Source organism: Streptomyces sp. SX-6 (assembly GCF_059089585.1).
The window spans coordinates 1-55,370 of the sequence record NZ_JBTHHU010000038.1; the positions used below are offsets into that span (position 1 = coordinate 1).

Sequence of the window (55,370 nt, forward strand, 5' to 3'; positions counted from 1 at the left end):
GGTCCTCAAACGCCGGACGGGCTGGATTGTGCCGGGCCGGGCAAATCCAGCCCGTCCGGCGCTTGAGGACGAGCGGCGAAGCCGCGACAAGCGGGGTCTGGGGCGCAGCCCCAGGAGACGGTGAGAGGGCGGGACCGGGGCACAACTCCCCACCCCCACCCACCCCCTAGTGGTGGAACGCCGTGGCAACCCCCTCCGGACGGCCCAACGGGGCCGATTCGCGGCGGAGTTCGGGCAGCAGGGAGCGCAAGTCGGACATGAACAGGTCCGCCAGGTCCAGCGAGAAGCCGTTGCGGCAGACGACCCGCAGGACCGACAGGTCCTCCCGGTTCGGCGGAAACGTATAGGCAGGCACCAGCCAGCCCCGCTCCCGCATCCGACGGGACACATCGAAGACGTCGTACCGGTCGACCGAGTCGGCCGTGGTGAACGCGAACACCGGCAGCTCGTCCCCGTGCGTCAGCAGCCTGAAGTCGCCCAGCTCGCCGATGCGTTGGGCGAGCGTACGGGCCACGTGGCGGGAATTCTGCTGTACCGCGCGGTAGCCCTCGCGGCCCAGCCGCAGGAACGTGTAGTACTGCGCGGCCACTTGCGCACCGGGACGGGAGAAGTTCAGGGCGAACGTGGGCATGTCGCCGCCCAGGTAGTTGACGCGGAAGACCAGCTCCTCCGGCAGCGCCGGCTTGTCGCGCCACAGCGCCCAGCCGACGCCCGGGTAGACCAGCCCGTATTTGTGCCCCGAGGTGTTGATCGACGCCACCCGTGGCAGCCGGAAGTCCCAGCGGAGGTCCTCGTCGAGGAACGGCGCGATCATCGCGCCGGACGCGCCGTCCACATGGACGGGCACGTCGAGGCCCGTACGCTCCTGGAGCGTGTCCAGCGCCGCGCAGATCCCGGCCACCGGCTCGTACGACCCGTCGAACGTCGAGCCGAGGACGGCCACGACGCCGATCGTGTTCTCGTCGCACAGGGCGGCCGCCGCCTCGGGTTCGAGGTGGAAGCGCTCGCCCACCATCGGCACCTGGCGGGCCTCCACCTCCCAGAAGTTGCAGAACTTCTCCCAGCACACCTGGACATTGGTGCCCATCACCAGGTTCGGGCGGGCCTCGGCCGACGGATAGCGGTCGGCGTTGCGTTGCGCCCAGCGCCGCTTGAACGCCAGCCCGGCGAGCATGCACGCCTCACTCGATCCGGTGGTCGAGCAGCCGATGGCCGAGGCGGGGTCGGGCGCGTGCCAGAGGTCGGCGAGCATGGACACGCAGCGCTGCTCGAGCTCGGCGGTGCGGGGGTACTCGTCCTTGTCGATCATGTTCTTGTCGCGGCACTCGGCGAGCAGCACCGCCGCCTGGGGCTCCATCCAGGTGGTCACGAACGTGGCCAGATTGAGCCGGGCATTCCCGTCCAGCATCAGTTCGTCATGGACGAACTGATAGGCCGCGTGCGGCGTCATGGGCTTCTCGGGGAGGCAGTGCCGCGGCGGGGCGACGGCCATGTCGGCGACGGGGTCGGCCTCGCCGTAGAAGGGGTTGACGGAGTAGGCGCGCTTGGCGGAGCGGTTGTGCATGCCCTTGTGGAGTGCCATGGGGGGTGAGTACCACCCGACACTTCCCGCCACGCCGGTGTGCACCAGAGCGCCCCCTGGCGCGGTCGGCGCTCAGGGGACGCGTCTGTCATGCGTGCGGGGAGATCACGACGGCCGTGCCGTACGCGCAGACCTCGGTACCGACGTCGGCCGCCTCGGTCACATCGAAGCGGAACATCAGGACCGCGTTGGCGCCGCGCGCCCGGGCCTGCTCGACCAGGCGCTCCATGGCCTGGTTACGGGTCTGGACCAGAGTCTTGGTCAGGCCCTTGAGCTCGCCGCCGATCATCGACTTCAGGCCGGCGCCGATCTGGCTGCCGAGGTGGCGGGACCGCACGGTGAGGCCGAAGACCTCGCCGATGACCCTGTCCACCCTGAAACCCGGTACGTCGTTCGTCGTGACCACGAGCACATCGCTCTGCTGCTGACCGCCGCCGAACTCCTCGATGCCCATGCATCCACCTCCGTCGTGCAGTTTTGCGGTTCGCTCTCCGGGACGCATCCTTGACATGACGGGGTTGCGCCGGGCGGGGGTATCCGCCGGCGGCCGCTGGAACCGAGGCCCCTTGCACGGCGTTGGTACCTTGGGGCGGCACTTACCCCGACCCCGCCTGAGCCCGGGCCCCGCTCCGGTGCCCTCGACCCAGGAGCCTGTCACCCGTGACCCCCGCGACCACCGCTCTCGCGCTCGGCCCGCAGTGGCTGGATTCGGACTACCTGATCGCCCAGTTCGGCCTGATCGGTGTGCTGGCCATTGTCTTCGCCGAGTCGGGGCTGCTGATCGGCTTCTTCCTGCCGGGTGACTCGCTGCTGTTCACAACGGGTCTCCTGGTGACGACGGGGAAGCTGAACAACTACCCGCTGTGGGTGGTGTGCGCCCTGGTCGTGCTCGCGGCGGTCCTCGGTGACCAGGCGGGCTATCTCTTCGGCCGCAAGGTCGGCCCGTCGCTGTTCCGGCGCCCCGACTCCAAGCTCTTCAAGCAGGAGAACGTCGAGAAGGCCCACGAGTTCTTCGAGAAGTACGGCGCGAAGTCGCTGGTCCTGGCCCGTTTCGTGCCCATCGTCCGTACCTTCACGCCGATCATCGCCGGCGTGAGCCGGATGAACTACCGCTCGTTCCTCCTCTTCAACGTCATCGGCGGCACCCTGTGGGGCGCCGGTGTGACGCTGCTGGGCGCCGGGCTGGGGCAGATCGAGTTCGTGCGCAAGAACATCGAGATGATGCTGGTCGCGATCGTGCTGATCTCCGTCGTGCCGGTCGGCATCGAGCTCCTGCGCGCCCGCGGCAAGGCCAAGGCGGCGGGTCCGTCCGCCGCCGACGACGCCCCCCGCGTCCCCCAGCAGCCCCGTGCCCAGCGCGGACGGCACGCCCGCCGCTGACGCCTCTCCCGCATATCGGACCCCCACTGGGCGCTCGAACCTCTGATCAGGCATGGTGGTCCTGGCAGAGGGATCCGGCAGGGAGCACGTGGTGGCGGAACGGCAGCGCGGCGGCGCCGCGGACGGCGGGGAGGACCGCAAACCGCAGAGCGACGAGGCGCACAGCGCCTTCACCCCACCCCTGGGCGTGCCACTGCCGCCCACACCGGAGGATGACCACCCCACGTCCTCCGGTTTCGCCATTCCCGAGGGCGTAACCGCTCCCGTTCAGCAGGCGCAGCCCGCCTACACCCCGCCGTACGGCATTCCCCAGGTCAGCCTGGTCAAGGAGGCCCCCTGGCAGGACCGTATGCGCACCATGCTGCGCATGCCGGTCGGCGAGCGCCCGGCGCCGGAGCAGCAGGAGAAGGAGGGCGAGCAAGGGCCCCCGGTGGGGCGTGTGCTCGACCTGACGCTGCGCATCGGCGAGTTGCTGCTCGCGGGCGGCGAGGGGGCGGAGGACGTCGAGGCGGCGATGCTCGGCGTCGCCTACGCGTACGGGCTGGGCCGCTGCGAGCCGACCGTCACCTTCACCGAGCTGACCTTCAGCCACCAGCCGTCCCTGGTGGACGCGCCGGTCACCGCCAAGCGGACCGTACGCCGCCGGGGCACCGACTACACCCGGCTGGCGGCCGTCTTCCGGCTCGTCCACGACATCACCTCGCAGGGGCTCACCCTCGAGGAGGCGTACCGCAGGCTCGCCGAGATCCGCCGCAACCGGCACCCCTACCCGGGGTGGGCGCTGACCGTCGCCGCCGGGCTGCTCGCGGGCGGGGCGAGCATGCTCGTCGGCGGGAGTCTCGTGGTCTTCCTCGCCGCGATGGCCGGCGCGATGCTCGGCGACCGGCTGGCGTGGCTGGCGTCGGGGCGGGGGCTGCCGGAGTTCTACCAGTTCGTCGCCGCCGCGATGGCCCCCGCGGCGATGGGCGTCGCGCTCAGCGCCAGCCACGCGGGCGTCCAGGCGTCCGCCGTGATCACCGGCGGGCTGTTCGCGCTGATCCCCGGGCGGGCACTCGTCGCGGGCGTCCAGGACGGGCTGACGGGCTACTTCCTCACCGCCGCCGCCCGGCTGCTGGAGGTCGGCTACCTCATCGTCGGCATCGTCTGCGGCGTGCTGATGGTGCTCTACGGCGGCGTGCACACCGGCGGCAGGACGCTCAACCCCGAGGCGGCGCTCCAGCACGTGGAGCGGCCCGTCATCCAGATCTTCGCGTCGATGCTGCTGTGCTTCGGCTTCGCCGTGCTGCTCCAGCAGGAACGTCACACCGTCTGGATCGCCACGCTCAACGGCGGCGTCGCCTGGATCATCTACGGGGCGCTCGCCGACACCGCCCGGCTCGACCCCGTGCCCGCCACGGCCATCGCCGCGGGGCTCGTCGGCCTCTTCGGCCAGCTCCTCGCGCGCTACCAGCACGCATCCGCGCTGCCGTACATCACGGCGGCGATCGGCCCGCTGCTGCCCGGTAGCGCGGTGTACTTCGCGCTGCTGAACTTCGCCCAGAACAACATGGACGTCGGCATCGCCAGCCTCACCAAGGCGGCGGCCCTGGCCCTGGCCATCGCCATCGGCGTCAACCTCGGGTCGGAGATGGCCCGCCTCTTCCTCAGGGTTCCGGGCGAGGCAGCGGCCCGGCGCGCAGCAAAGCGGACGCGCGGCTTCTAGAAGCCACGCGCCCGCTCGTGCGTCTGATCAGATCAGCGTCTGATCAGTGGCTGATCAGTGGTGAGAGCCGCCGGAGGCCTCGAGGCGCTTGTACGAGGCCTCGATCTCGGCCTCGGCCTCGGCGCGGCCGACCCACTCGGCACCCTCGACGGACTTGCCGGGCTCCAGGTCCTTGTAGACCTCGAAGAAGTGCTGGATCTCCAGGCGGTCGAACTCCGACACGTGGTGGATGTCGCGCAGGTGCTCCACGCGCGGGTCGCTCGCCGGGACGCACAGCAGCTTGTCGTCGCCACCGGCCTCGTCCGTCATGCGGAACATGCCGACGGCGCGGCACTTGATGAGGCAGCCCGGGAAGGTCGGCTCGTCCAGGATGACGAGGGCGTCCAGCGGGTCGCCGTCCTCGCCGAGGGTGTTCTCGACGAAGCCGTAGTCGGCCGGGTAGCTGGTGGAGGTGAAGAGACGGCGGTCCAGACGGATGCGACCGGTCTCGTGGTCCACCTCGTACTTGTTCCGCGAACCCTTCGGGATCTCGATGGTGACGTCGAACTCCACGGGTGGCTCCTTCATGATCAACACATACGTCTGGTGATTAAGTGTCCCCCACGGGGCAGTGTGGTGGCGAAAGGGGCTGGTCCGTAATGCCAGACGGGACGCGGTGGCCGGCCGGCCGGTGGCGCGCCGCCTCGCGCGAACAGCGCCGGACCGTACGGTTCATCGCCTCGTCCGCCGTGGCGGGCCTCGTGATCGCGGCCGGCGCGGTGACGGCCGCCGGCCCCTGGGACGCAGGTCAGCGTACGTCCGAGCGGACCCGCGCCGCCGCCGGGGCCCGCTCGGACGGCCGGCGTGACGCCGAGCCCGCGCCCCCGTCCGCACGCCCGGTGCTCGACGCCCCCGCCGGCCGCCCGGCCACGCCGGCGGGCATGGCCGCGGCGCTGGAGCCGCTGCTGGACGACTCCGCGCTGGGCACCCGGCACTCGGCGTCGGTGATCGACGTCGCCACGGGGGAGCGGCTGCTGGGGACCGACGAGGACGCCGTGTACACGCCCGCGTCCATCATCAAGCTGGCGACGTCCGCCGCCGCCCTGTCCGCGCTCGGTCCGGATCACCGGATCGAGACCACGGTGCTCGGCTCGGGCGACCGGATCGTGCTCGTCGGCGGCGGGGACCCGACGCTCACGTCCCACGACGGCGGGCCGTTCGCGAGCCTGCCCGCGCTCGCCGACGCGACCGCCCGCGCCCTCAAGGCGCACGGCACGGACCGTACGAAGCTCGCGTACGACACCTCGCGCTACTCGGGCCCCGTCCCGCACGTGATCGGCCCGAACGAGAACCTCGCCCCGGTGGCCCCCCTGATGGTCGACGAGGGCCGGCTGGACGACTCGGACCACGGCCCCGCCGACCGCACCGCGGAGCCCGCGGCCGACGCGGCCCGCAAGTTCGCCGCCCTGCTGGGCGAGAAGGGCGTCCGGGTCGACGGCGAGCCCGCCGAGGGCCAGGCGGACAAGGGCGCGCAGCGCCTCGCCTCCGTCTCGTCCGCGCCGCTGTCCGCCCTGGTCGAACGGGCGCTCACCAACAGCGACAACGACATCGCCGAGGCGCTCGCCCGCCAGACCGCCCTCGCGGACGGACAGCCCGCGAGCTTCGAGGGCGCGGGCCGGGCGGTCGCCGCGCGGCTGGTGAAGCTCGGCCTGCCGACGGACGGCGCGCACATCGCCGACGGCAGCGGACTCGACCGCGCCGACCGCCTCCCGGCGGCCCTGCTGTCCCGCCTGCTCGCCCGCGCGGCGGCGGCGGACCACCCCGAACTGCGCCCGGTTCTCACGGGACTTCCGGTGGCGGGCTTCAGCGGGACGCTGCACGAGCGCTACGACGGCTCGCCGGGCCGCGGCATCGTACGGGCCAAGACCGGCACGCTGACGGGCGTCAACACCCTTGCCGGGACGGTGGTCTCGGTGGACGGGCGGCTGTTCTCGTTCGCGTTCATGGCCGACGGGACGCACGACGCGGACGCCGCGCAGCGGGCACTGGACCGGCTGGCCTCGGCCGTTGCCGGTTGCGGCTGCCATTGACGTGCCCGCCGTCCGGACGACCCCTCACCGCGGGCTGTGCACAGCACGTACGGTGAAGTCATGACGAGCATCGGTGGTGCGGAGATGGTCGACTGGAAGCTCGCGGTGGCGACCGCGGCCCGTCTCGTGCGGTCCGGCCCGGACGTGAGCCGGGACGAGGCGCGCGAGGTGGTCGCGGAACTCCGGCGGCACGCCAAGTCGTCGGAGGAGCACGTCCGGGCGTTCACGAAGATGTGCCCACCGGGCGGGTACGAGGGGAACGACACCCCGGTGCTCGTGGTGGACCGGGTCGGCTGGGTCAGGGCGAACGTCGCGGGATTCCGCGCGGTCCTCGGGCCGCTGCTGGACAAGATGCAGGACCGGCGCGGGAATCTGCCGGGCGGCGCCGTGCTGGGCGCGGTCGGCGGCAAGGTCACCGGCGTCGAACTGGGCATGCTGCTCTCGTTCCTGGCCTCCCGTGTGCTCGGGCAGTACGAGACCTTCGCCCCGGTGTCGCGCGACCTGCCGGGTTCGTCCGACGGCGGCGGACGGCTGCTGCTCGTCGCGCCGAACATCGTCCACGTCGAGCGCGAACTCGAGGTCGACCCGCACGACTTCCGGCTGTGGGTGTGCCTGCACGAGGAGACGCACCGCACGCAGTTCACGGCGGTGCCCTGGCTGCGCGACCACATCGAGGGCGAGATCCAGGCGTTCCTCGGCGAGACCGAGATCGACCCGGTCACGCTGCTGGAGCGGGTCCGCGAGGCCGTGCAGTCGCTGGCGGGCGGCAGGCCGCCGGAGGACGACGGAGAGGGCCGTGCGGGCCGCAGCATCGTCGAGCTGGTGCAGACGCCCGCCCAGCGGGAGATCCTCGGGCGGCTGACCGCGGTGATGTCCCTGCTGGAGGGCCACGCCGACTATGTGATGGACGGGGTGGGCCCCCAGGTCGTGCCGTCTGTCACCGAGATCCGGGAGAAGTTCCAGCAGCGCCGGGCCACCGGCGCGGGCCGGCTGGACGCGGCGCTGCGCAAGCTGCTGGGCCTGGACGCCAAGCTGCGGCAGTACCGTGATGGGGAGCGGTTCGTGCGGGCCGTGGTCGACGAGGTCGGCATGGAGGGTTTCAACCGGGTCTGGACCTCGCCGAACACGCTGCCCACCAAGGCGGAGATCGCCAAACCGGCGGACTGGGTCGCACGGGTGCACAGCAGGACCGATGGGTGACCGGAGCACGCCCCGTGCCGGGTGAACGCCCCGGTAATCACCCTTCCGAGGGACCGTGTGCCAGGGGTGGGCGTGCGATGCTCGGGTAAAGGCTCGTCTCTGTCACCATCTACGCACACAGCGTGACTGCTCTCGCGGTGTGTGCCCGTAGCTCGTACGGTTCCCGAACCTCTGCCGACCCCCTGCCAGATGGAACGATTGGACACACGGACATGGGTCCACACCCCGCGGTAGCCGCGATACGCCTGGCGGTCCGCCGCGTACTCCACGACGTTCTCACCCACGCTCCCGCCCCTTCCGTGCCCGGCGCGGCGCATGCCGGCGGCCGGGACCCGCTCGTCCTGGTCGCCTGCTCCGGCGGCGCCGACTCCATGGCGCTCGCCTCGGCCCTCGCCTTCGAGGCCCCCCGGCTGGGGATCCGGGCGGGCGGCGTGACCGTGGACCACGGGCTCCAGGACGGCTCGGACCTCCGCGCCGCCGAGGTCGCCAGCCGCCTCCTCGCCCTCGGCCTCGACCCCGTGGAAGCGCTGACCGTGACGGTCGGCCGCGAGGGCGGCCCCGAGGCCGCCGCCCGCGACGCCCGGTATGCGGCCCTCGACGATGTCGCGGAGCGGTCCGGCGCCGCGGCGGTCCTCCTCGGCCACACCCGGGACGACCAGGCCGAGACGGTCCTCCTCGGACTCGCCCGCGGCTCGGGCACCCGCTCCCTGTCGGGCATGGCCGTCGCCTCCGGCACCGGCGGGCGCTACCGCCGGCCCTTCCTCGGCCTCGACCGGCAGACCGCGCGCAAGGCGTGCCTGGCCCAGTCGCTGCCCGTCTGGGAGGACCCGCACAACACGGACCCCGCCTACACCCGCTCCCGGGTCCGTCACGAGGCGCTGCCCGTCCTGGAGAAGGCACTGGGCAAAGGCGTCGTCGAGGCTCTCGCCCGGACCGCCCAGCTCTCGCGTGACGACGCGGACGCCCTCGACGCCTGGGCCGTCGCCGTGGAGCCGACCGTGCGGGACGACACCGGCGCCCTGGAGGTCGCGAAGCTCTACGCACTGCCGCCCGCGGTGCGCCGCCGGGTGCTGCGGCGCGCGGCCATCGAGGCGGGGTCCCCGGCCGGTTCGCTCTTCGCCCGGCACATCGAGGAAGTCGACCGGCTGATCACCGGTTGGCGGGGTCAGCGGGCCATCAACCTGCCCGGGCGCGTCGAGGTCCGCCGGCATGGTGGCAGACTGGTCCTCCGGCAAGGCTGATTCGAACGGGGGCGACCGCGCCTCACACCGGTTCCGGCCGGTCTCGGATGAGCCGGACGAGCCGTGAACAGCCGGATGTGCCCAAACGAACGAGAGTGACGCGGGTGGACGACAAGGACATGGGCACCGACCTCAAGTCGGTGCTCATCACCAAGGAAGAGATCGACGCGAAGCTGGCCGAGCTGGCCGCGAAGATCGACGTGGAGTACGCGGGCAAGGACCTGCTCATCGTCGGTGTCCTCAAGGGCGCCGTGATGGTGATGGCGGACCTGGCGCGTGCGCTGTCCAATCCCGTCACCATGGACTGGATGGCCGTGTCCTCCTACGGGGCGGGCACCCAGTCCTCGGGCGTGGTGCGCATCCTCAAGGACCTCGACACCGACATCAAGGGCAAGCACGTCCTGATTGTCGAGGACATCATCGACTCCGGCCTGACGCTGTCGTGGCTGCTGTCGAACCTCGGTTCGCGCGAGCCCGCCTCGCTGAATGTCGTGACCCTGCTGCGCAAGCCGGAGGCGGCCAAGGTCGCCATCGACGTGAAGTGGGTCGGCTTCGACATCCCGAACGAGTTCGTCGTGGGCTACGGTCTGGACTTCGCGGAGAAGTACCGCAACCTGCCCTTCGTCGGCACGCTCGCGCCGCACGTCTACGGCGGCTGAGGCGGAGGACCCCGGGAACCGTCTCCTGTTTTCCGCCGTTGGAGAAGGGGAAGGCGGATTTGTTGACCGTCTGCGGCGGCGTCGGGTGACAATGCTGGGGTACCGTCGAAGGTCAGTCTTTATTTCAGCTTTCAAGGTCGAGTAGGACACCGTACGCACGCACACCCCGACAGGGGGAAGCCGTGCCTCACTGTGGCAGGAGGGACGGGGCGCTCGCGCCCCGTATGGATGGACGTGAAGCGCTACTTCCGTGGGCCGGTCATGTGGATCGTGCTGGCCGTCCTCGCCGTGGTCGTGTTGATGCAGGTCGTCGGCTCGTCCGGCGGCTACAAGTCGGTGGACACCGGCCTGGTCGTGCAGGCGATCCGGGACAACAAGGTGAAGTCGGCCGAGTTGACGACCGGCGACGAGAACAAGATCAAGGTCGAGCTCAAGAGCGGCCAGAAGATCAAGGGCTCGGGCAAGGTCCAGGCCAACTACATCGGTGACCAGGGCGTCACGATCTCGACGATGCTCCAGAACCAGGTCGACCAGAACAACAAGGACGTCCTGCCCGAGGGCTACAACATCGCGACGTCGAAGCAGAACCCCTTCATCGGGGTGCTGCTGTCGCTGCTGCCGTTCGTGCTGATCGTCGTGGTCTTCCTGTTCCTGATGAATCAGATGCAGGGCGGCGGCTCCCGGGTGATGAACTTCGGGAAGTCCAAGGCCAAGCTGATCACCAAGGACACCCCGAAGACCACGTTCGCCGACGTGGCCGGCTCGGACGAGGCCGTCGAGGAACTCCACGAGATCAAGGAGTTCCTCCAGGAGCCCGCCAAGTTCCAGGCAGTCGGCGCCAAGATCCCCAAGGGTGTGCTGCTCTACGGCCCGCCCGGCACCGGCAAGACGCTGCTCGCGCGCGCCGTCGCGGGCGAGGCGGGCGTCCCGTTCTACTCGATCTCCGGTTCCGACTTCGTCGAGATGTTCGTCGGTGTCGGTGCCTCCCGGGTCCGTGACCTCTTCGAGCAGGCCAAGGCCAACGCCCCGGCCATCGTCTTCGTCGACGAGATCGACGCCGTCGGCCGGCACCGTGGTGCGGGCCTCGGCGGTGGCCACGACGAGCGCGAGCAGACGCTGAACCAGCTGCTCGTCGAGATGGACGGCTTCGACGTCAAGGGCGGCGTCATCCTGATCGCCGCCACGAACCGCCCGGACATCCTCGACCCGGCGCTGCTGCGCCCCGGCCGCTTCGACCGGCAGATCGCCGTCGACCGGCCGGACATGCAGGGCCGTCTGGAGATCCTCAAGGTTCACCAGAAGGGCAAGCCGGTCGCCCCGGACGTCGACCTCGCGGCCGTCGCCCGCCGTACGCCCGGCTTCACCGGTGCCGATCTGTCGAACGTGCTGAACGAGGCCGCCCTGCTGACGGCCCGCAGCGACAAGAAGCTGATCGACAACCACATGCTGGACGAGGCGATCGACCGCGTCGTGGCCGGCCCGCAGAAGCGGACCCGGATCATGAGCGAGAAGGAAAAGAAGATCACCGCGTACCACGAGGGCGGTCACGCCCTGGTCGCGGCGGCTTCGCCGAACTCCGACCCGGTCCACAAGGTCACGATCCTGTCCCGCGGCCGTGCGCTCGGCTACACCATGGTCCTGCCGGACGAGGACAAGTACTCGACCACGCGCAACGAGATGCTCGACCAGCTCGCCTACATGATGGGCGGCCGCGCGGCCGAGGAGCTCGTCTTCCACGACCCGACCACGGGTGCGTCCAACGACATCGAGAAGGCCACGGCGACCGCCCGGGCCATGGTCACGCAGTACGGCATGACCGAGCGGCTCGGCGCGATCAAGTTCGGTTCCGACAGCTCCGAGCCCTTCCTGGGCCGTGAGATGTCGCACCAGCGCGACTACTCGGAAGAGGTCGCGGCCCTGGTCGACGAAGAGGTCAAGAAGCTCATCGAGACCGCGCACAACGAAGCGTGGGAGATCCTCGTCGAGAACCGCGACATCCTCGACAACCTCGTTCTGGCCCTCCTCGAGAAGGAGACGCTGAACAAGGAGGAGATCGCCGAGGTCTTCAAGCACATCGTGAAGCGCCCGGCCCGCCCGGCGTGGACGGGTTCCTCGCGGCGTACGCCGTCGAGCCGCCCGCCGGTGCTCTCCCCGAAGGAGCTCGCTCCGAGCAGCAACGGCGCCGCCGTCGAGTCGGTGGAGCTCCCGGAGGATGCCCGTCCCGAGTGACGGCCCGCCTCGAGTGAGGGAGGCCCTCCGGGGCCCGGAATGGATGCCGCGTCACCCAGGTTCTAGCCTTGGGGGCGCGGCATCGCGCATGTGCGCGTCAGCACCACCAGGCCGCGCAGGCGCGTCCGTACGAGAGAACGAGGCAATCCACATGACCGATCCGGTGACCCTGGCCGCCGAGCGCTCCGTCGGTGTTTTCGACGAGAAGCGGGCCGAGAACGCGGTGCGCGAGCTGCTCATCGCGGTCGGTGAGGACCCGGACCGGGAGGGGCTGCGGGAGACGCCGGCCCGGGTGGCGCGGGCGTACAAGGAGATATTCGCCGGCCTCTGGCAGGAGCCGGAGGACGTGCTGACCACGACCTTCGACCTCGGGCACGACGAGATGGTGCTCGTCCGCGACATCGAGGTGTACAGCACCTGTGAGCACCACCTGGTGCCGTTCCACGGGGTGGCGCACGTCGGGTACATCCCGGCGACGAGCGGCAAGATCACGGGTCTGTCGAAGCTGGCCAGACTGGTGGACGTCTACGCCCGCCGCCCCCAGGTGCAGGAGCGGCTCACGACGCAGATCGCCGACTCGCTGATGGAGATCCTCGAACCGCGCGGTGTCGTCGTGGTGATCGAGTGCGAGCACATGTGCATGTCCATGCGCGGTATCCGGAAGCCCGGCGCCAAGACGCTGACGTCGGCGGTGCGGGGCCAGCTGCGTGACCCCGCGACGCGTGCGGAGGCGATGAGTCTGATCATGGCCGGTCGCTGAGGGATATACGAAAGGCCCGCCGAGGCGGGCCTTTGTGCTGTGCTGCTCAGGCGCTGAGGCGGCTGCCCATCCACTGGAGGGTGCCGGGGATCTCACGGCGCCAGGTGTTGAAGTTGTGGCCGCCGCTCTCGAGGATCATCGAGGACACCCGGGTGGGGTGCTTCGCGGACAGCTCGATGAACTTCATCGTGTCCTTGTAGTTGTGCTCGCCCTGCTTGCTGCTGGTCACGAGCATCGAGATCTTCGGCAGCGGCTCGTGCTTCAGACGCCACAGCAGGTTGTTCTCCTGCTCCAGCTTCTTGCTGCCGCCGAAGAGCGAACCGGTGGTCGGGTCCTGCGGGGCCTTGTAGTAGCCGGAGAGGGCGGCCGCGGCACCGTACGCGTTGGGGTGGCGCATGGCCAGCTTCAGGGCGCAGTAGCCGCCGGTCGAGTCGCCGATCATGCCCCAGTTCTTGGCGTGCTCGCCGACCCGGTACTTCTGGGCGATGGCCTTGCGCAGGTCCTTGGTGAAGAAGGTCTCGGTCTGCGGGCCGCCGGGTATATCCATGCACTCGGTGTCACGCGGCGGGGCGACGGTCGGCCGCATCATCACGAGGATGGTGGGCTGCATCTTCTTTTCCTTGGCGAGCTTGTGCGCCGTCTGGGGGTAGTGCAGGCCCTTGATCAGTGCCTCGGCGGTGCCCGGGTAGCCGGTCAGCACGACGGAGGCGGGAAACTTGCGGTTCGCGTACTCCGGCTGAAAGTACTCCGGGGGCAGGTAGACGAAGGCCGGGCTGGCGATCTTCGACTCGGGGCCCTGGATGTTGACCTTCTCGATCTGGCCCGCGACCCGCGGCACCGTGGCCCGCGGCACGTTCACCTGCTGAACGCCCAGGACCTGGACCCGGTTGTTGGCCGCGCTGTGGTCCACCACGACACCCTGGTCCTGCTCCTGGCCGAAGAGGTCCGCCCAGGAGGCGTAGAAACCGAAGGAGTAGTTCGCGTACAGGCCGATCGCCGCGAACAGCGTCAGCTGGGTGACGACGAGCATGCCGACACGGCCGAACACGGAGCCGATGCTCCGCTTGCCCAAACGCGGCCAAAGCCAGACTGTCAGTGCGAAGAGCACGACAGCCAGGACAGTGGCCAGCGCAAGAACTGTCTTGCTGGTGAGACCCATGAGGTGCTTTCTGCCGAGCGACCCGGCGCCCGAGTCGCGGAATGGTTACTTTTTCCGGGCTCGGCCCCGGCGGAACCTCAGCCCCGAAACCGTCGTCCTACAGGGCGCACATTGTCCGGGCACTGGCGGCCAGATGCCGCAGGCCCACTCGACATGGACGACGGGAAGAGATGTCTGTCAGGGTAGATGCCAAAAAGTCCGACGGGGTTCCTTCGGGTACGAAGCGGCTCTCGTGGCTTGCGCGCATGGCCAAGGGACCGAAGCCGGAGAACGTTCCTCTGGTCGTGGGTACGGTCGCTGCCCTCATCGGGCTGATGAACATCGCGGCCGGAGTCTTCCCCCGGATCCGCTTCAGCCGTGTGCACGCGTACGCCGAGGTGCTGCCGGGAGCTGTGACGCAGCTCGCACCCGCCGCCTCGATAGTCGTCGGCATCCTGCTGCTGATGCTGGCGCACGGGCTCAAGCGCGCCAAGCAGCGGGCCTGGCTCGCCGCCGTGGTGGTGCTGCCCGTCGGCGTGGCCGCACATCTGATCTACCGGCACTCGTACATGGGCGCTGCCTTCTCGCTGCTGCTTTTCCTCTACCTCATGCGGCGCAGGAACTCCTTCACCGCGCTGCCGGACCCGCGCAGCCGCTGGAAGGCGCTCGCCAACTTCGTGCTGATGGGTGGGGCCAGCTTCGGTCTCGGCTGGGTGATCGTCAACTCGCACCCGGACCAGATGATCGGCGACCCGCCGATCCGTGAGCAGATCGAGCATGTGCTCTGGGGCCTCTTCGGCTTCGAGGGCTCGGTCCGTTACACCGACAACGTCGACTACACCGTCGGCTACTCCCTCGGCGCCCTGGGCCTGCTGACCCTCGTCACCACCGCCTTCCTGGTCTTCCGCCCGGAGCACCCGGCGGCCGTCCTCACCGAGCAGGACGAGGACAAGCTGCGCGAGCTGCTCGACAAGCACGGCGCCCGTGACTCGCTGGGCCATTTCGCCCTGCGCCGTGACAAGAGCGTCGTCTTCTCCCCGACCGGCAAGGCCGCCGTCTCCTACCGCGTCGTCTCCGGCGTGATGCTGGCCAGCGGTGACCCCATCGGTGACGTCGAGGCCTGGCCGGGCGCCATCGAGCAGTTCATGGAGCTGGCCAAGCGTCACTCCTGGACCCCCGCCGTCAACGGCTGCAGCGAGACCGGCGGCGAGGTGTGGACCCGCGAGACCGGACTGGACGCCCTCGAGATGGGCGACGAGGCCATCGTCGACGTGGACGACTTCAGCCTGACCGGCCGCGCCATGCGCAACGTCCGCCAGATGGTCAAGCGCATCGAGCGCAACGGCTACACCACCCGGGTCCGCCGCGTCGAGGACCTCTCCCCCGAGGAGCTGGTGGCCGTCCAGAAGGCGGCCGACGCCTGGCGTGACACCGACGAGGAGCGCGGCTTCTCCATGGCGCTGGGCCGGATCGGTGACCCCAAGGACGTGGGCACGATCATCGCGACCGCCCACAAGGACCCGGAGGAGGGCGAGGAGCCCAGCCCGTTCGGGGACCTCAAGGCCATGCAGCACTACGTGCCGTGGGGCAAGGACGGCGCGTCGCTGGAGCTGATGCGCCGCGACCGCTCCGCCGACCCGGGCATGAACGAGCTGCTGATCGTCGCCTTCCTGCAGGCCGCGCCCGAGCTCAAGCTCAAGCGCCTGTCGCTCAACTTCGCGTTCTTCCGCTCGGCCCTCGAGCGCGGCGGCAAGCTGGGCGCGGGCCCGGTGGTGCGGGTGCAGCGCACGCTGCTGGTCTTCCTCTCGCGCTGGTTCCAGATCGAGTCGCTGTACAAGTTCAACGAGAAGTTCCGGCCCCGCTGGGAGCCGCGCTTCATCGTCTTCCCGAACAACCGTGACCTGCCGCGCATCGGCTTCGCGATGATGCAGGCGGAGGGCTTCCTGGAGCTGCCGCGGCTGCTGCGCCGCCGCCCGGCCGCGCCGAAGCCGTCGGGGCTCGAGAACGACGAGGTGGCACAGGCGGAGGTCACGCGCGCGGCGTGACGATGTCGTCCGTGAAGCCCTCCCCGGAACCGTCCGGGGAGGGCTTCACGCGTTCCGGGCACCCGGTGCCGTGCCCGCGCCACGCCCTAGGCTGGTGGGCATGAGTACCTTGCACGGTCGTATCGGGCCGGTCGGTCTGCCGGAGTGGGACCGCTGTGCGGTGATGGGCGTGGTGAACGTCACGCCCGATTCGTTCTCGGACGGCGGCCGCTGGTTCGATGCCGCCGCTGCGGTCAAGCGGGGCCTGGACCTCGCCGCTGCCGGTGCCGATCTGGTCGACGTGGGCGGGGAGTCCACCCGGCCGGGCGCGGCGCGGGTGGACGAGGACGAAGAGCTGCGCCGCGTGGTGCCGGTGGTGCGCGAGCTGGCCGCCGAGGGGGTGCTGGTGTCGGTGGACACCATGCGTGCCTCGGTCGCGCGGGCGGCCGTCGAGGCCGGCGCGGTGCTCGTCAACGATGTGAGCGGCGGTCTCGCGGACCCCGCGATGGTGCCGGCGGTGGCCGCGGCCGGGGTGCCGTTCGTGGTGATGCACTGGCGGGGCTTCAGCGAGGACATGAACAGCCGGGCGGTGTACGGGGACGTGGTCGGCGAGGTCCTCGCCGAGCTGCGGCAGCGGGTGGACGCGGTGGTGGCCGGGGGCATCGCGCCCGACCGCATCGTGGTGGACCCGGGGCTGGGCTTCGCCAAGAACGCCGAGCAGGACCTGGCGCTGGTCGCCCGGCTCGCCCACCTCCGCCGGGAGCTGGGCCTGCCGATGCTGGTCGCGGCGTCCCGCAAGCGGTTCCTCGGGCGGGTGCTGGCGAGCGCCGAGGGCGCCCCGCCGCCCGCCCGGGAGCGCGACGCGGCCACGGCCGCCGTCTCCGCGCTCGCGGCGCGCGACGGCGCCTGGGCGGTGCGCGTGCACGAGGTGCGCGCCAGCGCCGACGCCGTGCGCGTGGTGCGCGCGGTGGCGGGTGCCACGCCCGGGGAGCCGGCGTGAGCGGCTCCCGTACGGACGCCGAGCAGGTCGAGCTCGCCAACACGGCCCTGTACGAGGCCATGGAGCGCGGGGACACGACGGCCATGGGCCGGCTGTGGCTGGACGATCCCGGTGCCGAGGTCTCCTGCGTGCACCCGGGGTGGCCGGTGCTGCGCGGGCGCGGCGAGGTGCTCCGCTCCTACGCGCTGATCATGGCGAGCACGGACTACATCCAGTTCTTCCTCACCGACGTCGAGGTGTCGGTCACCGGCGACACGGCGCTGGTGACGTGCACGGAGAACATCCTCAGCGGCGCGCCCGCCGAGACGGAGGGCGAACTGGGGCCGTTGGTGGGGCAGCTGGTCGTGGCCACCAATGTGTTCCGGCGGGCCGGCTCCGAGTGGAAGGTGTGGTCGCACCACGGCTCGCCCGTGCTGGCGGGCAGGGACGAGGAGGAGGAAGACGGCCCCGAGGCGTCAGCGTGAGTGGTGAGTGATCGCCCGTTCGAGCTGTATTGACGCCGGGTAGGGGTGGTCCGCAGGCCATGGGGCAGGCGCGGCAGGAGCCCGTGACGGTGGTCACAGAAGCTCCCCGGTCGTGGGCCCTGCGGGCGGGCACTGTCGGTGCTCGCAGGTAGATTCGAGGTTGGGTCCCCCGGTCGAAGGCCGGGGCGTACCTCGCACACCCGACGAACAGCTGGAGTGATTCGTGTGGATCGTGTCGCGCTGCGCGGCTTGAAGGCCCGTGGACACCACGGGGTGTTCCCCCGAGAACGCGAAGAAGGACAGACCTTCATCGTGGACCTCGTGCTGGGTCTGGACACCCGGCCGGCCGCGGCCGGCGACGATCTCACGAAGACCGTGCACTACGGCATCGTGGCGGAGGAGGTCGTCGGCATCGTCCAGGGCGAGCCCGTGGACCTCATCGAGACCCTCGCCGAGCGCATTGCCGAGCAGTGCCTGAAGCACGACGCGGTGCAGGAGGTCGAGGTCGTCGTGCACAAGCCGGACGCCCCGATCACCGTGCCCTTCGACGACGTGACGATCACGATCACCCGGAGCCGAGTATGAGCAGCAGCGACCCGACCGTGCAGCCGGTGCCCGCCTCCGTGGTGGCGCAGGTGGACGCGGCCGATGTGACCCTGAGCAACCCCAAGCGGGCCGTGATCTCGCTCGGCAGCAACCTGGGCAACCGCCTGGAGACGCTGCAGGGCGCGATCGACGCCCTGGAGGACACCCCCGGCCTGCGGGTCAAGGCGGTGTCCCCGGTGTACGAGACGGAGCCCTGGGGCGTCGAGCCGGGCTCCCAGCCGTCGTACTACAACGCGGTGGTGCTGGTGAAGACCACGCTGCCGCCGTCCTCGCTGCTGGAGCGCGGGCACGCCATCGAGGAAGCCTTCGAGCGCGTGCGCGACGAGCGCTGGGGCCCGCGGACGATCGACGTCGACATCGTCGCCTACCAGGACGTCGTCTCGGACGACCCGGTGCTGACACTGCCCCATCCGCGGGCGCACGAGCGTGCCTTCGTGCTGGTTCCGTGGTACGACGTGGATCCGGAGGCTGTGGTTCCGGGGCGTGGCCCCGTGGCCGAGCTGCTGACCGAGGTCGGCCGCGAGGGCGTGGTGGTACGGGCGGACCTGGAACTCAGGCTGCCCGAGTAGCCGTTGGGCTCGTGTGCTGTGCGAGCCTGTCGGCTGATGAGGTGTTGGCGGGCGCGCAGCGGTGCGACCGCTGAGGACGAGTGACGATGAGGGGCGACGGCTCGGTGAGGCAACTTCGGATCGGGGTGCTGCTCGGCCTGTTCGCCGCGGCCGGAGTGCTCTCGTGGGCGGGCGCCCGGCTGTGGGATTCGTTCGGCACCCTCCCGCGGGTGCCCGTGGCCGCCCCGATCGTGCTGGCCGTCATCGCCGCCGTGCTGGTCGCGACCGCGCTCTCGCTGCGGTCCCGGCTGCGCGCGCAGCGCGAGCGGCGGTCCGGTGCCAAGGGCGTCGATCCGCTGGTGGCCGCCCGCGCGGTCGTCTTCGGGCAGGCCAGCGCGCTGGTCGCCGCGCTGGTCTCGGGAGCGTACGGCGGCGTCGGCGTCTTCCTGCTGATGGAGGGGCTCGACGACCCCGCCCGCCGCGACCAGGCGATCTACGCCGGAGCGTCCGTGGTCGCGGGCGCGTGCGTGGTAGCGGCGGCGTTCTTCATGGAGCGTGTCTGCAAGCTCCCGGAGGACGACGACACCGGCGGGGCCTCCTCCGCGTCCTAGAACCCGTTCCCGGGTACGGTGCTCACCTCCACGTCGGCGCGTGCGCCGCCCAGAGCGTCCGCGCCGATCGAGCGGCGGAGCGCCTCGTGCAGCCGGGCCGGGGTGAGCACGCCCAGGAAGTGGTTGGCGTCCTCCCCGTCGAGCACGGCTATCCAGCCCGCGTCGTGCTGGAGCATGGTGCTGAACGCCTGCTTGAGCGAGGCGCCGACCGGAAGCCAGGCGTCCATGTGGCGGGCGTGGTCCCGCACGGTGCCCTCGACGGCGAAGCCCATGGACTCGGCCGAGACCCAGCCGTGCAGATGGTCCGCGTCGTCCAGGACGACGGCCCAGCGCGAGCCCTCCCGGGCGAGCTTGGCGAGCGCCTCGCTCAGCGGGTCGTCGAGGTGGACGACCGGGGGCTGCTCGAGGTCGCCGGGCTCGATCGGGGTGACGGACAGCCGCTTGAGGCCGCGGTCGGCCCCGACGAAGTCGGCCACGTACGGCGTGGCCGGAGCGCCCAGCACGACTGTCGGCGCGTCGAACTGTTCGATGCGGCCGTGCCCGTAGACGGCGATGCGGTCGCCGAGACGGACCGCTTCCTCGATGTCGTGTGTGACAAAGAGCACGGTCTTGCGGACCTGTGACTGGAGCCGCAGGAACTCGTTCTGCAGCCGTTCGCGTACGACGGGGTCGACCGCGCCGAAAGGTTCATCCATGAGAAGGACGGGCGGATCGGCGGCGAGGGCGCGGGCCACGCCGACCCGCTGGCGCTGTCCGCCGGAGAGCTGGTCGGGGTAGCGGTCGCCGTAGACGGAGGGGTCGAGGCCCACCAGGTCCAGCAGTTCGGCGGCGCGGGCTCTGGCCTGCTTGCGCGGGCGGCCCAGCAGGTGGGGGACGGTCGCGGTGTTGTCCAGCACGGTCTTGTGCGGGAAGAGCCCGACCTGCTGGATGACGTAGCCGATGCGGCGGCGGAGCTCCACGGGGTCGGCCGCGGCGATGTCCTCGCCGTCGAGGCTGATGCGGCCGCTGGTGGGCTCGATCAGCCGGTTGACCATCTTCATCGTGGTGGTCTTGCCACAGCCGGAGGGCCCGACGAGCGTGATCAGCTCGCCGGCCGCGACTTCGAAGGAGAGGTCGTCCACGGCCGTCGTGCCATCGGCGTAGCGCTTGGTTACGTGTTCGAAGCGGATCACAGTCCCCATTGTGGGCACATCCCTCGCCGGTTGTGCCCTCGTTGTGTGTCAGCTGTGTGGCGGCCCACAGGCGATTGTCAGTGCCGGGCGTTAGGGTCGCCAGTGACCGTCGGTGAACGCCCAGGGGGAGGTGAGCGCGCATGTCGGAGCCGGGAGGCAACTGCCTGATCCGCAACGACTGGATCTGCGGCGAATACGTGCGGACACGAGGCCAGGAGCTGACGGATGCCACGGTGCAGCACATCGGCATCACCCTGGTGTCGGTCGCCATAGGCCTGCTCATCGCCTTCCCGCTGGCACTGCTGGCCCGTCGCCGGCGCGCGGTGGCGGGCCCGGTGCTGGGCCTGACCACGGTGCTCTACACCGTGCCGTCGCTCGCCATGTTCTCGCTGCTGGTGCCCGTCTTCGGGCTGTCGGTGTCGGTCGTGGTGACGGGCCTGGTGCTGTATTCGCTGACGATCCTGGTGCGGAACATCCTGGCCGGGCTCGCGGCGGTGCCGGAGGAGGTCCGGGAGGCGGCCCGCGGCATGGGATACGGGCCGGTCCGGATGCTCTTCGAGGTGGAGCTGCCGCTCGCGCTGCCCGCCGTGCTGGCCGGGCTGCGGATCGCCACGGTGTCGACGGTCTCGCTGACCACCGTCGGTGCGCTTGTCGGGTACGGCGGCCTGGGCAACCTGATTTACGAGGGGCTGCACAGCGTCTTCAAGGCGGAGGTGCTCACCGCGTCGGCACTGTGCGTGCTGCTGGCCGTGGTGGCGGATCTCCTGCTGCTGTCGGTGCAGCGGCTGCTCACCCCGTGGGCGCGGTCGAGGCCGCGCGAGCGGGCCCGGAAGAAGGCGGTGGCCTGATGGGAGTCCTCGGAGAGGCCTGGACGTGGCTGTCCACCGGGTCGCACTGGACGGGCGCCGACGGCGTGTGGCACCGGCTCGCCGAGCACCTTCAGCTGACGGTCGTGTGCCTCGCGATCTCCTGTGCCGTCGCCCTGCCCGTCGCGGTGCTGCTGGGGCACACGGGCCGCGGCGGCGCCCTGGCGGTCAACATCTCCAACGTGGGCCGTGCGGTGCCGACGTTCGCGGTCCTGGTGCTGCTGACCCTCGGCCCGCTGGGGGACTACGGCTCCTGGCCGACCATCATCGCGCTGGTGCTCTTCGCCATACCGCCGCTGCTGACCAACGCGTATGTGGGCATACGCGAGGTCGACCGGGATGTCGTCGAGGCCGCGCGGGGCATGGGGATGTCGGGCCGTCAGGTGATGGGCCGGGTCGAACTGCCGCTGGCCCTGCCGATGGTCATGACCGGGGTGCGCTCCGCCGCCGTGCAGGTGGTGGCCACGGTCTCGATCGCCGCGATGGTCGGCGGCGGGGGCCTGGGCCGGATCATCACGGCGGGCTTCCGGCTCACCTACACCGCGCAAGTGGTGGCCGGCGCCGTGCTGGTGGCCGCGCTCGCGCTGGTGGTCGAGGGGCTGTTCGTGGCCCTGGAAAAACTGCTGGGCCGCACGCGCCGCCGGGGCGCGCGGACCACGGGCCGCGCCGAGCCGGTGCGGGCCGTGGCGACAGACGTCTGACGAATGGATGGAGAACGGCATGACGAGGACGACTCCGCGCCGGAAGCGGGCCACGCGGGCCCTGCTGGCGGTGGCAGGTGCCGCCGCGCTGACGGCCGGGCTCACCGCGTGCGGTGGCGACGCCCTCGAGAAGTCCGGTGGCGGAGGGGACGGTTCGACCAGGTCGGGGCAGGGATCCCTGGTGATCGGCTCGGCGTCCTTCACCGAGTCCAGGGTGCTCGCGGAAATATATGCGGCACTGCTGAAGGACGCCGGATATTCGACGTCGATCAAGACCGTGGACGCCCGTGAGCTGTATGAACCCGCTCTGGAGAAGGGCCAGATCGACGTCGTCCCGGAGTACGCGGCGACGCTCACCGAATTCCTGAACAAGAAGCAGAACGGGAAGGACGCCCGCGAGGTCGCCTCCGCCGACCCCGATGCCACCGTGAAGGCGCTGCGGAAACTCGCCGGGCCCCGGGGGCTCAAGGTGCTCGACCCCGGCCGTGCGGTCGATCAGAACGCCTTCGCGGTGACCAAGGAGTTCGCGAAGAAACACCAGCTCAAGACGCTTTCCGACCTTGGCCGGTCGAAGCAGCCGGTCAAGCTCGCGGCGGGCGACGAATGCACTGAACGGCCCTTCTGCAAGCCGGGCCTGGAGAAGACCTACGGCATCGACGTCACCGGCATAGACCCCCTGGAGGTCGGCAGCATCCAGGCCAAGCAGGCGGTCAAGGGCGACAAGGACCAGCTGCTCCTCACCACCACCACGGACGCCACGCTGGAACAGTTCGGACTTGTCGCCCTGGAGGACGACAAGAAGCTCCAGAACTCCGACAACGTCCTGCCGGTGGTGAATGCGCGGAAGGCCGGTTCGCAGCAGGTCGCGGATGCGCTCGACAAACTCAACAAGGTGCTGACCACGGCCGATCTCTCCGAACTCAACAAGAAGGTCGACGCGGAGCGCCTCAAGCCCGCCGATGTCGCCGCGCAGTACCTCAAGGAGAAGAGGCTGCTGGGCCGGTAGGGAAAGTAGGGGAGACGTAAGATCAAGGGAACGGTTTGGTGGCGGAGTCACACTTTTGCAGCAACGCACGGTAAGTTTCAGGCCATGCCACGAGGACGCCACCGCCATTCGACTTCCCTGCACCGGCTTCTTCCTTCATCACTGGTAGCCGCGACATCAGTCGCCTGCGCCGCCGGTGCCTGGACGGTGGACGAACCGGTCGTCATACGTGGTCTCGCAGCCGCCGCAGCCGCGGCGGCGGTGGTCGGCTCGATACTGATGCGCCGTTGGGACCGCTCCGCCGGCAAGCGCGTCGCGCAGCTCACCGCCGCGCGGGCGCGGGACGAGTGGAAGACCGACGAGCGCATCGCCGAGCTGGAGACGGATCTCGAGGAGACCCGGCAGGCCCGGACCCGGCTGGAGTCCAAGCTGCGCGGCAAGCGCGCGGAGCTGGCCCGGCTGCGTACCGAGCACGCCGATCTGCTGCGCCGTTACGCCACCGCCGAGACCGAGCGGGCCAGCGCCCTCGAGGGTCGGCGCCTGCTCGAGACCACCCGCTCCACGGCCCCTGCGCCGCGGGCCGCGAAGGCGCTGGAGTCCGCGATGCAGGCCCGTGCGGAGCGGCAGGCCGGTACGGATGCGTACCGCAAGGCCGCCGACGCCCTGCGCAACCTGGACCGGAACGCCGCCCGGCAGCGGGCCGCCGAGGCCGAGGCCGAAGCCGGGACCGCGACCGCGGTGGAGCAGGAGCCGGCCAAGGCTCAGGAGCCGACCAAGGCTCAGGAACCGCGTGAGAGCGCGGAGGTCCAGGCCGTGCCCAAGGTGCAGTCCGAGGTCGAGGTCGAGGCCGGTACCGGTACCAAGCCTGAAGCCGAGCCCAAGGCCGAGCCCAAGCCCGCGACCGAGTCCAAGCCCGAGGCCGCCGCGCTGGTCCGTCGGCCCGTGCGCGCGCCCGCGGTGCGTACCCAGGGCGGCTTCGACTTCTTCGGCGCCCGCAAGCAGCAGCCCGCCCTGCCCGCGAAGCCCGTCGAGGAGCAGGACCTCGCGGACGTCGTCGGCGAGGAGGCCCTCGCCGCCGAGCGCGGCGGCGACGAGGCCGACGGCGAGGTCATCGACCTCACCGCGCACGACGACACCGAGCAGATCGACGTCGTGGAGCTCCGCAGCGCGATCTGACGCGCCGCCTGGGGAAGGGCGGCGTCGGCTACTTGTCGATGTCGCCCACGACGAAGAACAGCGAGCCCAGGATCGCGACCATGTCGGCGACGAGCGTGCCCGGCAGCAGCTCCGCCAGCGCCTGGATGTTGTTGAACGACGCCGAGCGCAGCTTCAGCCGGTAGGGCGTCTTCTCGCCCTTGGACACCAGGTAGTAGCCGTTGAGGCCGAGCGGGTTCTCGGTCCACGCATAGGTTGACCCCTCCGGGGCCTTGAGGACCTTGGGCAGCCGCTGGTTGACCGGCCCGGGCGGCAGCTCCGTCAGCCGGTCCAGGCAGGCGTCCGCCAGCTCGAGCGCGTTGTGCGTCTGCTCCAGCAGGCACTCGAAGCGCGCCAGGCAGTCGCCCTCCTCGCGCGTGACGACCTTGAGGGTGCCGGCCAGCTCGGCGTACGCGAGGTACGGATCGTCGCGGCGCAGGTCGAAGTCGACGCCCGAGGCGCGGGCGATGGGGCCGCTCACGCCGTACGCGTGCACGGCCTCGCGGGAGAGGACGCCGACGCCGCGCGTGCGCCCGCGGAAGATCTCGTTGCCGAGCACCAGCCGGTCGTACACGTCCATCCGCGAGCGGACCTCGGCCACGGCCTGCCGGGCGCGGCCGGTCCAGCCGGCGGGCAGGTCCTCCTTCAGGCCGCCGACGCGGTTGAACATGTAGTGCATCCGGCCGCCGGAGACCTCCTCCATGACCGCCTGGAGCTCCTCGCGCTCCCGGAAGGCATGGAAGACGGGCGTGATGCCGCCGAGTTCGAGGGGGTACGAGCCGAGGAACATCAGGTGGTTGAGCACCCGGTTCAGCTCGGCCAGCAGGGTACGGGCCCAGACCGCGCGCTCGGGGACCTCCATGCCGAGCATGCGCTCGACGGCCATGACGACGCCGAGCTCGTTCGAGAACGCGGACAGCCAGTCGTGGCGGTTGGCGAGCATGACGATCTGGCGGTAGTCGCGGGCCTCGAAGAGCTTCTCCGCGCCGCGGTGCATATAGCCGATGACCGGCTCGGCGCTGACGATGCGCTCGCCGTCGAGGATGAGGCGCAGGCGCAGCACTCCATGGGTGGAGGGGTGCTGGGGTCCGATGTTCAGCACCATGTCGGTGTGTTCGGCCGCGCCGCCGATGCCGATCGTTGTCTCGGTCATGCGCTCCAGTCTCTCAGCTCGCGGGGGACGTCCGAGCACGCCGGCCCCACGGGCTGGAGGAGCCAGGTGAAGGTGCCCAGGCCCGTGGGGGAGGTCAGCTCGGCCGCCTCGCCCGCGCAGGCCAGGGCCCGGACGTACGCCGTGGGGTCCTGCGAGGCGAGCGACAGCGGCGGGCGGCGGCCGTCCACGCCCAGCGCGCGCAGCACCGTGCGCTGGCCGATCAGCGCCGCGCCCGGGCCCGCGCAGGCGTCCAGGGCGACGTGCGCGGTGATGTCGCACGAGCCGTCCGGCACCGGCCGGACCTCGCGCCCCTCGCGGAAGCCGGTCAGGGTGCCGAAGGGCGGCCGGGTCAGGCGCTCGTGCGCGTAGTCCACGGCCACGGCCAGCCCGGCCGTGAGGCTGCCGGCCGCCCGGGCCCAGGCCGCGTCGCGCGGGCGGCCGATCTCGGCGCGGCTGCCGGGCGGTTCGCCCTTCAGCGGCCACCAGCGGGCCAGCCACTCGGCGTCCTCGCCGTGGACGGGCGGGCCGGGCAGCTCCTCGCCGTCCTCCTGGACGAGCACCTGGCGGGGCGTGCCCTCGCCGTCCGTCTCGGCGACGTCCAGCGGCACGTTGTCCAGCCACTCGTTGGCGAAGAGCAGCCCGGTCACTCCTTCGGGTGGCGCGTCGCACCAGACGACACGCTCGTCGAGCCCCGCGGGCCGGTCGGCGATCTCCACCGCGTACGGGCGCAGCCGGCCGGCCAGCTCCGGCGGGCAGTGGCCGAGCACCCCGGTGACGAGCTCGCCGCGCCCCGCGCCCATGTCCGTGAACGCCAGCTCCTCCGGGTGCCCCAGCGCGGCGTCGACCCGGCCCAGCAGTTCGGCCACCGCCCCGGCGAAGAGCGGGGACGCGTGGACGGACGTGCGGAAGTGCCCGGCCGGGCCCTCGGGGCGGCGGTAGAAGCCGCCGGGTCCGTACAGGGCGGCCTGTGCCGCCTCCCGCCAGGTGCGTGTTCCGGATGCCATATACACACGTTATGCGCGGAAGGCGGCCCATGGCCCTCCACCTTGGGGAGTAGGCGAGGGGGAGCGGGATCGATCGTCGGGTTGACCCACGCAGCTGCGTGGCGTGCCTACGCTGGGTGACGTGCAGCGCCTCTACGACTTCCTCCGCAGACACCCCACGGGTGTCGACAGTGCCTGGGCCCTGCTGCTGCTCGCGTTCGGCGCCATGGCCGCTGCGGGGACGGTCGGTTCCACGGCGCATCAGTTCGCCACCGCCCTGGTGGCCCTCTCCATGTCCGTGGTGGTCGCGCTGCGGCGGCGGCTGCCCGCGACGATGCTGGTCCTGGCCACTCTGACCGGCGTGGCGCAGCTCGCGCTCAACGTCGAGGCGAACGTCTTCGACTTCGCCATGCTGGTGGTCGTCTATACGGCCGCCTCCGGCAGCAAGCGCTGGGCCTCGCGGTTCGCGCTGGTCGGCGGGCTGGTGGCGCCCATGCTCTACTTCTGGCGCTGGCCCGACCCGTACGCCACCGGTATGGGACGCACGCTGATCCAGGTGGGCTTCGCCGCGGTGCCCTTCATCCTCGCCTGGGTCCTCGGCGACTCGATGCGCACCCGCCGCGCCTACTGGGCACAGCTCGAGGAGCGTGCCGAGCGGCTGGAGAAGGAGCGCGAGCAGCAGGCGAAGATGGCGGTCACGGCCGAGCGCGCCCGGATCGCCCGCGAGCTGCACGACGTCGTCGCCCACAACGTGTCCGTCATGGTGGTCCAGGCGGACGGCGCGGCCTACGTCATGAACTCCTCGCCCGAGACGGCCAAGCAGGCCCTGGAGACGATCTCCGGCACCGGCCGCCAGGCCCTCGCCGAGATGCGCCGTCTGCTGGGCGTGCTGCGCACCGAGGAGGGCGGCACCGCCGGCGGCGAGTACGTGCCGCAGCCCGACGTCGGCCAGATCGAGGAGCTGGTCGAGCAGGTGCGGGGGGCCGGGCTGCCCGTCGACTACCGGATCGAGGGCTCCGCGCGCCCGCTGCCGAGCGGCGTCGAGCTGACGGCGTACCGCATCGTGCAGGAGGCTCTCACCAACACCCGCAAGCACGGCGGACCGGATGTCGGCGCCAGCGTGCGGCTGACCTACTTCGACGACGGGCTGGGCCTGCTGGTCGAGGACGACGGCCGGGGCGCGCAGCACGAGCTGTACGAATCGGGCGGCGCGGACGGCATGGGGCACGGCCTCATCGGTATGCGCGAGCGCGTCGGCATGGTCGGGGGCACGCTGGACGCGGGGCCGCGTCCGGGCGGAGGCTTCCGGATCAGCGTGCTGCTCCCGGCCAAGCCGGGCCGCTGAAACGACCGTTGAACAGTTGCACATCAGGCACTACGAAAGGGAATCTCCGCATGTCGATCCGGGTCATGCTCGTCGACGACCAGATGTTGCTCCGTACGGGCTTCCGCATGGTGCTGGCGGCCCAGCCCGACATGGAGGTCGTCGCCGAGGCCGGGGACGGCGCGGAGGCGCTGGAGGTGCTGGGCACCACCGCCGTGGACGTGGTCCTGATGGACGTCCGCATGCCCCGGCTCGACGGGGTGGAGGCGACCCGCCGCATCTGTGCCCAGGACAATCCGCCGAAGGTGCTCATCCTGACCACGTTCGACCTCGACGAGTACGCCTTCTCCGCGCTCAAGGTCGGTGCGAGCGGCTTCATGCTCAAGGATGTGCCGCCCGCCGAACTGCTGGGCGCCATCCGGGCGGTGCACAGCGGGGACGCGGTCGTCGCGCCGAGCACCACCCGCCGGCTGCTGGACCGGTTCACCCCGATGCTGCCGAGCGCCGAGGCCAGGCCGAGCAGCCCGCAGATCGGGCGGCTGACCGACCGCGAGCGCGAGGTGATGCTGCTGGTGGCCCAGGGGCTGTCCAACGGCGAGATCGCGGCGCGGCTGGTGCTCTCCGAGGCGACCGTCAAGACCCATGTGGGCCGCATCCTCACCAAGCTGGAGCTGCGCGACCGGGTGCAGGTGGTGGTGATGGCCTACGAGAGCGGCCTCGTCCGGGCCGGCGGCGGGCAGGCCGGTTAGTTCCTTATGCCGGTTGGTTCCTTACGAGCCGTCGCGCCGCCGCGTGCGAGACGGCCGTCGCCGCGCCCGCGAGGGCCAGGCCCCGTACGGCATCTCGCGCGCCCGACGTCCGCAGCACGCCGGCGCGGCGCAGGCGGCCCCGGGCCCAGAGGGTGAACGGCACGACGACCAGCGGCGAGGTGACCACCCCGGGCGTGTAGCCGCGGGTGGCGGCGGCCTGGCCCAGGTGGACCAGGCCGTGCAGGCCGAATCCGTCGAGCGCCGTCTGGTAGAAGCGGGAACGTCCGCCCGTGCGGTACCCGTCGGCGGCGGCCGCGGCGACCACTGCTGCCATCACCCCGACGGCGGCGGCGAATTGACGCCCGTCCATCTGCCGCCAGACGGCCTCCGGCACCCGCGGGAACCGCGTGCGCAGTTCCGGCACTCGGGTACGTACGAAGCGGCCCGCCGTGGCGAGTTCCTCCGTGTCATGCACGGCCCATGCTGCCAGCAGCCCGAACATGACGGCGGGGCTTATTCGTTCGTTCACGCGCGGCAGTCTGGCAGGTGGGTCAGGTGCTGACCAAGTCCTTTACCGTGGCCAGGAATTCGGCTGTGCCGGGGTGGGTGGGGTGCGAGGGGCTGGCGAGGTAGACGGTGGCGGCGGGCGCGTCCGCGACCGGGACGTAGCGCACGCCCGGGTGAGCATGGCTCTCGCTCGTGCCCGCGGAGGCGAGGCCGACCGCCTCGCCGACGGCGACGGCGTTCAGCCACTCGTCGACGTTGCGCACCTCGACGGTACGGCTCGGGCGCCGCTCCGGGGGCCACAGTTCGACGCTCGTGGTGCTGAACTCCGGGCACACCACCAGGGTTTCACCGGCGAGCTCGGCGAGGCGCACCTCGGCGCGGCCGGCGAGGGGGTGGTCGTCGGGCAGGGCGGCGAAGCGTTCCTCCCAGTAGAGCGCCTCGACGGTCAGGCGCGGGTCGTCCGGGAGCGTGCGCAGGATCGCGACGTCGACGTCCCCGGTGGCGAGCCCCGCCGTGGCGGTGTCCCGGCGCCGCAGCTCCAGTTGGACGTGCGGATGGTCCCGGCGCCACGAGCGCAGCAGCGGGACGGTGAGCTGCCCGAGGACGGCGCAGTTGTAGCCCATCCGCAGCGGCCGGGAGACGGCCGCCGCGTCCGCGACGGCGGCGTCCACGTGGGCGAGGATGGCCCGCCCGTGCTCGTGCAGGGTCCGTCCGGCCGGGGTGAGCGTCAGACGGCGGGACGAACGGTCCATCAGCCTTACCCCGACGCGCCGTTCGAGCTGGGCGAGCGTGCGGGAGAGGGCGGGCTGCGTGAGGTGCAGGGCTGCCGCGGCGGAGGTGATGGTGCCGGCGTCCGCTATGGCCACGAGTGCCCTGAGATGGCGCAGTTCCACTTCCACATCCATGCGTGCGGAGCATAGTCGCTGCGCAGAAAGCACTTCCGGGGGTGGGGAGGGCTTCGTACGGTCGGGGCATGAAGATTCTTCTCATCGGTGCCTCCGGCACCATCGGCAACGCGGTCCACACGACTTTCACGCAGCGCGGCCACGAGGTGATCACCGTCGGGCGTACGACCGGTGACCTCGCCTGCGATGTCACCGACCCGGAGGCCGTGGCCGGTCTCTACGGCAAGGTGACGGACCTCGACGCGGTCGCCGTCGCGGCGGGTCCCGCCGTCTTCAAGCCGCTGGGCGACCTGACCGCGGACGACTTCGCGGCGACGCTGCGGGGGAAGGCGCTGAGCCAGATCGAGCTGGTGCGGCAGGGGGCCCGGCATGTGGCCCCGAACGGCTCCTTCACGCTGATATCGGGCGTGCTGACGGAGGAGCCGGTGGTCGCCGGTGCCGCCGCGTCCGCCGCGAACGGCGCGGTCGAGGCGTTCGCCCGTGCGGCGGCGATCGAGCTCGCGCCGCTGCGGGTCAATGTGGTGAGCCCGTCGCTGCTCGCGGAGTCGGCGGAGGCGTACGGGTCCGTCTTCCCGGGCGTGGAGCCGGTTTCCGCCGCGCGGGTGGCGATGGCGTACGTACGGTCGGTGGAGGGGCGGCAGACGGGGCAGGTGTTGCGGGTGGGGTTCTGAGGGGGGCGGCGGGGTCGGCTGCGGGGTGGGGGAGTTGTTGCCCCTGCCCCGCCCTTTCACCGTTTCCTCCGGGGGCTTGCCCCCTGGCCCTCGCAACGCGGCTTCGCCGCGTTGGTCCTCAAGCCCGGCCCGGCACTATCAAGCCCGTCCGGCGCTTGAGGACGAGCGGCGAAGCCGCGACAAGCGGGGTCTGGGGCGCAGCCCCAGGAGACGGCGAGAGGGCGGGACCGGGGCTACCTCAGCACCCCCTACCTCAGCACCCCCTCCAGGAAGTCGCTCCCCAGCCGCGCCACCACCGACAGGTCGAGCTGGTGCAGGACGTACCGCCCACGCCGCCGCGTCGTCAGGAGCCCCGCCTTCTTCAGCACCGCGATATGGCGGGACACCTCCGGCGCGCTGATGCCGTGCTCGGCGGCGAGCTCGCCGGTGGTGAACGGGGCCCGCGCGAGGTTGCGCAGCATGCGGATCCGCATCGGGTGGGCGAGCGCGTCCATGCGGAGCTTGAGCACGTCCAGCGAGCCGGGGCTGGGCAGTTCGGGGGCCGCGGCCGGGTAGTGGACGACCGGCCGCCAGCCCGGCGCGTGCAGCACCATCAGATGCGGCCAGCCGAACGAGGACGGTATGAACGTGACGCCCGGGCCGACCGCCGGGTCGATCGCGGTCGTCCGGCCGTCGGTCAGTTTGTCGACGCTGATCCGGGTGCCCGCGTCGTCCACGTGGACGGCCGGGGACACCTCCGTCAGCGCCTCGCGCAGCCCCTTGCGGCGCAGCACCTCCGACTTGTGCCGGGCGTCGGCGGCCAGTTGGACGCTCACCCGCTGCCAGACGTCGCCGAAGAACGCCTCCTCGCAGTCCTCGAACAGACGGCGTATCCAGGCCCGTACGGCCGGCGGGTCCTCCAGCAGCCGCCGGGCGAACTCCATCTGCCGGGGGCCGCGTGCCGCCGCCCGCTCGAGGGCACTGGCACGGGAGCGCGCGCTGACGAGCGGCGAGGCTTCGCCCAGCGAGTAGTGGCTGGCGCAGCTGATCTCCAGGGCGGCGGCGACGAACCGCTCGTCGCCGAGACGGTCGACCGCGTCCAGCTCCTCCCGGAGCGTGGTGCTGGGCGTTCCGGCCGTCTCCGGGAGCGCGGCGAACGGCATCATGATGTCGGAGATGATCGGGCCCCAGAGGAAGTCCGCCTCGCACAGCCGGTCGGCGAGGTCCGGCCGGAGGCCCGCGGTGGTCGAGGTCGACCAGCCGTGCAGCCCGGGGTGGTGCCCGGGTTCGGCCAGGACGTGCAGGGCATTGCCCAGCTCGGCCAGCGGTGACACCCGGAACAGGAAGCTCTCGGCCGGCAGGCCCGTGATGTCGATCTTCACGCTCATGTCACCCATTCTGGGGGCGGTTTCCGGACGTCCGGCCGTGGATTGACGAGGAACGTCAATCCACGGGCCAAGCACCGCCCCGCCCCCGCACGGTGAGGGACATGAACGCATCCCAGCAGCACATGCTCGACGTCTACCGCGCCGCACAGCACCGGACGCCCGCCCCGCCGGCGCCCGGTGTCCACGAGTGGCAGGCCGTTCAGGAGTTCCGCACGTGGCGTGAATTCCTCGCTGTCGTCGACGAGCGGGTGGCTCGCCGCCGGGCTCTGTGGCGGAACCTCTTCCGCCGGCCGGCGGCCCCCGCCGTACCGTCAGCCGTGCGCCGCCACCCGGTCCAGCAGGCCGCGGACCGCGTCGCCGACGGCTGCGGCAGTCCAGTCCAGCGCTGACGAGCCGACCGTGACCTCGGTGACCGACAGGCCGGGGACCTCGGCCGTATGCCAGGTGTGGAACAGCCAGGTACGGTCCTCCTCCGCGAGCCGCACACCGGCCTCGTTCAGCGCGTCCGCCGGGTACGGCAGCCACACCTGGAACTGGTGGGTGTGCGGGACCTCCGGATTCACGTGAAACCACGGCACACCGGCCTCGCCGAAGGCCTCCCGCAGCGCCGCCGCGACGACCTTCGCGTGGGCCACGTACGAGGGCAGCCGCGGCAGTTCGCGGTCCAGCCCGACCAGGCCGGCGAGTGCCGCGGGCCACTGCTGGAACAGCTGCCCGCCGTACCGGTGCCGCCACACCGTCGCTTCCTCCACCAGCGACTCCGGGCCCGCGAGCACGGCGCCCGAGAGGCCGCCGAGGGACTTGTAGAGCGATACGTAGACCGAGTCCGCGAGGGCGGCGATCTCCGGCAGGCCCACCCCGAAGTGCGGGGCGCACTCCCACAGCCGGGCGCCGTCGAAGTGGACCACCGCGTCCCGTTCGCGGGCGGCCTCCACCGTCTCGTTGAGCTCCTCCCAGGTGGGCAGCACGAACCCCGGGTTGCGCAGCGGGAGTTCGAGGACGAGCGTCCCGAACGGCTCCTCCAGCTCCCGTATCTCCGCCGCCGTCGGCTGCCGCGGCGCGTCCGTGGGGTGTACCCCACGCAGACCGCTGACCGTCGCGTACGCGCCGCGCTCGTCCTTCACCAGGTGCGACATCGGGTGCAGCGCCACCGTGCCGTTGCCCGTACGCCCGGCCCAGCAGCGCAGCGCCACCTGCTGCGCCATCGTCCCGGTGGGGAAGAACGCCGCGGCCTCCATGCCCAGCAGCTCCGCGACCCTGCGCTCGAGTTCGCCGACGACCCCGTCGCCGTAGAGGTCCAGGTGGCTGCCGAGGTCGTACGCGTCCGGCGCCTCGGCGGCGAGGCGGGCCAGCCGTTCGCCGATCGTCGCGGAGAGCGGGGTGCTGGACAGGACGCGTTCGGCGCCGCGCTGCGCGGCCAGTCGTCGAGTGCGTTCGCTTGTCATGGGAGGGATCTTCGTGCCGGTGCGGGCCCTGCGGCAATGAGATTGTCCACAGCTCTGTGGACGCCTGAACCGGGCCGTGCGCGCGTAGCATGACAGCGGAATCGTCCGGTACCCCCGCGGACTGGAACGGAAGGCATCCGCCGCGTGAACGCACAACCCAACGCCGAGCAGCACGGCGTGCACGACCGTCCGGCCCGGCTCACCGTCGGTGTCGTCGGCGCCGGCCGCGTAGGCCCCGCACTCGCCGCGTCGCTGCAACTCGCCGGGCACCGCCCGGTCGCTGTTTCCGGCGTCTCCGACGCCTCACTGCGCCGGGCGGCCGAGCTGCTGCCGGGCGTCCCCGTCGTCACCCCCGCCGAGGTCCTCGCGCACGCCGAGCTGGTGCTGCTGACCGTCCCCGACGACGTGCTCCCCGGCCTGGTCACCGGCCTCGCCGAGACCGGCGCCGTACGTCCCGGGCAGCTGCTCGTGCACACCTCGGGCCGGCACGGCACCGCCGTGCTCGACCCGGCGCGCCGCGCGGGCGCGCTGCCGCTGGCCCTGCACCCCGCGATGACCTTCACCGGCACCGCCGTGGACGTCCAGCGCCTCGCGGGCTGCTCGTTCGGCGTGACCGCGCCCGGGGAGCTGAGGCTCGCGGCCGAGGCGCTGGTGATCGAGATGGGCGGCGAGCCCGAGTGGATCGAGGAGGAGGCCCGGCCGCGCTACCACGCGGCCCTGGCCATCGGCTCGAACCACCTGGTCACCCTGGTCGCCCAGGCGATGGAGCTGCTGACGACGGCCGGTGTCGCCAACCCGGCGAGGATGCTCGGCCCGCTGCTCGGCGCGGCCCTCGACAACGCCCTGCGCAGCGGCGACGCTGCCCTCACCGGCCCGGTGGCCCGCGGCGACGCGGGCACCGTCGCCGCGCACATCGCCGAGCTGCGCACGCACGCCCCGCAGGCCGTCGCCGCGTACCTCGCGATGGCCCGTACGACCGCGGACCGCGCGCTCGCGCACGGCCTGCTCAAGCCGGAACTGGCAGAGGACCTGCTCGGCGTCCTCTCGGACGGAGGAACCCAGTGACCACCCAGCTCACGCGCGACGCCGCCGAGCTGCACGCCCTGCCGCACGACGGCCGCCGCGCCGTCGTGATGACCATGGGCGCCCTGCACGAGGGCCACGCCACCCTGATCCGCGAGGCCCGCCGGCTCATGGGGACGGACGGCCAGGTCGTCGTCACCGTCTTCGTCAACCCGCTGCAGTTCGGCCCGGGCGAGGACCTGGACCGCTACCCGCGCACCCTGGACGCGGACATCCTGATCGCCGAAAAGGCAGGCGCCGACGTCGTCCTCGCCCCGTCCGTCGCCGAGGTCTACCCCGGCGGCGAGCCCGAGGTCCGCATCACCGCCGGGCCCATGGGGGAGCGGCTCGAGGGCGCGCACCGCCCCGGCCACTTCGACGGCATGCTGACCGTCGTCGCCAAGCTGCTGCACCTCACCCGCCCGGACGTGGCGCTGTTCGGGCAGAAGGACGCCCAGCAGCTGGCGCTGATCCGCCGCATGGTGCGCGACCTGAACTTCCCGGTGGAGGTCGTCGGCGTGCCGACCGTGCGAGAGGGCGACAATCTCGCCCTCTCGAGCCGCAACCGCTACCTCTCCGACGCCGACCGGGCCACCGCGCTGGAACTCTCGCGCGCCCTGCTCACGGCCGCCGCGTCCGCCGAGCACGGCCCGGGCGTCGTACGCCGCGCCGCACGCGCCGTCCTCGACCACGCGGCGCGGATGGAGCCGTCGGCCGTCCTGGACTACGTGGCCCTCGTCGACCCGGCCGACTTCACCGAGGTCGCCGACGACCACACCGGCGAGGCCGTCCTCGCTGTAGCGGCCAAGGTCGGCACCACCCGCCTCATCGACAACATCCCCCTGGACTTCGGAGAGCGCCGATGAGCGGCATACGCCTCACCGCCCCCCTGCCCGGCTGGACCGTCCGCTCCGATGTGGTCGTCGTCGGCTCCGGTGTCGCCGGGCTCACCGTCGCCCTGCGCTGCGCGGCGGCCGGAGCGAAGGTCACCGTCGTGACCAAGGCCCGCCTCGACGACGGCTCCACCCGCTGGGCCCAGGGCGGCATCGCGGCCGCGCTCGGCGACGGCGACACCCCCGCACAGCACCTCGACGACACGCTCGTGGCCGGTGCGGGCGTGTGCGACGAGGAGGCTGTACGCGCCCTGGTCACCGAGGGCCCCGACGCGGTGCGCCGCCTCATCGCCACCGGCGCCCGCTTCGACACCGACGCCGCCGGCGAGATCCTGCTCACCCGCGAGGGCGGCCACCACCGCAGCCGCATCGCCCACGCCGGCGGCGACGCCACCGGCGCCGAGATCTCCCGCGCCCTGGTCGAGGCCGTACGGGCCGCGGGCATCGAGACCATCGAGCACGCGCTCGTCCTCGACCTGCTCAAGGACGCGGACGGCCGTGCGGCGGGCGTCTCGCTGCACGTCATGGGCGAGGGCCAGCACGACGGCGTCGGCGCCGTACGGGCCGGGGCCGTGGTCCTGGCCACCGGCGGCATGGGCCAGGTGTTCTCCGCGACCACCAACCCCTCCGTCTCCACCGGCGACGGCGTCGCGCTCGCGCTGCGCGCCGGGGCCGAGGTCTCCGACCTGGAGTTCGTCCAGTTCCACCCGACCGTGCTGTGGCTCGGCCCCGACGCCGAGGGCCAGCAGCCGCTCGTCTCCGAGGCCGTGCGCGGCGAGGGCGCCCACCTCGTGGACGCCGACGGCCACCGCTTCATGGTCGGCCGCCACGAACTCGCCGAACTCGCCCCCCGCGACATCGTCGCCAAGGGCATCCTGACCCGCATGCTCGAGACCGGCGCCGAGCACATGCACCTGGACGCCCGCCACTTCGGCGCGAAGATGTGGGCCGAGCGGTTCCCCACCATCCTCGCCGCCTGCCGTGCGCACGGCATCGACCCGGTCACCGGGACCATCCCGGTCGCGCCCGCCGCGCACTACGCCTCCGGCGGCGTACGCACCGACCTGACCGGCCGCACCACCGTGCCCGGCCTGTACGCGTGCGGCGAGGTCGCCTGTACCGGGGTGCACGGCGCCAACCGCCTCGCCTCCAACTCCCTGCTGGAGGGCCTGGTCTTCGCCGAGCGCATCGCCGCCGACATCGCGGCCGGCACCGTCGCCCCCGGTGAACCGGTGCTCCCGGAGGACGGGCAGGGCGTTCCGCTCGCCGCCCCGGAGGAGCGCCACACGATCCAGCGCATCATGACCGCTGGTGCCGGAGTCCTCCGTTCCGCTGAAAGCCTGGCCGCCGCCGCCGAGCAGCTCGACCGCATCCGCACCGCCCCGCAGCGGGACGGCAAGGCGGCCGAGCCCGGCACGGAGAGCTGGGAGGCCACCAACCTCCTGCTCGTCTCCCGGGTCCTGGTCGCCGCCGCCCGGCTCCGTGAGGAGACCCGGGGCAGCCACTGGCGCGAGGACCGGGCCGGCCGCGACGATGCCGCCTGGCGCCGGCACATCCTCGTGACCCTGCGCCCGGACCGTACGCTTGCTGTCTCCACCACGAAGTCGTCCGCCTTCCCGCCGGTCATGCCAGTCCCCCCTAGGAGCGCCGCGTGAGCATCCCCGAGAACGTCCAGTACAAGCTCGCCACCTTCGAGGAACCCGGCTGCGCCGGCGACTGCGCCTGTGGCGACGGATCGTTCGACTGGGAGTGCGGCCTCGACCACGCCCTCGCCGGACTGCTCGACGAGGCCGGACTGGACCCGGTCATGGTCGAGGAGATCGCGAACATGGCCGTCGAGGAGGACCTCGACGGCGGGGTGGACGTCACCACCGTCGCCACCGTCCCCGAGGACTCCGTGGCCACCGGCGACTTCACCGCCCGCGAGGCCGGCACCGTCTCCGGGCTGCGCGTCGCCGAGGCGATCCTCTCCGTGGTCTGCACCGACGAGTTCGAGGTCGAGCGGCACGCCGAGGACGGCGACCGGGTGGAGCCCGGCCAGAAGCTGCTCTCCGTGCGCACCCGCACCCGCGACCTGCTCACCGGCGAGCGCAGTGCCCTCAACCTCCTGTGCCGGCTGTCCGGCATCGCCACCGCCACCCGCGCCTGGGCCGACGCCCTCGAGGGCACCGGCGCGGCCGTCCGCGACACCCGCAAGACGACCCCCGGACTGCGCGCCCTGGAGAAGTACGCGGTGCGCTGCGGCGGCGGCGTCAACCACCGGATGTCGCTGTCCGACGCCGCGCTGATCAAGGACAACCACGTCATCGCCGCGGGCGGCGTCGCCGAGGCGTTCAAGGCCGTACGGGAGCACTTCCCCGACCTGCCGGTCGAGGTCGAGGTGGACCGGCTCGACCAGATCCCGCCGATCCTCGACGAGGGCGTCGACCTGATCCTGCTCGACAACTTCACCGTCGAGCAGACCCGTGACGCCGTCGCGCTCGTCGCGGGCCGCGCCCGGCTGGAGTCCTCGGGCCGGCTCACGCTGGCCAACGCCCGTGAGTACGCCGAGACGGGCGTCGACTACCTGGCCGTGGGCGCGCTCACCCACTCCGCGCCGATCCTCGACATAGGGCTGGACCTCCGCGAGGAGACTGCCGCCGAGGGTGTCGTCTGATGCTGCTCACCATCGACGTCGGCAACACCCAGACCGTCCTTGGCCTGTTCGACGGCGAGGACATCGTCGAGCACTGGCGCATCTCCACCGACGCCCGCCGCACCGCGGACGAACTCGCCGTGCTCTTCCAGGGGTTGATGGGGCGTCACCCGCTGCTCGGCGACGACCTGGGCGAGGGCATCGAGGGCATCGCGATCTGCTCGACGGTCCCCTCCGTCCTGCACGAGCTGCGCGAGATGACCCGCCGCTACTACGGCGACGTGCCCGCCGTGCTGGTCGAGCCCGGGGTGAAGACCGGCGTGCCGATCCTCATGGACAACCCCAAGGAGGTCGGCGCCGACCGCATCATCAACGCGGTCGCGGCGGTCGAGCTCTACGGCGGCCCCTGCGTCGTGGTCGACTTCGGCACGGCCACGACGTTCGACGCGGTCAGCGCGCGCGGCGAGTACGTGGGCGGCGTGATCTCGCCCGGCATCGAGATCTCGGTCGAGGCGCTGGGCGTCAAGGGCGCCCAGCTCCGCAAGATCGAACTGGCCCGGCCGCGCAGCGTCATCGGCAAGAACACGGTCGAGGCGATGCAGTCCGGCATCATCCACGGCTTCGCCGGCCAGGTCGACGGCGTCGTCAACCGCATGGCCCGCGAGCTGGCCACCGACCCGGACGACGTCACCGTCATCGCCACCGGCGGCCTGGCCCCGCTGGTGCTCGCCGAGGCGACCGTCATCGACGAGCACGAGCCCTGGCTCACCCTGATCGGGCTGCGCCTGGTGTACGAACGGAACATCGCCCGGACGTAGGGCCAGGCCTAGGACACCTCGCTCCCTCCGGCCGCCGTCGGGAGGCGTCCCCGGCACCGGACGCCGCTCCGTTTCCTGCGGAGATCCGCCGGCACCCAGGGCGGCCGTGGCCGCATGACGCGGGGCCCTGGATGTCCGGCGGCGGCGGTGGCCGCGCGCCCGGCCGACCCGCAGCGCACCCGCACCGGAGGCCGGATCCGCACCCGTATCCCGACATCAGCCACGCCAGTGGCTTCCGCTAAGCGAATTTTGTCCGTTTAGCACTTAAAGTCGGCCCATGCCCACGCCATATGGATCCCGTGGCGGCATGGCGTTCAGCGCGACCGAATTGCGCGTGCTGCGCCGTGCCCTCGCCATCGCCCTTCAGCCCTCCCCCCTCGTCCGCCGCCCCGCACCCGCCCGGGACGCGGACCTGCGCGACTGCCTCCGGCTGGTGGCGGCCGTGGACGAGGCCGCCCGCGAGGGCGGCAGGCTGCGCGCCTTCCTCCGCGCCGACCTGGCCCGCTACCGGGCCGGTCTGCCCGGCACCGCCCCCGGCTATGTGGAGCGGCTCCAGGACGCCCTCGCCTCGGGCCACCGGCCCGGCGCCGAGGACCTGGCCGCACTGCGCGCGCTGTGCACCACCCCGTCCGGCGACGCCGAGACCGGCCGCCGCCGCGCCCTGCTGCGGCGCTGCGAGCGCCTGGCCGTCCCCGCGGCCCGGCCGTGGCCGGCCGCCGAGACGGAGTCCGGGGAGTCGCCCGAGCCCCGGCCGGGCGGCCGCAAGCCGTCCCCCGCGCCGGAGAAGCCGAAGACCCCGCCGCCCCCGCCCGGGCCGAAGCCGCGGCCCGACCGCCCCATCCCCACCCCGGGCGAGGTCTTCCCGCCCCGCCGCAAGCCCGCCCCGCCGCCCGCGGCCCGGTTGGCACCGGCGTAATCTGGGCAGGTCGCTCAATCCCAGAACCCAGATCCCGAAGGAGCCGACGGCCATGGACTATGTCTCCGCGCTGGTCCCGCCCGTGGTGATGGCGGTCGCCTTTGTCGCGCTGGTCGTGACGATCGTCAAAAGCCAGGGCGGTGCGAACAAGGCCAAGGAGGACGCGATCGTCGACGCCGCGCTCGCCCGAGCCGAGGCCGGTGCGAAGGAAAGCGGCGCCGGAGCCTGAACGGATGCGGGGCGTACGGCCCGAGAAAAAGCCTCTCGGACCGTACGCCCTTTTTGCTGCCGCTTTGCTGCCGCAATAAACCGGCATTTGAGACATCTCCCACTATTATTCGCGTGTGGTTCGACGCCTGGGTGATCTGGAAGACGCCGTCATGACGCGCGTGTGGGAGTGGAACCGGCCGGTCACCGTTCGGGAAGTGCTGGAAGACCTTCAGCAGGAACGGTCCATCGCCTACACCACCGTGATGACCGTAATGGACAACCTGTATCAGAAGGGCTGGCTGCGGCGGGAAGCCGAGGGCCGCGCCTATCGATATGAGGCTGTCTCGAACCGGGCCGCCTACTCGGCCGCACTGATGAACGAAGCCTGGTCCCTGAGTGACAACCCCGCGGCCGCTCTCGTCGCCTTCTTCGGCATGATGTCCGCCGAACAACGCGAAGCCCTGCGCGATGCCATGCGCGTCGTACAACTCGACGATCCCGGCGAGGGGTCCGCCGACGCAGGGCGATAGCGTCCGGTTATGTCTCCTGCGTCTGACAGGCCCGCCGGCGCATCCGGCAGGGCTCCCCGAGCAAATGTCCTTACCATCCGCCGGGCCCGGACCTCCGATGTCCCCGCCGTGCGCCGCCTCATCAACGGCTACGTCCGCGACCGCATCCTGCTCGACAAAGCCACCGTGACCTTTTACGAGGACATCCAGGAGTTCTGGGTCGCCGAGCGGGACGATGACGGTACGGTCATCGGGTGCGGTGCGCTGCACGTCATGTGGGAAGACCTCGCGGAGGTACGCACTCTTGCGGTCGACCCGTCTGCCAGGGGTGCCGGAGTGGGGCACGCGCTTCTCGACAAGCTCCTGCAGACGGCGCGCTGGCTCGGGGTGCGCCGCATTTTTTGCCTCACCTTCGAAGTCGACTTCTTCGTGAAGCACGGCTTCGTGGAGATCGGTGAGACCCCGGTGGACGGTGATGTCTACAGCGAGCTGCTGCGCTCCTATGACGAGGGTGTTGCCGAGTTCCTGGACCTCGAACGGGTGAAGCCGAACACCCTTGGCAACAGCCGGATGCTTCTGCATCTGTGATCGCGGACCCTATGTCCGAATCGCGCCCCTATCGTGCCGCTCCGGAAGGCATGCTTCCCGGCCGGACCGTCAGCTGAACCTTCCCCAGGGGTTTGTGTTTTTCCGGGAAAGGCGGTTTGCTATTCCTCCGTAATCCCTTTTCTGCTGATGAAAGGAATCCCCCGTGGCGCAGAAGGTTCAGGTCCTTCTTGTCGACGACCTCAACGGCGGCGAGGCGGACGAGACTGTGACGTTCGCTCTGGACGGCAAGAGCTACGAGATCGACCTCACCACGGCCAACGCGGACAAGCTGCGGGGCGCGCTCGAGGACTTCGTCAAGGCGGGCCGTCGCACCGGTGGCGGGCGTTCCGCCGGCCGGCGGGGCCGTGCCGTTGCCCCCTCCGCGGGTTCCCAGGACACCGCAAAGATCCGCGCCTGGGCCAAGGAGAACGGCTACAACGTCAACGACCGCGGCCGTGTCCCCGCCGACATCCGTGAGGCGTACGAGAAGGCCAACGGCTGATCTTCCGCAGGCTGTCCGCCGTGCACCCGACCGGCGCGCAACAGCCGGGCCCGGTGGCACTCGGTCGCCGCGGCGCTCACCAGCCGTACGAGATCGGGGGCGCCCACGCCGCCCCCGAGGCCGCAGGCCGGCAGCGTCGTCTCGACCTCGCACCCGGGCCGGGGAGGCCGGATCCATACGGCCTCCTGCGGGACGCACGGACCCCCGTCGTCCGGCGCGGCGCCGACAGGCGTCGGTGCGACGATCCGGTCCCCGGTCCCGCGCACGGCCAGTTCCAGGGCGATTCCGCCCCACTCCAGCCAGTCGAGCAGCCCCGGCAGCTCGTCCGCGCTGCCCGCGGCGGTCAGGAACCACAGTGTCCGGTCCCGCCCGTCGAGGGCGACCGGCCCGGTGGAGCGCACCCGCCCGAGCACCGCGAAGCCCGCGTCGGCGGGCAGGCCCAGGGCGTCGAACCGGATCCCGGTCGGCAACTCGACCGGCCGGTCCCCCCGGACCGGCCAGCCGAGCTCGTGCTCGTACCACCGGCGGTCCGCACTCGCCGGGGGCGCGTCCGAAGGGGTGCGGGGACCGGGCAGGGCAGCCGTCATGAACGGTGCAACTGAGCCTTCCCCGAGAAGTTACGCAGGGTCGATATTCGGGCACGCTGCGTATAGAACGGGAGGGGCGCACAGGCACTTCGGGTAGTGCGAGGGTGTTCGCCCGTAGCGGAGCGAACGTGCCCGCGCCGCATGGAGTGTCGGTGCACGGGGGTAAGACTTTCCCCATGGGGAGAGGCGGTGCAGCGCAGCCCGCCGGGCCGCTGGGTGCCCGCCGGGGGCAATGAGCAGGCACGCCGGATCAGGTGGGCGTTCGCCGTCGGCGTAGTGGCGCTGGGCGTATATGCCTGGCCTGCGGGAACATCGTCTCCCACCATCGGGTTGGAGCAGTTGTCGGACTGTTCGGGGCAGGAGGCCAAGGACGGGTGTCGGCAGTTGGAATGAGCTGTCCCGTCTTGCGGGACTAGCATGCGGAAGGACAGGGAGGGGACCGTCCCCGATCTGCCTGACCGCTCTGAGGAGCGATTAACGATGTTCGAGAGGTTCACCGACCGCGCGCGGCGGGTTGTCGTCCTGGCTCAGGAAGAAGCCCGGATGCTCAACCACAACTACATCGGCACCGAGCACATTCTCCTGGGCCTGATCCACGAGGGTGAGGGTGTCGCCGCTAAGGCCCTGGAGAGCCTCGGGATTTCGCTCGAGGCGGTCCGCCAGCAGGTGGAGGAGATCATCGGTCAGGGCCAGCAGGCCCCGTCCGGCCACATCCCCTTCACTCCCCGTGCCAAGAAGGTGCTGGAGCTGTCGCTCCGCGAGGCCCTTCAGCTCGGCCACAACTACATCGGCACCGAGCACATCCTGCTCGGCCTGATCCGGGAGGGCGAGGGCGTCGCCGCCCAGGTCCTGGTCAAGCTGGGTGCCGATCTCAACCGGGTGCGGCAGCAGGTCATCCAGCTGCTCTCCGGTTACCAGGGCAAGGAGGCCGCCACGGCCGGCGGCCCGGCCGAGGGCACGCCCTCGACCTCGCTCGTCCTGGACCAGTTCGGGCGCAACCTGACCCAGGCTGCGCGCGAGTCCAAGCTCGACCCGGTCATCGGGCGCGAGAAGGAGATCGAGCGGGTCATGCAGGTGCTGTCCCGCCGCACCAAGAACAACCCGGTCCTCATCGGCGAGCCCGGCGTCGGCAAGACCGCTGTCGTCGAGGGACTGGCCCAGGCCATCGTCAAGGGCGAGGTGCCCGAGACCCTCAAGGACAAGCACCTCTACACCCTCGACCTGGGCGCCCTGGTCGCGGGCTCCCGCTACCGCGGTGACTTCGAGGAGCGCCTGAAGAAGGTCCTCAAGGAGATCCGCACCCGCGGCGACATCATCCTGTTCATCGACGAGCTCCACACCCTGGTGGGTGCGGGTGCCGCCGAGGGCGCGATCGACGCCGCGAGCATCCTCAAGCCGATGCTCGCCCGCGGTGAGCTCCAGACCATCGGTGCCACCACGCTCGACGAGTACCGCAAGTACCTGGAGAAGGACGCCGCGCTCGAGCGCCGCTTCCAGCCCATCCAGGTCGCCGAGCCGTCGCTGCCGCACACCATCGAGATCCTCAAGGGCCTGCGCGACCGCTACGAGGCCCACCACCGGGTCTCCATCACGGACGAGGCGCTGGTCCAGGCCGCCACCCTGGCCGACCGCTACATCTCCGACCGCTTCCTGCCGGACAAGGCGATCGACCTGATCGACGAGGCCGGCTCCCGGATGCGCATCCGCCGGATGACCGCGCCGCCGGACCTCCGCGAGTTCGACGAGAAGATCGCCGACGTGCGCCGCGAGAAGGAGTCCGCGATCGACTCGCAGGACTTCGAGAAGGCCGCCTCCCTGCGCGACAAGGAGAAGCAGCTCCTCGCCGCGAAGGCCAAGCGGGAGAAGGAGTGGAAGGCCGGCGACATGGACGTCGTCGCCGAGGTCGACGGCGATCTGATCGCCGAGGTCCTCGCCACGGCCACCGGCATCCCGGTCTTCAAGCTGACCGAGGAGGAGTCCTCGCGCCTGCTGCGCATGGAGGACGAGCTGCACAAGCGCGTCATCGGCCAGGAAGACGCCATCAAGGCGCTTTCCCAGGCGATCCGGCGCACCCGTGCGGGCCTCAAGGACCCGAAGCGCCCCGGTGGGTCATTCATCTTCGCGGGCCCGTCCGGCGTCGGCAAGACCGAGCTGTCCAAGACGCTCGCCGAATTCCTCTTCGGTGACGAGGACGCGCTGATCTCCCTCGACATGTCGGAGTTCAGCGAGAAGCACACGGTCTCCCGGCTCTTCGGCTCCCCGCCCGGATACGTGGGCTATGAAGAGGGCGGCCAGCTCACCGAGAAGGTGCGCCGCAAGCCGTTCTCCGTCGTCCTCTTCGACGAGGTCGAAAAGGCCCACCCGGATATCTTCAATTCGCTGCTGCAGATTCTGGAGGACGGTCGTCTGACCGACTCCCAGGGTCGGGTGGTCGATTTCAAGAACACCGTCATCATCATGACGACCAACCTCGGTACCCGGGACATCTCCAAGGGCTTCAACCTGGGCTTCGCCGCCCAGGGTGACGTCAAGACCGGTTACGAGCGGATGAAGGCCAAGGTCAACGAGGAGCTCAAGCAGCACTTCCGGCCGGAGTTCCTCAACCGTGTCGACGACACGGTGGTCTTCCACCAGCTGACCGAGGACAACATCATCGAGATCGTCGACCTGATGATCGCGAAGGTGGACGAGCGGCTGAAGGACCGTGACATGGGCATCGAGCTCAGCACGGACGCCAAGAAGCTGCTCGGCAAGAAGGGCTACGACCCGGTCCTGGGCGCCCGCCCGCTGCGTCGCACCATCCAGCGCGAGATCGAGGACATCCTCTCGGAGAAGATCCTCTTCGGCGAGCTGCGGCCGGGCCACATCGTGGTTGTCGGCGTCGAGGGCGAGGGTGACGACCGGACGTTCACCTTCCGCGGCGAGGAGAAGGCGGCGCTGCCGGACACCCCGCCGGTGGAGTCCGCGGCGGGTGGGGCCGGCCCCAACCTGTCCAAGGACGCGTAACAGCTGACACAGAACGGCCCCGGAACCGCGAGGTTCCGGGGCCGCTTTGTGTTCATGCCCCCGGCGGGCCGAAGTGTCTCGTCCCGCCCTGCCGCTGATTGCCCACCTGCCAGCTGCCGCCCGTCCGTGTGTCCTTGGGCGTGAGTGTGAAGGTGACCTTGTGGGTGTGCGTGGAGCCCCGGGAGCCCTCGGCGCCCGCGCTGACGACCCAGGCCTTGACCCTGCCGCTGCCCCGGAGGTCCTTGCGGATCTCCACGGTGAACTCCATGGTGATCGCGCCGACGTCGAAGGCCAGGTCCTGGCCCTCGCCCGCCGTGGTGGCGTGGGTGAGGCCGGTGCGGATGGCCTGGACGGCCTCGGCCAGCTCGATGTCGTCGAAGCGGGATTCCTCGCTCATGCGGCCTGCCCCTCGGCGGTGTGCGACGCGTGTGCGGATGACGCCCCGGAGCGTACTGCGGCGCCCGGGCTTTGGTGACAAGACGCACAGCGGATTCCGGGGCTACTAGCCGGATTAGTCGCCCCTGTCCGCAATCGCCCAAGGGGCTGGAGGCCGATGCGATCACCTTCACTACGAGGCTCGGCCGTAGATCCTCGCTTTGGTACGCGCCGGAAGTGCGGGATAGGAAGGGGTCCGATCCCGGCCCGGTGGCCGGGATCTGATCGTTCCCGGAGGTTTTTTCCCATGCCGAAGCGCGCCGCCCTGCGCACCCTTCCCCAAGGTCTCGGCTTCGCTCGACCAGGGGAGACCCCAATCACCGCCACCGCGCTGGCCGCAGGCCTCGCCGGGTCGCTGGCGTTCGGTCCGGGCGTGGCGCTCGCGGGGGAGACCGGGCTCGACGGGCTTCCCGCCTCCGCCGCCTCGCTCGGCGATGCGCTGAACCAGCAGGCCGAGACGCAGCTGAAGGCGGCGGCGAAGGAGCGGCGCGACGCCGGGGAGGAGCGGGCCGACCGCTCCGCGGCCCGTGGCTCGCTCGACGCCTGGGTGAAGCCGGTGGACGAGTACGTCATCGGCCAGCCCTTCGGCATCGACGGCGGCCTGTGGGCCAACAAGCACAGCGGCCAGGACCTGGTCGTGCCCACCGGCACCCCGGTGAAGGCCGTGCACAAGGGCGTCGTCGTCAAGGCAGGTCCGGGCGGGGGCGGCGACGGCGCGGCCTACGGCAACGCCGTTGTGATCAAGCACGACGACCACACGTACTCCCAGTACGCGCACCTGTCGCAGGTGGAGGTCCAGGTGGGCCAGAGCGTGGACGCGGGCCAGGAGATAGGCCTGTCCGGTTCCACCGGCAATTCCACCGGGCCGCACCTGCACTTCGAGATCCGTACGACCCCGGACTACGGCACCGCCGTCGAGCCGCTCGGCTTCCTCGCCGCCCACGGCGACAAGCTCTGATACCTGCGGCTCAGTCCGGTACCTGGACCAGCGGGAAGCTGCTGGTGCTCGTCGGGGACGACTCCGGCAGCCAGAGCACGGCGATCGCACCGCTGCCCCCCGCCTCCGGGTCGGCGTTGCGGAAGGTGAGCCGCGCGCCGAGCACACGGGCCTGGCCCGCCGCGATGGTCAGCCCCAGGCCGTGGCCCTTGCCCGCGCGGTCCTCGCTGCCCGTACGGAACCGGCTCGGGCCCTCGCGCAGCAGTTCCTCGGGGAAGCCGGGCCCGTGGTCGCGGACCCGCAGCACCCGGCCCTCGACGGTGACCTCGACGGGGCCCTTGCCGTGCTTGTTCGCGTTGGCCAGCAGATTGCCGAGGATGCGCTCGAGCCGGCGGGGGTCGGTGGACACATAGGCGTGCCGCGTCACCGTCACCCGGGCCTCGGGCGAGAACGTCCGCACCCGGCGCTGCACGAACTCGCCGAGTTCGATCTCCTGCATCTCGGCCCGCTCGGCGAAGCCGTCCAGGCGGGCGACCTCGAGGACGTCCTCGACGAGGGTGCGCATAGCCTGGGCCCGGTCCCGGACGAGCTCGGTCGGCCGGCCCGGGGGCAACAGCTCGGCCGCGGTGAGCAGGCCGGTGACGGGGGTGCGCAGCTCGTGCGCGATGTCGGCGGTGACCCGGCGCTCGGCCTCGATGCGGTCCTGGAGCGCCTGGGCCATGCTGTCGACGGCGCGCGCGAGGTCGTCGGTCTCGTCCCGCACCCGGCCGCCGATGGCGTCGCGTACGCGCACCTCGGTGTTGCCGTCGGCCAGCATGCGGGCGGCGGAGGAGGCCTTGCGGAGCCGCCGGGAGAGCTGGCCGCCGATGAGGATGCCCAGGGCGCAGCCGCCGAGGACGACGGAGCAGGAGCCGATGATCAGGGCCCGGTCCAGGTCGCTGAGGGTCTTGAGGCGGTCCTTGAACTGGGCGTGCATCGAAAGGATCTTGCCGTTGCGCAGCGGGACCGAGGCCCAGACCTCGGGGGCGCCGCTGCCGCTGTCCTGGAGGAAGGTGGCGCGCTGGCCGAGGCTCGCGGCCTCCTGGAGGGGCTTGGGCAGCGCCGGGTCGTTCAGCTTGGCGCGGAGCATGAGCCGGCCGGTGTTCTCGTAGTAGCGCTGGGCGACCTGGACCCGCTGGTCCATCACGTCCCGGGTGCCGTTGAGCAGCGAGGCCCGTGCGGCGTTGTGGACGACGAGGCTGAGCGCGACCGCCACGAGCGCGCCGACCGCCGCGATGGCGAGGCTGACCTTCCAGCGCAGGCCACTGCGGAGAGCGAGCTTCACCATGGTGCCGGGGGGATCTTCATGAGGCCTCAGCCTCGGAGCTTGTAACCGAAGCCGCGGACGGTCTCGATCCGGTCCTGGCCGATCTTGCCACGCAGACGCTGGACGTGGACGTCGACGACACGGGTGTCACCGCCCCAGCCGTAGTCCCAGACCCGCTCCAGCAGCCGGTCCCGGGACAGGACCGTGCCGGGCGCGGCCGAGAACTCCAGCAGCAGCCGCATCTCGGTCGGGGTCAGGGCGACGGGGGTGCCGTCCTTGCGGACCTCCATGCCCTCGGTGTCGACCTCCAGGTCGCCGAAGCGCAGCAGCCCGCCCTCGATCGGCCCGTCGGCGCCGTCCGCGGCACCGGCCGCCCCGCTGGCGTGCCCGAAGCGGCGCAGCACGGCGCGGATCCGGGCGACGAGCACGGCGCCGTCGAAGGGCTTGGTCACATAGTCGTCGGCGCCGGCCTCCAGGCCGAGCACGACGTCGATGGAGTCCGCACGGGCCGAGAGCATGATCACGGGCACGGTGGACTCGTCGCGGATCCGGCGGCACAGGCTGACGCCGTCCAGGCCCGGGACCATCACGTCGAGCAGGGCGATGTCGGGGCGCTGGGCACGGAAGCGCTCCAGCCCCAGCAGCCCGTCGGGCACGGCGGTGACGACGAAGCCGTCGCGTTCGAGGGCGAGCTGCGTCGCCTCGCGGATGACGTCGTCGTCCTCCACGAAGAGCACATGCGTTTCGGCCACGCTCTTCTAGCCCTCCGTCCCCTGGAGCACGCTCTTCGCGGTGTTCCCGGCCTTGCTGTAGTCGGTGTGCGTCCGCCCGGTCTCGCGGAACTGGGTGTCCGACCAGTGATAGGTCACGACTTCTTCCCCCGAGGGATCGGCGACCGGGTCACCGGGTCCGTAGACCTGGGTGGTGACCTGGAGTTCGCGGCGGTCTATGTCGGCATACACGGGCGACTGCTCGGACGTGAACACGTTGACGTAGCCGTCGCCCTTGGCACGGTACACATAGGAACCGACACCGATGGCATCGCCGCAGGTCAGGATGTTGACGACGATGTCGTCGCGGTCCTGGCCGGTCAGCTGGCCGTATATGACGTCGACCGGGTACTGGTCCTTGACGCAGGGCTTGAAGTTCTTCTTGATCTGGTCGCTGATCTTCGGATCGTTCTTGATCAGCTTGACCGCGTCGACCTTCTCGTGGGTCGGCGCGGACGAGCCCGCCTCGGGCCGGCCCGTGGCCTGGGCGCCCGACCGGGTCTGCGCGGGGCCCTCCTTGCGGACGCCCTCGCTGCCCGCACTGCAGCCGGCCAGCACAAGGCCGACGGCCGCGGCCATCGCCGCGACCGCACCGCCGGTGATCAGAGCCGGTTTGTTCACAGCCTCCTTGCCGAGTTTTCCCAACCTCAGGCGGCGCACCGTTCCTGCCCCCGCTCGTTGCGCTCGAGCGCGTGGAAGTCCAGGTCGCGGCTCTCGAGCTCCTGGCGCAGCCTGGCGAGCGCGCGGTGCAGCGTGCTCTTGACCGTGCCGGTGGACATGCCGAGCGCCTCCGCGGTCTCCTCCGTGCTCATCTGCTCCCAGTGCCGCAGGACGACGACGCTGCGCTGCTTGGGCGCGAGGACGCCGAGGACGTCCATCAGCAGGGCGCGGTCGGCGTGCTGCTCCGTACCGTCCTCGACGCTCGCGTCGGGGAGCTGCTCGGTGGGCACCTCGTCCAGCTTGCGGGCGCGCCACCACTCGGTACGAGTGTTGATCATGACACGGCGGAGGTAGGCGTCGGCGAGCGACTTGTCCGCTATGCCTTCCCAGCGCCCGTAGGTGCGGACGAGAGCGGTCTGGAGCAGGTCCTGGGCGTCAATGGGGTCCGGGACGAGTCGGCGGGCGCTGCGCAGGAGGGCGTCCTGGCGGTTGCGAACGTACTCTTCGAAGTCCAGAACCTTGCCGCTGCTGGCCATACTCGCAGCCCTCCATTCCGCTTGCTCTTCCCCGTGCCTCGCCGGAAAGTCCTCCGGCACGGAGAGGACGCTACGGAGGAGCTGTTGCGACGCGATGTGCAGCAGCCCCTCGGATGGTGCACAGCTGTCCATAGGTTGTGTAACAGCCGAGGGGAAAGAACTGCTCTGTCCGTTTCAGCGTCGTGATCCGGCCATCTTCGGAGGGCCGGGAGGCTAGGTGAGCGGGAGCCGGTAGGTGCCGTCGGCCAGCGGCTCGACCAGGCCGTCGGCGACGAGCCCGTCGAGCGCGCGGGCCCGCTGCACGGGCTCGTCCCACACGGCGTCCAGCGCGGCCTGGGGCACCGGGCGGACGGCCTCGCGCAGCACGGCCAGCAGCTTGCCGCGCACCTGCCGGTCGGTGCCCGCGTAGGTCTGGCCGCGGCGGGGCGGGCCGTCGTGGGCCGGGGAGCCCGCGGCCCGCCAGGCGCAGCGCTCGGCGATGGGGCAGCGGGCGCAGGCGGGCGTACGGGCGGTGCAGACCAGCGCGCCGAGCTCCATCGTGGCCGCCGCCCAGCGGGCGGCGGCCGCCTCGCCCTCCGGCAGCAGGGCGCGGGCGAGCTTGCGCTCGGCGGCGGTGGTGGCGTTCGGCGGGTACTGGGTGCCGGTCACGGCGCGGGCGAAGACCCGGCGGACGTTGGTGTCGAGGACCGCGTGCCGCTGGCCGTACGCGAAGGACGCCACGGCGGCCGCCGTGTACTCCCCGACGCCCGGCAGCGCGAGCAGCTTGGCGTGGTCGCGCGGTACGTCGCCGCCGTGCCGCTCGGTTATGGCCGTGGCGGCGGCGTGCAGGCGCAGCGCGCGGCGCGGGTAGCCGAGGCGGCCCCAGGCGCGGACGGCCTCGCCCGGCGGCTCGGCGGCCAGGTCGGCGGGGCGCGGCCAGCGCGCGAGCCACTGCTCGTACACCGGCAGGACCCGGCTGACCGGGGTCTGCTGGAGCATGAACTCGCTGACCATCACACCCCATGCCCCGGCCTCGGGACGGCGCCAGGGCAGATCGCGGGCGTGCTCGTCGAACCAGTCGATGACGGGGGCGTGCAGGACGGCGGGCGTGAGCGTCGTAGTCATGGCACCCCCGATCCTGGCATGTCGGTGTGCGGCGGAGAAACGCGCCGGGCGGCCCGTCCTGCCACGTTCGGGTGACCGGAGGGCTCAACAGGCGTTCGACACCCGCCGGTTCGGTGACCATGCCGCGCATGGACACCGGCCGTGAAGCTCCGCCCCTGGTCCGCTGCAGGGTGTGCGCCAACCCGCTGTGGTGGGACATGACGCCCGTGCCCGGGCTGCCCCCGGGCTGGTACTGCTCGACCTGCCGCCACCCCCCGGAGCGCCACCGGAACACCGCTGCCGCGGCGCCGGTCTGCCCGGAGGGGTGCGCGAGTTCGATCACCGAGGCCGGTCCCGGGGGAGTGCGTACGTTCATCTGTCACCGGAGCTGAAGAATGGGGGCATGGAAGAGCAGCCCCCGCCCGAGATCCTGGCCGCCCTCGACGCCCATACGACCCTGACCCTGGCCTACACCGACGAGGACGGCCCCCAGGCGTGCGCGGTGCTCTACGCCGTGGGCGAGGGGGCCGCGGGCGAGGGGGGCGTGCTGTTGTTCGTCAGCTCGGTCACCACCCGGCACGGTCGCGCCCTCGCCGGCGGCGATCCGCGGGTGGCCTTCACGGCGCAGCGCGACGGTCAGGAGTGGACGGCGCTGACTGGCGTGCAGGGCAGGGGTGCCTGCCGTCCGCTGACGGGTGCCGAACGGGCGCGTGCCTGGCGTGCGTACAGCGCGCGCTTTCCGTATGTGGAACGGTCCGAGCGGCTGCGGGAGGCGATGGAGCGGGTGGAATTGTGGGAGTTGCGCCCGGACTGGCTCCGTCTCGTGGACAACGGACGGGGGTTCGGGCACAAGACGGAGTGGCGACGGTCCCAGGAGTTCACCTCAGAGTGACGCTGCGGTGACAGAAGTGCCTTTACGGGACGGGGTGTTCTGGAGAGGCGCGTTTCGGCCATCACGGCCGAGACGGGTGTGACGGGCGAGGTTCCGGGCAGATGATGAGAAAAGTAGGCACTCCTCCGGCGGGTACGGGGTGGAGCCCGGCCGGTTCTCTCGTAGAGTTTTCGCGTGGGATCTCTGCGCAATCCGATCGGACCCCTGCCCTCCACCATCTACTGGCGGCGGCGGGGAGTTGTGCTTGCCGTGGTCGTCATCCTCGCGATGCTGGTGGTGTGGCTGCTCACGCTCGGCGGGGACGGCGACTCCGCGTCCTCCAAGGACGGCGGCGCGGACGCCAAGGGGCCGGGTGACACCGCCACCATCACGCCGGGCCCGACCCCTTCGGGGCCGCACATCGGCCAACGGCCGGGCGGGCGTGACGAATCGGGCGGTGGCTCCGGTGGCGGGGGTGGCCAGAGCGGCGGCAGTGGCGGCGGTTCCGGTTCCGGCGGCGGTGCGCACGGCGGAGGCAGCGGTTCCGGGAACCCGGCGGCCGGGGTACTGGGCGCGGGCAACGGGACGGTTGTGGCGGCTGGGTCACATGTTCCTGACTGTGTGTCAGGTGCAGTGCGGCTGACGGTCCGCAGCGTGAAGGATTCCTACGGGCCCGACGAGAAGCCCAAGTTCGAGATCGTGGTGAGGAACTCCGGCAGCGGCGCCTGCAAGGTGGACCTCGGCTCGCCCGGCGCCGTACTCAAGATCACCGACCGGTCGGGCGACGAGGCCGTATGGGCCTCCGACGACTGCCCGCGCGGCACGGGCCCCGTGCCCGTGGAGGTGCCGGGCTCGGGCGAGACCAAGCGGACGCTGGAGTGGGACCGCAAGCGCAGCGTCCCGCAGTGCGGGACGCCGTCCGCGAACGGTGCGGTGACGCCGGGCACGTACCGCGTCGAGGTGCGGGTCGCGGGGGTCACGGACCGGGTGGAGTTCGTCCTCGACAAGGGCTGATGACGTCCACCCCGGTCCGTCCGGATCAGACGTACCGCTCGAGGATCGAGGACTCCGCGAGGCGCGAGAGCCCCTCGCGCACCGAGCGCGCCCGGGCCTCGCCGACGCCGTCGACGGTCTGCAGGTCGTCGACGCTGGCGGCCAGGAGCTTCTGCAGGCCGCCGAAGTGGTCCACGAGCCGCTCGATGATGGCGCCCGGCAGCCGCGGAACCTTGGCCAGCAGCCGGTAACCACGCGGCGAGACCGCCGAGTCCAGGGTCTCCGGGGAGCCGCTGTAGCCCAGCGCCCGCGCGACGATGGGGAGTTCGAGCAGCTCGGCGTGGGAGAGCGAGTCCAGTTCGGACAGGGCCTCGGGAACCGTACGCGTGCGCTTCGCCGTCGGCTCGGGAACGTAGTCCCGCACGACCAGCTCGCGCTCCGGCTCCACGCCCGCGATCAACTCGTCGAGCTGGAGCGAGAGCAGACGGCCGTCGGTGCCCAGCTCGACCACGTACTCCGCGATCTCCGTGGCGATGCGGCGCACCATCTCCAGCCGCTGGGCGACCGCGGTGACATCGCGGACCGTCACCAGGTCCTCGATCTCCAGGGCGGAGAGCGTGCCCGCGACCTCGTCGAGGCGGAGCTTGTAGCGCTCGAGGGTGGCCAGCGCCTGGTTGGCGCGGGAGAGGATCGCCCCGGACTCCTCCAGGACGCGGCGCTCCCCGCCCACGTACAGCGCGATCAGCCGCATCGACTGGCTCACGGAGACGACGGGGAAGCCCGACTGGATGGAGACCCGCTGCGCGGTGCGGTGCCGGGTGCCGGTCTCCTCGGTGGGGATCGACGCGTCGGGGTAGAGCTGGACGCCCGCCCGGACGATCTTGGTGATGTCCTTGTCCAGAATCAGCGCCCCGTCGAGCTTGCACAGCTCGCGCAGGCGGGTCGCGGTGAATTCGACGTCGAGGACGAATCCGCCGGTGCACATCGAATCGACGGTCTTGTCCATGCCCAGCACGATGAGTCCGCCGGTGTTGCCGCGAAGAACGCGCTCGAGGCCGTCGCGCAAGGCCGTGCCGGGCGCCACGGCGCTCAGCGAAGCGCGCATCAGACCGTCGGAACCGGAGCCGCCCCCGGCCCTGCCGGGGCCCGATGCCCGGTCGTTGGCTGCCACTGCACTCCTCCGGTCGCATGGTCAACGGTGGCCGCGGGCGCCCTGTGCGCGTAACCGGTCGCATGCGTACGGGCGGGACCAGGGGAAAGTCTACTGTCGTCGGGCCGCTCAGAGGGGGGCGTCCTCCGGCCGAGCCCGCGCACCGCCCTCCGGCGCCGCGGCCCGGCGCGGGCTCCTGGGCAGTACCCGCAGCGCTTCGCCTATGTCCGCGACCTCCCTCACCCGCATGCCGGGGGGTACCTTGCCGGGGTCGCCCGGCACCAGCGCATGGGTGAAACCCAGCCGGTGGGCCTCGGCGAGCCTGCGCTGCACCCCGGTGACCCGGCGGACCTCGCCCGCGAGCCCCACCTCGCCGATGGCCACCAGGTTCTTCGGCAGCGGGGTGTCGGAGGCCGCGCTGGCCAGGGCGAGCGCCACGGCCAGGTCCGCGGCCGGCTCGGAGAGCTTCACCCCGCCGACCGTGGCGCTGTAGATGTCGCGCTTGCCCAGGGCGCTGATGCGGCCGCGCTGTTCGAGGACGGCCAGCATCATCGACACCCGCGAGGTCTCCAGGCCGGAGGTGGTGCGGCGGGGGGAGGGGATCTGCGAGTCGACCGTCAGCGCCTGCACCTCGGCCACCAGCGGGCGGCGGCCCTCCAGAGTGACCGTCAGGCACGTGCCGGGCACGGGCTCGTCGCGCCGGGTCAGGAAGAGGCCGCTGGGATCGGCCAGACCGGTGATGCCCTCGTCGTGCAGCTCGAAGCAGCCGACCTCGTCCGTCGCCCCGTAACGGTTCTTGACCCCGCGGACCAGGCGCAGCCGGGCGTGCCGGTCGCCCTCGAAGTGCAGCACGACATCGACCAGATGCTCCAGCAGGCGCGGGCCCGCGATCGCACCGTCCTTGGTGACATGGCCGACGAGCAGGGTTGACATGCCGCGGTCCTTCGAGGCGCGGATGAGGGCGCTCGCGACCTCGCGCACCTGGGCCATGCCGCCCGGGGCGCCGTCGATCTCGGGGGAGGCCACCGTCTGCACCGAGTCGAGGACCAGCAGCGAGGGCTTCACCGTGTCGAGATGGCCGAGCACGGCGGACAGATCCGTCTCCGCGGCCAGATACAGGTGGTCGGAGAGCGCGCCGATGCGGTCGGCCCGCATCCGGACCTGGCTCGCCGACTCCTCGCCCGTGACGTACAGCGTGGGGTGCGCCTCGGAGGCCGCCTTCGCCGCCACGTCCAGCAGCAGCGTGGACTTGCCGACGCCCGGCTCGCCCGCGAGCAGCACCACCGCCCCCGGCACCAGCCCGCCGCCCAGCACCCGGTCCAGCTCGGAGACGCCCGTGCCGCGCGCGGCGGCCTGCCGGCCGTCGACCTGCGCGATGGGCAGCGCCGCGGACGTCACCCGGCCCGGCGCGGTCGTGCGCACGGCGGGCGAGCCGTGTTCCTCGACCGTGCCCCACGCCTGGCACTCCGGGCAGCGGCCGAGCCACTTGGCAGTGGTCCAGCCGCACTCGGTGCAGCGGTACGAGGGCCGGTCCTTGGCGGACGAGCGGGAGGTACGAGCAGCCATGCGAGCCACGGTAGCGGGGGGCACCGACAACGGGCCCCGGAGGCGGGGGACGCGCAGGGCAGCGCACGTCGGGCGCACCCGGCGTACGGCCGTGTACCGGCG

At 71.5% G+C, this 55,370-nt stretch carries 57 protein-coding genes; 37 read left to right on the top strand and 20 right to left on the bottom strand.

Features of this window, described 5'->3' with window-relative positions; genetic code table 11:
* Positions 1–166: 166 nt before the first annotated feature.
* On the bottom strand, positions 167–1,582 hold the full coding sequence (gene gad / locus ACV530_RS31185) for a glutamate decarboxylase (RefSeq protein WP_494336022.1): 1,416 nt from the start codon (positions 1,580–1,582) through the stop codon (positions 167–169).
* A gap of 88 nt (positions 1,583–1,670) precedes the next feature.
* Entirely contained in the window at positions 1,671–2,036 is a 366-nt protein-coding gene (locus ACV530_RS31190; RefSeq protein WP_494336023.1) for a YbjQ family protein, read from the bottom strand.
* Positions 2,037–2,242: 206 nt separating this feature from the next.
* Here ACV530_RS31190 and ACV530_RS31195 point away from each other — a divergent pair, with 206 nt between their 5' ends.
* Entirely contained in the window at positions 2,243–2,962 is a 720-nt protein-coding gene (locus ACV530_RS31195) for a DedA family protein (protein WP_494336024.1), read from the top strand.
* Between the two features lie 52 nt (positions 2,963–3,014).
* Positions 3,015–4,664: a threonine/serine exporter family protein gene (locus tag ACV530_RS31200; protein WP_494336025.1), complete on the top strand. Its 1,650-nt coding sequence runs from the start codon at positions 3,015–3,017 to the stop codon at positions 4,662–4,664.
* Between the two features lie 54 nt (positions 4,665–4,718).
* Here ACV530_RS31200 and ACV530_RS31205 read toward each other — a convergent pair whose 3' ends face one another.
* Positions 4,719–5,216 (bottom strand): inorganic diphosphatase, encoded by a 498-nt coding sequence (locus tag ACV530_RS31205; protein ID WP_494336026.1) that lies wholly within the window; start codon positions 5,214–5,216, stop codon positions 4,719–4,721.
* A gap of 86 nt (positions 5,217–5,302) precedes the next feature.
* Here ACV530_RS31205 and dacB point away from each other — a divergent pair, with 86 nt between their 5' ends.
* The 6 genes from dacB to folE all read left to right on the top strand — a co-directional run bounded on the left by dacB (position 5,303) and on the right by folE (position 12,822).
* Complete coding sequence (gene dacB, locus ACV530_RS31210; RefSeq protein WP_494336027.1) at positions 5,303–6,733, top strand: D-alanyl-D-alanine carboxypeptidase/D-alanyl-D-alanine endopeptidase; 1,431 nt, start codon at positions 5,303–5,305, stop codon at positions 6,731–6,733.
* 60 nt (positions 6,734–6,793) lie between these two features.
* Positions 6,794–7,933, top strand: a complete 1,140-nt coding sequence (locus tag ACV530_RS31215; protein ID WP_494336028.1) for a zinc-dependent metalloprotease — start codon at positions 6,794–6,796, stop codon at positions 7,931–7,933.
* Positions 7,934–8,145: 212 nt separating this feature from the next.
* On the top strand, positions 8,146–9,174 hold the full coding sequence (gene tilS, locus ACV530_RS31220; protein WP_494336029.1) for a tRNA lysidine(34) synthetase TilS: 1,029 nt from the start codon (positions 8,146–8,148) through the stop codon (positions 9,172–9,174).
* 119 nt (positions 9,175–9,293) lie between these two features.
* Positions 9,294–9,833 carry a hypoxanthine phosphoribosyltransferase gene (gene hpt, locus ACV530_RS31225; RefSeq protein WP_171083878.1) on the top strand — a complete coding sequence of 180 codons (540 nt, stop codon included), beginning with the start codon at positions 9,294–9,296 and terminating at the stop codon, positions 9,831–9,833.
* Positions 9,834–10,061: 228 nt separating this feature from the next.
* Entirely contained in the window at positions 10,062–12,062 is a 2,001-nt protein-coding gene (gene ftsH / locus ACV530_RS31230) for an ATP-dependent zinc metalloprotease FtsH (RefSeq protein ID WP_494336030.1), read from the top strand.
* Between the two features lie 151 nt (positions 12,063–12,213).
* Positions 12,214–12,822: a GTP cyclohydrolase I FolE gene (gene folE, locus ACV530_RS31235; protein ID WP_494336031.1), complete on the top strand. Its 609-nt coding sequence runs from the start codon at positions 12,214–12,216 to the stop codon at positions 12,820–12,822.
* 46 nt (positions 12,823–12,868) lie between these two features.
* On the opposite strand, the gene ACV530_RS31240 is transcribed toward folE, so the two are convergent.
* Positions 12,869–13,981: an alpha/beta hydrolase gene (locus tag ACV530_RS31240; RefSeq protein ID WP_494336032.1), complete on the bottom strand. Its 1,113-nt coding sequence runs from the start codon at positions 13,979–13,981 to the stop codon at positions 12,869–12,871.
* Positions 13,982–14,151: 170 nt separating this feature from the next.
* On the opposite strand from ACV530_RS31240, the gene ACV530_RS31245 reads away from it, so the two are divergent.
* The 6 genes from ACV530_RS31245 to ACV530_RS31270 all read left to right on the top strand — a co-directional run bounded on the left by ACV530_RS31245 (position 14,152) and on the right by ACV530_RS31270 (position 19,213).
* Positions 14,152–16,005, top strand: a complete 1,854-nt coding sequence (locus ACV530_RS31245; RefSeq protein WP_494336033.1) for a phosphatidylglycerol lysyltransferase domain-containing protein — start codon at positions 14,152–14,154, stop codon at positions 16,003–16,005.
* Positions 16,006–16,105: 100 nt separating this feature from the next.
* The gene (gene folP, locus ACV530_RS31250; RefSeq protein WP_494336034.1) at positions 16,106–16,984 is read left to right on the top strand and encodes a dihydropteroate synthase; all 879 of its coding nucleotides are present in this window, start codon (positions 16,106–16,108) and stop codon (positions 16,982–16,984) included.
* Positions 16,981–17,448 (top strand): nuclear transport factor 2 family protein, encoded by a 468-nt coding sequence (locus ACV530_RS31255; protein WP_494336035.1) that lies wholly within the window; start codon positions 16,981–16,983, stop codon positions 17,446–17,448. Before folP ends, ACV530_RS31255 begins: the two co-directional genes overlap by 4 nt.
* Before the next feature lie 225 nt (positions 17,449–17,673).
* Positions 17,674–18,033 carry a dihydroneopterin aldolase gene (folB, locus tag ACV530_RS31260; protein ID WP_494336036.1) on the top strand — a complete coding sequence of 120 codons (360 nt, stop codon included), beginning with the start codon at positions 17,674–17,676 and terminating at the stop codon, positions 18,031–18,033.
* Positions 18,030–18,623, top strand: a complete 594-nt coding sequence (folK, locus tag ACV530_RS31265) for a 2-amino-4-hydroxy-6-hydroxymethyldihydropteridine diphosphokinase (protein WP_494336037.1) — start codon at positions 18,030–18,032, stop codon at positions 18,621–18,623. Before folB ends, folK begins: the two co-directional genes overlap by 4 nt.
* Positions 18,624–18,727: 104 nt before the next feature.
* Positions 18,728–19,213 (top strand): DUF3180 domain-containing protein, encoded by a 486-nt coding sequence (locus ACV530_RS31270; RefSeq protein ID WP_494336038.1) that lies wholly within the window; start codon positions 18,728–18,730, stop codon positions 19,211–19,213.
* On the opposite strand, the gene ACV530_RS31275 is transcribed toward ACV530_RS31270, so the two are convergent.
* Entirely contained in the window at positions 19,210–20,385 is a 1,176-nt protein-coding gene (locus ACV530_RS31275; protein WP_494336039.1) for an ABC transporter ATP-binding protein, read from the bottom strand. The two genes, ACV530_RS31270 and ACV530_RS31275, sit on opposite strands and share 4 nt — an antisense overlap.
* A gap of 140 nt (positions 20,386–20,525) precedes the next feature.
* Between ACV530_RS31275 and ACV530_RS31280 the strand changes: the two genes are divergently transcribed.
* The 4 genes from ACV530_RS31280 (at position 20,526) to ACV530_RS31295 (ending at position 24,113) form a co-directional block, all read left to right on the top strand.
* On the top strand, positions 20,526–21,233 hold the full coding sequence (locus ACV530_RS31280; RefSeq protein WP_494336040.1) for an ABC transporter permease: 708 nt from the start codon (positions 20,526–20,528) through the stop codon (positions 21,231–21,233).
* The gene (locus ACV530_RS31285) at positions 21,233–21,952 is read left to right on the top strand and encodes an ABC transporter permease (RefSeq protein WP_494336041.1); all 720 of its coding nucleotides are present in this window, start codon (positions 21,233–21,235) and stop codon (positions 21,950–21,952) included. Before ACV530_RS31280 ends, ACV530_RS31285 begins: the two co-directional genes overlap by 1 nt.
* Before the next feature lie 19 nt (positions 21,953–21,971).
* Positions 21,972–22,958: an ABC transporter substrate-binding protein gene (locus ACV530_RS31290; protein ID WP_494336042.1), complete on the top strand. Its 987-nt coding sequence runs from the start codon at positions 21,972–21,974 to the stop codon at positions 22,956–22,958.
* 186 nt (positions 22,959–23,144) lie between these two features.
* The gene (locus tag ACV530_RS31295; protein WP_494336043.1) at positions 23,145–24,113 is read left to right on the top strand and encodes a hypothetical protein; all 969 of its coding nucleotides are present in this window, start codon (positions 23,145–23,147) and stop codon (positions 24,111–24,113) included.
* Positions 24,114–24,141: 28 nt separating this feature from the next.
* Here ACV530_RS31295 and ACV530_RS31300 read toward each other — a convergent pair whose 3' ends face one another.
* A complete protein-coding gene (locus ACV530_RS31300) occupies positions 24,142–25,284 on the bottom strand; it encodes an NADH-quinone oxidoreductase subunit D (RefSeq protein WP_494336044.1) in 1,143 nt (380 codons plus the stop codon).
* Complete coding sequence (locus ACV530_RS31305; protein WP_494336045.1) at positions 25,281–26,288, bottom strand: SAM-dependent methyltransferase; 1,008 nt, start codon at positions 26,286–26,288, stop codon at positions 25,281–25,283. The genes ACV530_RS31300 and ACV530_RS31305 overlap by 4 nt, the downstream gene beginning before the upstream one ends.
* Before the next feature lie 121 nt (positions 26,289–26,409).
* On the opposite strand from ACV530_RS31305, the gene ACV530_RS31310 reads away from it, so the two are divergent.
* Together ACV530_RS31310 and ACV530_RS31315 are read left to right on the top strand one after the other, a co-directional pair.
* The gene (locus ACV530_RS31310; protein ID WP_494336046.1) at positions 26,410–27,612 is read left to right on the top strand and encodes a sensor histidine kinase; all 1,203 of its coding nucleotides are present in this window, start codon (positions 26,410–26,412) and stop codon (positions 27,610–27,612) included.
* Between the two features lie 50 nt (positions 27,613–27,662).
* Positions 27,663–28,340, top strand: a complete 678-nt coding sequence (locus ACV530_RS31315; RefSeq protein ID WP_494336047.1) for a response regulator — start codon at positions 27,663–27,665, stop codon at positions 28,338–28,340.
* 4 nt (positions 28,341–28,344) lie between these two features.
* Here ACV530_RS31315 and ACV530_RS31320 read toward each other — a convergent pair whose 3' ends face one another.
* Together ACV530_RS31320 and ACV530_RS31325 are read right to left on the bottom strand one after the other, a co-directional pair.
* Complete coding sequence (locus ACV530_RS31320) at positions 28,345–28,842, bottom strand: HXXEE domain-containing protein (protein ID WP_494336086.1); 498 nt, start codon at positions 28,840–28,842, stop codon at positions 28,345–28,347.
* A gap of 49 nt (positions 28,843–28,891) precedes the next feature.
* Positions 28,892–29,752, bottom strand: coding sequence for a LysR family transcriptional regulator (locus tag ACV530_RS31325; RefSeq protein ID WP_494336048.1), 861 nt, complete (start codon positions 29,750–29,752; stop codon positions 28,892–28,894).
* A 68-nt stretch (positions 29,753–29,820) separates the two neighbouring features.
* On the opposite strand from ACV530_RS31325, the gene ACV530_RS31330 reads away from it, so the two are divergent.
* Positions 29,821–30,423 (top strand): short chain dehydrogenase, encoded by a 603-nt coding sequence (locus ACV530_RS31330; RefSeq protein ID WP_494336049.1) that lies wholly within the window; start codon positions 29,821–29,823, stop codon positions 30,421–30,423.
* A gap of 248 nt (positions 30,424–30,671) precedes the next feature.
* Here ACV530_RS31330 and ACV530_RS31335 read toward each other — a convergent pair whose 3' ends face one another.
* Positions 30,672–31,790 carry a DUF5937 family protein gene (locus ACV530_RS31335; RefSeq protein WP_494336050.1) on the bottom strand — a complete coding sequence of 373 codons (1,119 nt, stop codon included), beginning with the start codon at positions 31,788–31,790 and terminating at the stop codon, positions 30,672–30,674.
* 101 nt (positions 31,791–31,891) lie between these two features.
* Between ACV530_RS31335 and ACV530_RS31340 the strand changes: the two genes are divergently transcribed.
* On the top strand, positions 31,892–32,179 hold the full coding sequence (locus ACV530_RS31340; protein ID WP_494336051.1) for a hypothetical protein: 288 nt from the start codon (positions 31,892–31,894) through the stop codon (positions 32,177–32,179).
* On the opposite strand, the gene ACV530_RS31345 is transcribed toward ACV530_RS31340, so the two are convergent.
* Positions 32,102–33,235: a threonine aldolase family protein gene (locus ACV530_RS31345; protein WP_494336052.1), complete on the bottom strand. Its 1,134-nt coding sequence runs from the start codon at positions 33,233–33,235 to the stop codon at positions 32,102–32,104. The genes ACV530_RS31340 and ACV530_RS31345 overlap by 78 nt on opposite strands.
* Positions 33,236–33,379: 144 nt before the next feature.
* On the opposite strand from ACV530_RS31345, the gene ACV530_RS31350 reads away from it, so the two are divergent.
* The 10 genes from ACV530_RS31350 to ACV530_RS31395 all read left to right on the top strand — a co-directional run bounded on the left by ACV530_RS31350 (position 33,380) and on the right by ACV530_RS31395 (position 41,368).
* Positions 33,380–34,300 carry a Rossmann-like and DUF2520 domain-containing protein gene (locus ACV530_RS31350; protein ID WP_494336053.1) on the top strand — a complete coding sequence of 307 codons (921 nt, stop codon included), beginning with the start codon at positions 33,380–33,382 and terminating at the stop codon, positions 34,298–34,300.
* Positions 34,297–35,163, top strand: a complete 867-nt coding sequence (panC, locus tag ACV530_RS31355) for a pantoate--beta-alanine ligase (protein WP_494336054.1) — start codon at positions 34,297–34,299, stop codon at positions 35,161–35,163. Before ACV530_RS31350 ends, panC begins: the two co-directional genes overlap by 4 nt.
* Complete coding sequence (locus ACV530_RS31360; RefSeq protein WP_494336055.1) at positions 35,160–36,845, top strand: L-aspartate oxidase; 1,686 nt, start codon at positions 35,160–35,162, stop codon at positions 36,843–36,845. The genes panC and ACV530_RS31360 overlap by 4 nt, the downstream gene beginning before the upstream one ends.
* The gene (nadC, locus tag ACV530_RS31365; protein WP_494336056.1) at positions 36,842–37,846 is read left to right on the top strand and encodes a carboxylating nicotinate-nucleotide diphosphorylase; all 1,005 of its coding nucleotides are present in this window, start codon (positions 36,842–36,844) and stop codon (positions 37,844–37,846) included. Before ACV530_RS31360 ends, nadC begins: the two co-directional genes overlap by 4 nt.
* The gene (locus tag ACV530_RS31370) at positions 37,846–38,643 is read left to right on the top strand and encodes a type III pantothenate kinase (RefSeq protein ID WP_494336057.1); all 798 of its coding nucleotides are present in this window, start codon (positions 37,846–37,848) and stop codon (positions 38,641–38,643) included. Before nadC ends, ACV530_RS31370 begins: the two co-directional genes overlap by 1 nt.
* Positions 38,644–38,920: 277 nt before the next feature.
* Entirely contained in the window at positions 38,921–39,559 is a 639-nt protein-coding gene (locus ACV530_RS31375; RefSeq protein ID WP_494336058.1) for a hypothetical protein, read from the top strand.
* 52 nt (positions 39,560–39,611) lie between these two features.
* Positions 39,612–39,788, top strand: coding sequence for a hypothetical protein (locus ACV530_RS31380; protein WP_494336059.1), 177 nt, complete (start codon positions 39,612–39,614; stop codon positions 39,786–39,788).
* 115 nt (positions 39,789–39,903) lie between these two features.
* On the top strand, positions 39,904–40,299 hold the full coding sequence (locus tag ACV530_RS31385; RefSeq protein ID WP_494336060.1) for a BlaI/MecI/CopY family transcriptional regulator: 396 nt from the start codon (positions 39,904–39,906) through the stop codon (positions 40,297–40,299).
* 9 nt (positions 40,300–40,308) lie between these two features.
* Complete coding sequence (locus ACV530_RS31390) at positions 40,309–40,866, top strand: amino-acid N-acetyltransferase (RefSeq protein ID WP_494336061.1); 558 nt, start codon at positions 40,309–40,311, stop codon at positions 40,864–40,866.
* Positions 40,867–41,029: 163 nt separating this feature from the next.
* A complete protein-coding gene (locus ACV530_RS31395; RefSeq protein WP_494336062.1) occupies positions 41,030–41,368 on the top strand; it encodes a histone-like nucleoid-structuring protein Lsr2 in 339 nt (112 codons plus the stop codon).
* Here the strand turns inward: ACV530_RS31395 and ACV530_RS31400 are convergent.
* Positions 41,299–41,955, bottom strand: coding sequence for an SCO3374 family protein (locus ACV530_RS31400; RefSeq protein ID WP_494336063.1), 657 nt, complete (start codon positions 41,953–41,955; stop codon positions 41,299–41,301). The two genes, ACV530_RS31395 and ACV530_RS31400, sit on opposite strands and share 70 nt — an antisense overlap.
* A gap of 480 nt (positions 41,956–42,435) precedes the next feature.
* Here ACV530_RS31400 and ACV530_RS31405 point away from each other — a divergent pair, with 480 nt between their 5' ends.
* Positions 42,436–44,961: an ATP-dependent Clp protease ATP-binding subunit gene (locus ACV530_RS31405; protein WP_494336064.1), complete on the top strand. Its 2,526-nt coding sequence runs from the start codon at positions 42,436–42,438 to the stop codon at positions 44,959–44,961.
* A gap of 52 nt (positions 44,962–45,013) precedes the next feature.
* Here ACV530_RS31405 and ACV530_RS31410 read toward each other — a convergent pair whose 3' ends face one another.
* A complete protein-coding gene (locus tag ACV530_RS31410) occupies positions 45,014–45,358 on the bottom strand; it encodes a trypco2 family protein (protein ID WP_494336065.1) in 345 nt (114 codons plus the stop codon).
* A 285-nt stretch (positions 45,359–45,643) separates the two neighbouring features.
* On the opposite strand from ACV530_RS31410, the gene ACV530_RS31415 reads away from it, so the two are divergent.
* Positions 45,644–46,354 carry a M23 family metallopeptidase gene (locus tag ACV530_RS31415; protein WP_494336066.1) on the top strand — a complete coding sequence of 237 codons (711 nt, stop codon included), beginning with the start codon at positions 45,644–45,646 and terminating at the stop codon, positions 46,352–46,354.
* A gap of 10 nt (positions 46,355–46,364) precedes the next feature.
* Here ACV530_RS31415 and cseC read toward each other — a convergent pair whose 3' ends face one another.
* From cseC to ACV530_RS31440, 5 genes are all read right to left on the bottom strand, one after another.
* On the bottom strand, positions 46,365–47,660 hold the full coding sequence (gene cseC, locus ACV530_RS31420; protein WP_494336067.1) for a two-component system sensor histidine kinase CseC: 1,296 nt from the start codon (positions 47,658–47,660) through the stop codon (positions 46,365–46,367).
* Positions 47,661–47,686: 26 nt separating this feature from the next.
* A complete protein-coding gene (gene cseB / locus ACV530_RS31425; protein ID WP_494336068.1) occupies positions 47,687–48,391 on the bottom strand; it encodes a two-component system response regulator CseB in 705 nt (234 codons plus the stop codon).
* Between the two features lie 6 nt (positions 48,392–48,397).
* Entirely contained in the window at positions 48,398–49,030 is a 633-nt protein-coding gene (locus tag ACV530_RS31430) for a hypothetical protein (protein ID WP_494336069.1), read from the bottom strand.
* A 26-nt stretch (positions 49,031–49,056) separates the two neighbouring features.
* Positions 49,057–49,605, bottom strand: a complete 549-nt coding sequence (locus ACV530_RS31435) for a SigE family RNA polymerase sigma factor (RefSeq protein ID WP_120755533.1) — start codon at positions 49,603–49,605, stop codon at positions 49,057–49,059.
* Between the two features lie 213 nt (positions 49,606–49,818).
* Entirely contained in the window at positions 49,819–50,709 is an 891-nt protein-coding gene (locus ACV530_RS31440; protein ID WP_494336070.1) for an HhH-GPD family protein, read from the bottom strand.
* A gap of 128 nt (positions 50,710–50,837) precedes the next feature.
* On the opposite strand from ACV530_RS31440, the gene ACV530_RS31445 reads away from it, so the two are divergent.
* The 3 genes from ACV530_RS31445 to ACV530_RS31455 all read left to right on the top strand — a co-directional run bounded on the left by ACV530_RS31445 (position 50,838) and on the right by ACV530_RS31455 (position 52,573).
* Positions 50,838–51,080, top strand: coding sequence for a hypothetical protein (locus ACV530_RS31445; protein ID WP_494336071.1), 243 nt, complete (start codon positions 50,838–50,840; stop codon positions 51,078–51,080).
* Between the two features lie 11 nt (positions 51,081–51,091).
* On the top strand, positions 51,092–51,580 hold the full coding sequence (locus tag ACV530_RS31450; protein ID WP_494336072.1) for a pyridoxamine 5'-phosphate oxidase family protein: 489 nt from the start codon (positions 51,092–51,094) through the stop codon (positions 51,578–51,580).
* Between the two features lie 174 nt (positions 51,581–51,754).
* Positions 51,755–52,573, top strand: coding sequence for a hypothetical protein (locus tag ACV530_RS31455; RefSeq protein ID WP_494336073.1), 819 nt, complete (start codon positions 51,755–51,757; stop codon positions 52,571–52,573).
* A gap of 25 nt (positions 52,574–52,598) precedes the next feature.
* Here the strand turns inward: ACV530_RS31455 and disA are convergent, their stop codons facing one another.
* Positions 52,599–53,723 carry a DNA integrity scanning diadenylate cyclase DisA gene (disA, locus tag ACV530_RS31460; RefSeq protein ID WP_494336074.1) on the bottom strand — a complete coding sequence of 375 codons (1,125 nt, stop codon included), beginning with the start codon at positions 53,721–53,723 and terminating at the stop codon, positions 52,599–52,601.
* A 108-nt stretch (positions 53,724–53,831) separates the two neighbouring features.
* On the bottom strand, positions 53,832–55,268 hold the full coding sequence (gene radA / locus ACV530_RS31465; protein WP_494336075.1) for a DNA repair protein RadA: 1,437 nt from the start codon (positions 55,266–55,268) through the stop codon (positions 53,832–53,834).
* Between the last annotated feature and the right edge of the window lie 102 nt (positions 55,269–55,370).

Coding starts and splice junctions, on each gene's coding strand:
- gad (WP_494336022.1), bottom strand. CDS start 1,582: ATGGCACTCCACAAGGGCATGCACAACCGCTCCGCCAAGCGCGCCTAC.
- ACV530_RS31190 (WP_494336023.1), bottom strand. CDS start 2,036: ATGGGCATCGAGGAGTTCGGCGGCGGTCAGCAGCAGAGCGATGTGCTC.
- ACV530_RS31200 (WP_494336025.1), top strand. CDS start 3,015: ATGGTGGTCCTGGCAGAGGGATCCGGCAGGGAGCACGTGGTGGCGGAA.
- dacB (WP_494336027.1), top strand. CDS start 5,303: ATGCCAGACGGGACGCGGTGGCCGGCCGGCCGGTGGCGCGCCGCCTCG.
- ACV530_RS31215 (WP_494336028.1), top strand. CDS start 6,794: ATGACGAGCATCGGTGGTGCGGAGATGGTCGACTGGAAGCTCGCGGTG.
- tilS (WP_494336029.1), top strand. CDS start 8,146: ATGGGTCCACACCCCGCGGTAGCCGCGATACGCCTGGCGGTCCGCCGC.
- hpt (WP_171083878.1), top strand. CDS start 9,294: ATGGGCACCGACCTCAAGTCGGTGCTCATCACCAAGGAAGAGATCGAC.
- ftsH (WP_494336030.1), top strand. CDS start 10,062: ATGGACGTGAAGCGCTACTTCCGTGGGCCGGTCATGTGGATCGTGCTG.
- folE (WP_494336031.1), top strand. CDS start 12,214: ATGACCGATCCGGTGACCCTGGCCGCCGAGCGCTCCGTCGGTGTTTTC.
- ACV530_RS31240 (WP_494336032.1), bottom strand. CDS start 13,981: ATGGGTCTCACCAGCAAGACAGTTCTTGCGCTGGCCACTGTCCTGGCT.
- ACV530_RS31245 (WP_494336033.1), top strand. CDS start 14,152: ATGTCTGTCAGGGTAGATGCCAAAAAGTCCGACGGGGTTCCTTCGGGT.
- folP (WP_494336034.1), top strand. CDS start 16,106: ATGAGTACCTTGCACGGTCGTATCGGGCCGGTCGGTCTGCCGGAGTGG.
- folK (WP_494336037.1), top strand. CDS start 18,030: ATGAGCAGCAGCGACCCGACCGTGCAGCCGGTGCCCGCCTCCGTGGTG.
- ACV530_RS31280 (WP_494336040.1), top strand. CDS start 20,526: ATGTCGGAGCCGGGAGGCAACTGCCTGATCCGCAACGACTGGATCTGC.
- ACV530_RS31285 (WP_494336041.1), top strand. CDS start 21,233: ATGGGAGTCCTCGGAGAGGCCTGGACGTGGCTGTCCACCGGGTCGCAC.
- ACV530_RS31290 (WP_494336042.1), top strand. CDS start 21,972: ATGACGAGGACGACTCCGCGCCGGAAGCGGGCCACGCGGGCCCTGCTG.
- ACV530_RS31300 (WP_494336044.1), bottom strand. CDS start 25,284: ATGACCGAGACAACGATCGGCATCGGCGGCGCGGCCGAACACACCGAC.
- ACV530_RS31305 (WP_494336045.1), bottom strand. CDS start 26,288: ATGGCATCCGGAACACGCACCTGGCGGGAGGCGGCACAGGCCGCCCTG.
- ACV530_RS31315 (WP_494336047.1), top strand. CDS start 27,663: ATGTCGATCCGGGTCATGCTCGTCGACGACCAGATGTTGCTCCGTACG.
- ACV530_RS31320 (WP_494336086.1), bottom strand. CDS start 28,842: ATGTTCGGGCTGCTGGCAGCATGGGCCGTGCATGACACGGAGGAACTC.
- ACV530_RS31325 (WP_494336048.1), bottom strand. CDS start 29,752: ATGGATGTGGAAGTGGAACTGCGCCATCTCAGGGCACTCGTGGCCATA.
- ACV530_RS31330 (WP_494336049.1), top strand. CDS start 29,821: ATGAAGATTCTTCTCATCGGTGCCTCCGGCACCATCGGCAACGCGGTC.
- ACV530_RS31335 (WP_494336050.1), bottom strand. CDS start 31,790: ATGAGCGTGAAGATCGACATCACGGGCCTGCCGGCCGAGAGCTTCCTG.
- ACV530_RS31340 (WP_494336051.1), top strand. CDS start 31,892: ATGAACGCATCCCAGCAGCACATGCTCGACGTCTACCGCGCCGCACAG.
- ACV530_RS31345 (WP_494336052.1), bottom strand. CDS start 33,235: ATGACAAGCGAACGCACTCGACGACTGGCCGCGCAGCGCGGCGCCGAA.
- ACV530_RS31360 (WP_494336055.1), top strand. CDS start 35,160: ATGAGCGGCATACGCCTCACCGCCCCCCTGCCCGGCTGGACCGTCCGC.
- ACV530_RS31370 (WP_494336057.1), top strand. CDS start 37,846: ATGCTGCTCACCATCGACGTCGGCAACACCCAGACCGTCCTTGGCCTG.
- ACV530_RS31375 (WP_494336058.1), top strand. CDS start 38,921: ATGCCCACGCCATATGGATCCCGTGGCGGCATGGCGTTCAGCGCGACC.
- ACV530_RS31380 (WP_494336059.1), top strand. CDS start 39,612: ATGGACTATGTCTCCGCGCTGGTCCCGCCCGTGGTGATGGCGGTCGCC.
- ACV530_RS31390 (WP_494336061.1), top strand. CDS start 40,309: ATGTCTCCTGCGTCTGACAGGCCCGCCGGCGCATCCGGCAGGGCTCCC.
- ACV530_RS31400 (WP_494336063.1), bottom strand. CDS start 41,955: ATGACGGCTGCCCTGCCCGGTCCCCGCACCCCTTCGGACGCGCCCCCG.
- ACV530_RS31405 (WP_494336064.1), top strand. CDS start 42,436: ATGTTCGAGAGGTTCACCGACCGCGCGCGGCGGGTTGTCGTCCTGGCT.
- ACV530_RS31410 (WP_494336065.1), bottom strand. CDS start 45,358: ATGAGCGAGGAATCCCGCTTCGACGACATCGAGCTGGCCGAGGCCGTC.
- ACV530_RS31415 (WP_494336066.1), top strand. CDS start 45,644: ATGCCGAAGCGCGCCGCCCTGCGCACCCTTCCCCAAGGTCTCGGCTTC.
- cseC (WP_494336067.1), bottom strand. CDS start 47,660: ATGGTGAAGCTCGCTCTCCGCAGTGGCCTGCGCTGGAAGGTCAGCCTC.
- ACV530_RS31435 (WP_120755533.1), bottom strand. CDS start 49,605: ATGGCCAGCAGCGGCAAGGTTCTGGACTTCGAAGAGTACGTTCGCAAC.
- ACV530_RS31440 (WP_494336070.1), bottom strand. CDS start 50,709: ATGACTACGACGCTCACGCCCGCCGTCCTGCACGCCCCCGTCATCGAC.
- ACV530_RS31445 (WP_494336071.1), top strand. CDS start 50,838: ATGGACACCGGCCGTGAAGCTCCGCCCCTGGTCCGCTGCAGGGTGTGC.
- ACV530_RS31450 (WP_494336072.1), top strand. CDS start 51,092: ATGGAAGAGCAGCCCCCGCCCGAGATCCTGGCCGCCCTCGACGCCCAT.
- radA (WP_494336075.1), bottom strand. CDS start 55,268: ATGGCTGCTCGTACCTCCCGCTCGTCCGCCAAGGACCGGCCCTCGTAC.